Source organism: Virgibacillus indicus (genome assembly GCF_002266285.1).
GTDB lineage: Bacteria > Bacillota > Bacilli > Bacillales > Amphibacillaceae > Virgibacillus_K > Virgibacillus_K indicus.
In genome coordinates this window covers 288,358-346,028 of the sequence record NZ_NPMS01000004.1, presented here as the reverse complement: position 1 = coordinate 346,028, position 57,671 = coordinate 288,358, and the positions used below count along the sequence as shown (strand labels likewise).

The following is a 57,671-nucleotide window of genomic DNA, read 5'->3' as shown; positions in this document are numbered from 1 at the left end:
TCAACACATGTTATGGGTTCTTACCTGTATCAGCAGGCATTCGTCCAGTTTAACTTTGGCTATGGTGCGACAATCGGCGTAATGATTCTGGTTCTTTCATTAATTACCGTACTGATACTGCAATTTCTGATGCGAAGAGATAAAGTAGAATACTAGTTTCTGGAGGTGGGATTAACATGAAAAAGAGTGTCGGTCAGATTTTAGGAAGAACAGGAATCCGGATACCGCTGATCTTATGGTCTATTGCAGTACTTTATCCGATTTTCTGGATGTTCCTAGGCTCATTTAAATCAAATGCTGAAATTTACAGGAATCCCTGGGGCTTACCGGAAACATTCAATTGGCAAAATTTCGCTGATGCATGGACGAATTATAATATTGATACGAGTGTATTTAATAGTTTAATTGTTACTGTCGTAGGTGCTGCTTTAACATTGGTACTTGCAATACCGACAGCATATGCAATTGAACGGATTAATTTCAAAGGGAGCAAATTTCTATTTACATTATATGTGTCTGCCATGATGATTCCAATGGTACTGGGGTGGATACCGCTATTCTTCCTATTAATGGATTTTGGTTTGCTTGATAATATTTTTGGACTGGCAATTGTTTATGCAGTGAGCCAGCTGCCGTTTACGATATTCGTATTGACAAGTTTTATGAGTACGATTCCGAAATCATTGGAGGAATCAGCTTCAATGGATGGAATGTCTCCATATCGCATATTGTGGAAAATCATCACTCCATTGAGCATGTCCGGTATTATCACAGTTACAATCATGAATGCCATTCAGTTCTGGAATGAGTATTTTATGGCATTGATCTTCCTGCAAACGGAAGGAAATTATACGTTGGCTTTGGCAATTGACTATATCAGCAGTGAGGCGCAGTATACAAATGCCTGGGGGACATTATTCGCAAGTCTTGTCATCGCAATTGTTCCGGTGATTATTCTTTATGCAATTTTCCAGCAGAGGATTGCGAAAGGGATGACAGAAGGGGCGATTAAGGGGTAGGAATAATGATGAATCGGAAGCTGCATCATAATACTGATGCAGCTTTTATTTATCTGCTTTTTCAAAGTTGAAATGCTGTTCTTATGGTAACTATAAATAGTATAATGGAATAGTAAAAGAATCTCTTGAGATGAAAGGGGATTTATGCGCATATGAGCTTACCAAAAGAAACAAAAGCAACATTGGATGAATTCTATAAAATGAGGGAAGAGTCCGAACAATTAATGGAATTCATTGATGGGATTGTTTATATGTCTCCATCACCATCAACAATCCATCAACGGATTTCAGGGCGTTTACATGCAAAGCTTTTTAACTTTTTGGAAGAAAAAGACTGTGAAGTTTTCCACGCTCCATTTGATGTGGAATTAAGTAAGGATAACATTGACGATAAAAAGGTTGTTATCCCGGACCTTTCTGTAATTTGTGATAAAGAAGGTCTGGGAAGTAACCAATATAATGGTGCACCTACTATGATTTTAGAGATTATCAGTCCATCGAATCAGTCCCATGATCTAGTGACTAAGTTAAATCTGTATATGCAGTATGGAGTACATGAATATTGGATTGTGAACCCATTATTAAATACAATTCAAATATATATTCTGGACCAAGAGGGAAGCTATCATCAAAAAGACGTTTCAAGGGATAAAGGTATTGTGAAATCGGGAGTTTTAGATGGATTTGAAGTGGATATAGAGAAGTTATTTTTGTAAAGTGAAGCTGTTGTAATTAAGTATAGTTGTGCAGTTTTTAAAGTGTATCAATGATATTATAAAAACGGGCTTATCGCCATTTTTTATCAAGTAATAAAATATAAAATTCGGCAGCAATTAATTCTTGGACATTACCAGCCACGTCCAGATCCAGTGCTAAATCCGCAGCAGACATCCCTTACCACAGTACGATAAATAATAGCTATCTTGATACCAATTGTAGCTACCGTTGTCTTTCTATACAGAAAAAAGTAACCGCCCCATGACCAGTGGATAAGTCGGTTACTTCTTCTGTTCCGCACCATTTTCATTAGGTCAACCGCTCTTTATGCGGTTTGTAGTTGCTACTGCCGGGTGGTTCTGATCCACTCGGTATTTTTAGTATATACTAATTATAGTATAGTATATATATGATTGCTTATTCAAGCAAACACGTACTAATAAATTAAATATCCTCTGCGCACTTTTTCAAAGTCTTTCAATTCATGATGCCACTGCTTCTTCATCTCTTTTACAGAATCTCCATTTTCAATAGCTTCACGAACCCAGCCGTTTCCAATGAGATTGTCAAAGAAGGAAACTCCCTGACTGTTTTCAGCACGGAATTCGAAATCCTCCGGGTACATATCATGAAGGGTTTTCACAATATGAAGTCCTGTTTCGATTGGTTTAAAGGCCTTTTTGTTCGTGACATGGATCTGCACGCCATGACTCAATGTTCCAGCATGTTTTGAAAAAGATGGTGTAAAAGACGCTGCACGGAATTTAACACCAGGCAATCCAAGATCTTTTAACGCTTGAGCAAATTCAGTGCTGTCCACAAATGGTGCTGCTATCAATTCAAAAGGCTTCGTTGTTCCACGACCTTCTGATACATTTGTTCCTTCTATCAGTGCTGCCCCTGGATACACTAACGCAGTATCAAGTGTAGGCATGTTCGGTGAAGGCATAACAAACTCTAAAGGCGTGTCATCATAATACATATTCCGCTTCCAGCCATTCATTTCAACAACTGTCAGATCTGCACCGATACCGAATTCCTCGTTGAATAATCTTGCGAGTTCACCAACAGTCATTCCATGTCGCAGCGGAATCGGATAATTTCCGACGAATGAAGCATAGTCTGGATCAAGTACCGGCCCCTGAACCTTTTGGCCTCCTAATGGATTCGGACGGTCCAGCACGATAAACTCTTTGCCGTTTTCCTGTGCTGCTTCCATTGCATATGCCATCGTATAAATATATGTGTAAAAACGGGTTCCTACATCCTGGATATCGAATAGAAGCACATCGACATTCTCAAGCATTTCTGGTGTTGGTTTTCTAGTCTGTCCATATAAACTGTATACCGGTAGTCCGGTAGTTTCATCAATATAATATTCAACATATTCTCCAGCCTGAGCATCTCCACGGACGCCATGTTCTGGGCCATACAATGCTGTTAATTCCACATCAGGGTCATTGTGCAATAAATCTACTATGCTGTTTAATTCCTGATCAACACCAGTAGGGTTGGTGATCAATCCTACTCTTTTTCCTTCAATAAGTTCTTTATTTTCATCCAATAAAACTTCCACACCAAGCTGAAATTCTTTTTTCTTCCCTTTTCCTTTTCCGTTATTTTCTCCCTTATCTGCAAAAACTGCAGTAAGGGAGCCGAGTACCAATACAACTGTCAACAGCATCATCAGTGGTTTTTTCATTAGACATACACTCCTTATTTTTAGTAGGAAAGTCCAAAGCCGTATTCAAATAACACATCTCCATTTTGATCAGGAATAGTTACTGGCAGCAGTCCCGATGGATTGTTTTCACCGAATAGTGTTGCTGCGGTTGCTTTAAAACTTGCATCTCTAAATCCATATTGTGCCAGATAACCGTCGATTTCAGGGAATGCCATAATGTCATATGGGTTGCGAATCCCTACTCCCACTACTGGTGCTTCAACATGTTCAATAACTTGATTAACCATCTGCATTTGAGCGCTATCAGGAGATCGTCCACTTACATTAAATGTGTACGTACCAACAACTACTGTACTTGCATCCTCAAGCTGTGCCAACTGGTCATCATTTAATGGGCTTGATGCAACCAGTAAATCCGTGTTTTCGTGATAGGCACTAACTGCGTCATACAAACTGCTGCTATACGTATTCCCAACAATGACAATCTTCTCTTCTTCAGTAAAATTAAAAGGAAGAGCGTTGTCATTTTTAACAAGAGTAATGGATCTTTCAGCGGCTTCTTTTTCCACTTGTTTATGTGCTTCGGATCCAACAACTTCTTCAGCATTTTCTACAATTTCTTCTACAGGAGGTGTGTTCTCAGATTTAATAACACCTCGTTTAATTTTTAATGTTAAAATTCTTTCAACTGAAGCTTCAATTCTTTCTTCTGTAATTTCACCTGTTTCAACTGCTTCAAGAAGTCCATCTGCAACTTCTTCCAGGCCAACTGGCATCAAAACAATATCTGTACCAGCATTTACTGCGCGAATAACCGCATCAACTGAACCAAAATGATCCGTGATAGCATTCATGTTCAATGCATCTGTGATGATCAGGCCATCATATCCCATCTCCTCGCGCATCAGTTCAGTCAGCACTTTATGAGAAAGTGTAGCCGGAAGAGAAATTTCAGTTCCATCCTTCTTGGAAATCACTTTTGTGTCATCAATTTTCGGGAAAGTGACATGTGCAGTCATAATTGCATCAATTCCTGCTTCCATTGCTTTCTGGAATGGATACAGTTCAACTTCGAGCAAACGCTCTTTATCATGTGGAACTTCAGGCAGACCAAGGTGTGAATCAACTGCAGTATCTCCATGTCCTGGAAAGTGTTTTGCGGTTGCAGCAACACCAGTATTTTGCAGACCTTCTGTATAGGCTATTCCTAGGTCAGCAACAAGTTCAGGTGATTCACCAAATGAACGGACACCGATAACAGGATTATCCGGATTATTATTAACATCTAAAACTGGGGCCAGATTCATATTAATACCAAGAGCATTCAGTTCCTCTCCAATAGCCTGTCCAACATTTTCTGCGATTTCAGGTGAACGTGTTGCACCAACTGCCATATTTCCAGGCATATCAGTTCCCGATTGCAAGCGGGTGACAATTCCGCCTTCTTGGTCGATTGTCATGAGCAAACCATATTTTTCGGATGCTTCCTGATAGTCAGCAACTAACTTTGCAGTCTGCTCAGTAGTGACTACATTTTCACGGAATAAAATGACACCACCAAGATGATAATCTTTTACAAGCTGCTCAATCTCCGGCAGCATTTCCGTTACATTTTCTCCATTCCAATTACGGAAATCCGGCATAAGCATTTGGCCGATTTTTTCATTGATAGTCATTCTTTCAATGGCTTGATCCACAATTTGATAGCGATTACCATTGCGTTTGATCACTGACTTTGCATGTGGTTTATGGTGGACAGCAATCCTGTCTGAGAATTCACCATTAGTTACAGTGATCCAAGAGCGGCCGTTTTGGCCTGTGAATGTCACAGCCCCGTCTTCATCAACTGTTGCAACATTCTCGTTTCTGGATTCCCAGGTTAAATTATCGGAAACTAATGTGAAGTGACCATCCCCATAAATATTCAAAGCATCTAAATTGATTTGATTATCTTTAACTTCCACTAAAGCCTCAGGTGCATTTTGCATTATAATAAGATCTTCTTTGCTGGTATTTTCCTCAGCATTTATAGTATTGCCCGCTATAGTAAATGGACTGAGGAAAAGCAGGGCTATCATTAGCATGACAGATGACCTATTCCTTAAGATTTTCATGTTTCTCCTCCTTAATAATTCCTTTCTGTCCACCCTTCACTGGACAAATCAAGGTTTATACTGTCACCTGAAGCAGTTTCAAGCTCAGGGTTTGCTACATACCATCCGCGATTATTTGTTGCGACGTCTGTCTGATAACGGAAACGGATATATTTTGCATCAGCTGCAACTTCGGCAGTTTTCGCTTGCCATTCATCACTGCTGCCGGTCAATGGATTTAATAAAGAAGTCCAAGTTTCCCCGTCACTGGAAACCTCGACGAATCCGAAATCCCATCCGTTCTCGATCAAGTGCCATGTGTCAAAGGAAAGCACAGCATTCTCATCCAGGTCTAATTCAGATGTCAATGTCCGGTCTAAATTATCCCCGTATCCAGAAAACCACGCATTATCAGCAGGCATCGATACTGGTATGGCATCAGCCACTTGTCTGGCAAATTCTCTTCTTGCAGGATTGGTAGAAACAGTATCACGGGCAGGGTGGACCCGGTTTGTTAAAAGAATGGCAATGGTATCGTTATTTTGGTTAATTACGAGTGATGTTCCAGTATAGCCTGTATGTCCAATTGATGATGCTTCAGTTAATGGGCCCATGTACCAGCCTTGAGATAACTCCCAGCCTAGCCCATGTTCATTTCCTGGGAATTCTGGGATTTGATTTTCAACCAATAATTCAACAGTTTCTTTCTCCAGAATCTGTTTGCCCCCATAACGCCCATCGTTAATAAACATATGTGCAAGCTTACCTAAATCATTTGCAGTTGAAAATACTCCTGCATGTCCGGCGACTCCATCCAGTGACCATGCACTTTCATCATGGACTTCACCCCATACCAGCCCTCTGTCCGTCCATGGCTGATATTCAGTTGCCGCGATACGGTGCTTTAAGAATTCTGGTGGGTTGTACATCGTATCTTTCATTTTCAATGGCTCGGTGATCGTATCACGGACGAATTCATCAAGTCGTTTGCCCGATAATTTTTCTATTAATGCACCTAGTGTGATCATGTTCAGGTCACTATATGTGTAGGTTGTTCCTGGTGGATTGTCCAATGGATATTGAAATACATGCTGAAGTCGTTCCTCACGGCTGTCGCCTATGGTGTAAAGCGGGATCCAGGCAGTAAATCCGGATGTGTGTGTCAGCAGCTGTCTAATGGTAACATCCTCTTTTCCATTCTCTGCAAATTCCGGAATATAATCTGCAACAGGGTCGTCCAATTCGAAAAGGTCTTGTTCATATAACTTCATTGCAGCGGTGGAGGTGAAGATTTTACTGATGGAAGCAAGATCAAAAATGGTATCTTTGCTCATGGAAATGGGCTGATCAACCTCATTGCCTTCGTCATCCTCATACAAAAGTGAATGTCCATAAGCTTCATGCTGGACAATATGGCCACGTCTAGCAACAAAAGTCACTGCACCTGGCATAACATGATTGTTAATCATCGATTCCATAACATTATCGATTGCAGTGAGTGGCTGTTCGACCATGCCAGCACCCCTGACTGATCCAGGGTGTAATACAGGTGACGTCGGCCCTGGTGTACCCCAGGAAAATTTAGGATGCGGTTTTTCTTGGACATTCTTTTTCTCCTGCTTTTCAATCGTGGGCTTATGCATGTTTTGATCGGCATGAATTGCATTTGCAGACCCGAGAACCATGCCGGATGTGACGATTATAGCTAGTGACATGTACATACTTTTTTTGTGCATAAATTTCCTCCTTCTACAAAATAATATAAAATTATGAAATCGCTTTCATAGTTTAAAAATAAAGGTATTCATCGTTTAAGTCCATGGCTCAAACGTATCAAAAAAGTTGAATATTCCAGGAAAATGATGTCTTAAGGTCTGGGTAATTAGATATTTTCATTAGACACTTCTAAACATTTTCAGGCAATTTACTACAGGCTCTGAAACGTTTGGTGCAGGGTAATTATGCCAATCTTAGAGAGTAATAGTGATAAAGAGGATATTTTAAAGGGAAAAATGGAATTTGCAATAATTTCCCATTAAATGAAATAATCAGTTTATTGTGTTACAATGTTACGACAAAGAAACAAAGTGACCAATTCTTAAAAATGAATGGAGGAATTGAAATGGAACATGCAATAACTGGCTGGACTTTATTTTGGTTTGCTGTGCCCATGCCGTTGCTAGTTGTATGGGCGGTTATAACATTCTTCACAGAAAGGGGGAATGAAGACTGATGGATCCAACGTTAATAACCTTTGCAGCTTACTTAATCGTAATGATTGTTATTGGGATCATTACATACCGGATGACAAATACATTGTCTGATTATGTCCTTGGCGGCCGTAAATTAAATAGCTGGGTGACAGCATTTTCAGCATCAGCCAGTGACTTTAGTGGTTGGCTCCTAATTGGCTTGCCAGGTGCTGCTTATGCGGCTGGATTTGGTCAGTGGAGCTTGTGGATTGCAGTTGGTTTGGCAATTGGGGCTATGATTAACTGGCAATATGTTGCAAAGCGGCTTCGAATTTATACAGAGTACACGAATGATTCGATAACACTTCCACAGTTCTTTGAAAATCGTTATCGGGATAATTCACATTTATTACGCGTTATATCTGCACTATTTATTTTAGCCTTTTTCTTATTTTATACCGCATCAGGTCTTGTTGCCGGCGCAAAGCTTTTCCAGGGCACTTTTGAAATTGAATATCATACGGCATTAGTTATTGGTGCAATTATTATTGTTGCATATACTTTCCTGGGTGGTTTCCTGGCGGTAAGTTATACAGACTTCATTCAAGCGGCCTTAATGTCAGCAGCCTTATTATTTACCTCGGTTTATGGGTTGATTAAAATAGGAGGATTCGGAGAACTATTTAATCAGCTTGGTTCAATCAGTCCAAGTCTGGTTGATGGTTTTGCAGCAACCAGCTACGATCAGGCTGGAGGAATTCTATGGGAACCTGCAGGTGCAATTGGGGCAGTGGGAATTATTTCTGCGCTTGCTTGGGGACTTGGTTATTTCGGGCAACCACATATACTGGTAAGATTTATGGCGATTCGCTCTCATAAAGAAGTTCGAAAAGCACGTCTGATCAATGTAACATTGGGACTTGTCATTCCACTCTACGGTGCATTGATTGTCGGGATGTTAGGGATCGTGACCTTTGATCAGCCATTAGCAGATTCCGAGCAGGTGTTTATCCAATTGGTTCAGTTTGTTTATGATCCCTGGGTTGCCGGATTTTTGCTTGCAGCTGTATTAGCAGCTATTATGAGTACAGTAGACTCACAGCTACTCGTATCTTCTAGTGCATTGTCAGAGGACTTTTACCGAAGATATTTCCGCAAAAAAGCCAGTGATAAGGAATTGGTTTGGGTTGGCCGGGTATCCGTATTATTGATTGCGCTTATCGCTGTAATGATCGCATGGAATGAAACGAGCTCCGTACTTGATCTTGTAAGTTACGCTTGGGCTGGGTTTGGTGCCACATTTGGACCACCAATTTTGTTTTCGCTATTTTGGAGGAAAACTTCCCGAAATGGGCTTTTAGCAGGAATAATTGTTGGTGGAGTAACCATATTTCTATGGCCATTAACAGGCTCGGCACTGTATGAAATGGTTCCAGGATTTGTGTTATCGAGCATTGCGATTATAGTATTTAGCCTGATTGGAAAAGGTCCTTCAAAAGAAATTCTGGAAGAATACGATAAAGTTGCCGGGGTAAAATAAGTTTAGGAGTTGATACAGCATGAGTCAGGAAAAGTTATATGGAAACACACCTTGTTTTATGGGAGGAAAAAAAGTAAAACTAAGTGATGGCAGCGCAAATGACAGAGATGTACTGATTTATGGAGTGCCATGGGAAGGATCAGTGACCTGGGGGGATTATACCGGCTGTGAACTGGGGCCAAAGGTTATCCGCTTAAACTCTGCCCGTTATTCCGGTTATTTACCAGAACTTAACCATATGGATGTGCTCAGTCACTATAAGATTGGCGATCTTGGTGATGTGGATGTCGTTCCAGCAGATACAATTGAAACAATGAACCGGATTCAAAATTTTGCCGGAGATGTGTGGAAAACAGGGAAATTCCCTGTTGCATTCGGTGGAGATCACGGCATTACCTATCCAATCGTAAAAGCATTGAGTGAGGAAGTAGAAGGGAAAGTGGGGATCATTCATCTTGATGCCCATTATGATAATTACAAGGAATATGAGGGTGATTTATATGCGAGAAGCACCCCGTTCCACCGGATTTATGAAAGTGAGCATGTGCGGAACGAGAGTATTGTTCACATGGGAATTCATGGTCCGCGTAATGCTCCGGAAACAGGAAAATATGCTAATGAAGTTGGAGCAACTACAATTTCTGTAAGGGATATTCGAAAATCAGCCAATGATCTTACAGAGCTTGCACGTCATGCTTATTCTATTGCCAGCGAGGGAACGGAAGCAGTTTACTTAAGTATTTGCAGCGATGTACTGGATTTTGCGTTTAACCCTGGTGGACCTGTAGATGGAAATGGATTGACTTCCTATGAACTGCTTGAACTTATACTTGAGTTTTCACAGCTTGGCATCCGCGGTATGGATTATGTGGAGGTTTATCCGCAGCAGGATACCAATGATAATTCATCCCACTTTGTAACTTATGCTGTGCTATACGCACTGGCCGGGAATATTTTAAGAGAAAATAAAAAATAAAACGAGTTCCATTATACGACCGCTGCCCCTGTTGGGCGGCGGTTTTGTATGTACATAAATTCATCCCGGATTTACTGCAGATACTTTTACCTATTTTGAATTCAGAATATCCTTCTAATGACACTTGTTCAAAAAATTTGTGAATGTTACAGTTGATTTACAGATATGTAAAGGGGGGAACAGATTGACCAAGGAAATGATGGAAGATCTGTTGCATGCTATTACACTATTACTGGAAGATTTGAAAGACGTACAGATAAAAAGCCATCAAATTGATGAACTGTATACACTACTGGAAAATAAAGCAAATAATGTAGAACTTGATATAAATGGTTTAGAACAAAATGTTAAAAACCTGGATAATCAGTTAGCAATATTGATGGAATGCCATCAGGAAAAAGGAACGAATAATTTAATCGTACAGAGTATTATGAACTAAAGCGTGCACAAGCAGGCTTATTTTTTTTGCTCTAAAATATATTATCAATTGTGTTCATGTCAAAGGAATTAACTAAATATTTCTGCTTTTCCCTATTAACTTCATAAGTACAGAATCCAACCGATAAACAAGATAGGTACATACAACCAAAGGGGAACTTGATTGTTTTAGTCTCCTGTACGTATTTCATAAATATAAAAACAGAGGTGCGCAAATTGAAGAAACGAATCACATTGAAAAGTATAAAAACTAAAATTGTTTTCGGATTTTCTATCGTATTGCTTTTGCTTATTCTTTTATCAGCTATAAATATTGTTGGTATTAATCAAACAAATAAGCAAGTAGAAGAAATGATGGAGGAGCAACTTGAATTATTAAGTGCAGACCAGAATATAGCAAAGAATATGATTGAACGAACCTCTCTTTTACGAGGCTATTTATTATTTGGAGATTCCCTGATGAAAGAACAATTTGATAATGGAGTAGATAAAGCAATAGAACTTGAAAATCGTGTACTCGAGTTAAATGATTCTGAAGAAGTACAGGCAATCATTGAGAAGAAAGTAGAATGGGGGCATTTTACTGATGATGTGATAGAAGCATACGAAAGCGGGAATGAAGACAGAGCAATGGAAGTTATGTCATTATTTGTAAGACCCCTCACTGAAGAGATCACAGCAGATTTCAATGAATTAGCTGATAAACGTGAAAATATAATTAATGATATGGGACAGCAAATTGTTTCAAATGGAGAAAACAATGTGATTTTCGGAATAATTATTACAGTACTTGCATTAATTTTAGGTATTGCAGCAACTTCTATTACCTCAAGGAGCATTACCAAGCCGATTATCAAGGTAATGCAGCGAATGAAATTAATAGCCAGTGGTGATATGAGCAGTGAACCGCTTCAGACAAAATCATCGGATGAGATAAGTCAATTGATTTACGCTACTAATGAAATGTCCAATAACACAAGAAATTTATTAAATCAGATCCATACAGTATCAGAAACGGTCACCAGCCACAGTGAAGAACTGACACAATCTGCAAATGAGGTAAAGGCTGGCTCACAGCAGGTTGCAAGTACAATGCAGGAGCTTTCAAGCGGTGCAGAATCTCAGGCTAATAATGCGAGTAACTTAGCATCTATTATTGGAAGTTTTTCGGAAAGAGTTCAGTCAACAAATGAAAATGGGGAACAAATTCATCAATCATCTGAGGAAGTATTGCATATGACTAACAGGGGAAGTCATTTAATGACAGCATCCTCTGAACAAATGAATAAGATTGATCAGATTGTTGAGGAAGCAGTTAATAAAGTTCAAGGAATGGAACAGCAAACTAAAAACATCTCACAGTTAGTGTTGGTTATCCAGGAAATAGCAGATCAAACCAATCTGCTGGCTTTGAATGCTGCCATCGAAGCTGCACGAGCTGGAGAGCATGGCAGAGGATTCTCCGTGGTTGCTGACGAAGTAAGGAAACTCGCCGAACAGGTTTCTGTTTCAGTCACAGATATAACGGGTATTGTTGATAATATCCAAAGTGAATCGAGCAATATAACGGAATCCCTGAAAAATGGCTACAAGGAAGTAGTAGAAGGCACGAATCAGATAAAGACTACGAGTGAAACTTTTGATGGTATTAAACAAGCAATGGAGAAAATGAATGAACGTATCAAGGTAATATCTGAGAATCTGGAAGAAATAGCAGCAGGCAGCCAGGAAATGAGTGGCTCAATCGAGGATATCGCATCCATTTCGGAAGAAGCCGCTGCAGGTGTGGAAGAAACATCAGCATCTTCTGAACAAACAACAAGTTCTATGGAAGAAGTTGCAGCAAGCTCAGAACAGCTTGCAGGATTGGCAGAAGAATTAAATGGACTAATTAGACAGTTTAAACTGTAAAATTATAGTGAACTAGGATAAAAGCTCTGGCTTATAAATCATTTAACGAATGGAATATATTACTATGAACCCTATTTGTCTATGAAACAAAAAAAGCTTTGACTTTCTGCTAACCTTTGCTGTATACTAAGAAATCGTTATTAGAAAACTTAGCTTATCGCCAAGCTTTAATAGCGAAAGCTTTAGTTGCACTTATACTGATTTCCTTGTAAAATTATACTTTCATATCAGTATAAAAATAAATGTGTTAATTATGAGGTGAAGAAAGTGAAGAAATTATTCTCAACGAAGATGGGGTTCTTCGCGATCGCTGTATTTCTATTTTGGATAAAAACATATGTTATATATAAAACCGAATTTAACCTTGGTGTTAGTGGAGCATTGCAGGAATTTCTATTATTCTTTAATCCTCTCAGCTCCGGGTTGATATTTTTGGGAATCGCACTATTTGCAAGGGGAAGAAAAGCAGGTATATGGATTATTGCGATTGATATTATTTTAAGCTTTATCCTATATGCGAATGTTGTATTTTATCGTTTTAATACAGACTTTATTACGATTGCAACTATGATGCAGACAGATAATTTCGGAAGTCTTGGTGGCAGCATTGCTGATTTGACTATCATGAGTGATCTGTTCTATACACTTGATATTATCTTTTTAATTGTACTGTTTATTAAGATGAAGTCTAACTGGTCACTGGAACGTTTGCAGTTCCGTAAGCCATTAACGATTTTGGCTGCTGGTGTCCTTGCATTTGCAATTAATTTAGGGCTGGCAGAAGCGGATCGTCCACAGCTGCTTGAACGTACATTTGACCGCAATTATCTGGTGAAATATCTTGGTGCATTTAATTTTATGATTTATGATGGCATTCAAAGTGCAAAAACATCAACACAGCGTGTATTAGCTGACAGCAGTGATATTACAGAAGTGGAGAACTATACAAAATCCAAATATGCAGAACCGAATCCGGAGCTTTTTGGTAAAGGTGAAGGGAAAAATATTATTAAGATACATTTGGAGTCCTTTCAGTCATTTCTAATAGATTACGAGCTTCATGGCGAAGAAGTAACACCATTTCTTAATTCATTGGTAAATGATGAAAGTAAGAATTTCACGTATTTTGATAACTTTTTCCATCAAACAGAGCAAGGAAAAACAGCTGACGCTGAATTGATTATGGATACGTCCCTATATGGCTTGCCACAGGGATCGGCCTTTTCAACGAAAGGTGATAACACGTATCAGGCACTGCCGGCTATTTTGGACCAGCAGCAGGGTTATACCAGCGGGGTATTCCATGGTGATGGAAAATCATTCTGGAACCGTGATGAGGTTTATAAACATCTTGGTATAAACGAGTTTTATCACGAGGATTTTTATGATATGAGTGAGGAAAATGTCATTAACTATGGCTTAAAGGATAAGCCATTCTTTGAGGAGTCAATTCCTTTACTGAAAGAAATGGAACAGCCATTTTATGCTCACATGATGACATTGACACACCATCATCCATATTTAATAGATGAAGAGGATGCTAGTATAGCACCGGCTGAGACGGGTGATGGTTCTGTAGACCGTTATTTCCAGACAGCACGTTATTTGGATGAGTCTCTCGAACAATTCTTTACTGACCTGAAAGAAGCTGGACTATACGAAGATTCCATTATCATGATTTATGGGGACCATTATGGTATCTCTGAAAATCATAATCGTGCCATGGCGGAAATTACTGGTGAAGAAATTACTCCGCTGAAAAATGCAGAATTGCAGCGTGTGCCATTTATGATTCGTGTTCCAGGTGTAGAGGGACAGGGTACAAATCATGAATACAGTGGTATGGTGGATGTTATGCCGACATTATTGCATCTGATGGGAATTGATGCAAAAGACTATATTCTTTTTGGTACTGACATGTTTTCTGAAGATCACAAGGAATTTGTTCCGTTCCGCAGTGGGGATTTTATGACAGAAAAGTACAGTTCCATTAATGGGACTTTCTATGATAATGAAACAAAAGAGGCAATCAAAGAACCAACTCAGGAAATGCTCGATATGAAAGAAACAGTTATGCGAGAACTGGAGCTTTCAGATGAAGTATTGTACGGTGACCTGCTTCGTTTCTATACACCGAATGAGGAATGGGAACCTGTTGATGAAAGTGATTATTTCTATATGAAAGAAGAAGAAAAAGGCAAGGAAGAATAAGTAAGAATATAAACAGAAAAACTGCACCCAATTGTAGAAGTTACAGCAATTGGCGGTGCAGTTTTTTTGTATGTACGAGAGTAGGTTAAAAGGCTCAACAAATTATTGCGTTTAAAACCAAATGAAAACAAATGTTCTGTTTTTATGGTAATATTTACTGGATTTATGATATACTATGCGTAGATAATGTTCTTTTAGGGATTGGTCGGCTAGCCCTGCTGTGGATATGAGGGGGTGATGCCTTTTGGACATTTATGAGATCTTTATGGTGCTGTTTGCATTTGGAACATTTCTGATTGCACTGCTGACACTCGTAACACGAATGATCAATAAAAAATAGACCTCCCTATTAACCCTGAAAAGTTGAAAAGGAAAGGTCTATTCTCTGGATAGCCGAACCCCTGGGGGAACCGCTTATCGGATGACCACAGTTGCCGCTGTGGTCTTTTTAGTATATGCATCATTCTGCCTACAGTATACCATAAATCAGCAGGAAGGTCATAACTATCTCAAAAATCATTTCATAGCTGCAGATGATTAGGTATCTCTCAACAAGCTAAGGCTTTTTCTCAGCATGAGCAGAGTATGCACAATCAAATTTCTTAATCGAGTTGCTTTCATCTATGTTATATTTAAATCTAGTGATTTGAAAGGTGGTACACAAGTGGAACTTCAACAACCAAGCGATCGATCCAATCAAATCTATCGCTTTTTACTAATTGCAGGAATTATAGTTGTGGCATTTAATTTGCGTCCCTCTATTACATCAGTTGGTCCGCTTATTGGAATAATTCGGGACGATCTCGGTTTATCCAATTGGAGTGCCGGTATCCTAACAAGCCTGCCACTTATTGCATTTGCTATTATGTCGCCAATTGTTCCAAGACTTGCTAACAGATTTACAAATGAACGAATCATGCTTCTTGGATTAATTTTTCTTTTATTTGGCATTACTGTCCGTTCCGTTTCCTTTATAATATTTCTGTTTCTTGGAACATTGTTTGTCGGACTGGGTATCGCTATTTGTAATGTGCTATTACCTGGAGTGATAAAAGAAAAGTTTCCTGCAAAGGTTGCGCTGATGACAAGTATTTATTCAACCTCCATGGGGATTTTTGCTTCTGCTGCTTCAGGTTTGAGCATACCAATTGCTAAGGGGCTAGGGCTCGGCTGGCAGCTGGCATTAGTTGTTTGGGCAATCCCTGCAATAATTGGAATCTTTATCTTGATCTATATAGTTAAAAAGGATAAAAAGGATAAATCAGTTAAAATTAACTACATTCGTTCAAATGATAATCGCATTTGGAAGTCTCCGCTTGCCTGGCAAGTGGCTGGCTTTATGGGACTGCAATCCTTTTTGTTTTATGTAACTATTTCATGGCTGCCAGAAATTCTGCATAATTATGGTGTAAGTATAGCTACTGCGGGTTGGATGCTATCATTCATGCAGATTATTGGATTGCCAGTAAGTTTTATCATTCCAATTATCGCTGAAAAATTCAAATCCCAGCGTGGCATTGTACTCGTATTGGGTTTGTTTGCTATATTCGGGTATGGTGGACTCCTTTTTGGAAATTCGTACATCGTTATGGTAATTTGTACGATTTTAATCGGCATCACCTTAAGTGGATGTTTTGCTTTAGCATTGACTTTTTTAGGAATGCGGGCAAGAAGTGCAAGACAGGCAGCAGAATTATCTGGAATGGCGCAATCATTAGGATATGTATTGGCTGCAGCTGGACCAATGTTTATTGGTTATTTATACGACATTACACATACATGGACTGTACCGCTTATCACTCTAATTATTGTGGTTCTTCTGGTAATGTCGTTTGGTATGGGGGCAGGGCGGAACAAGTATGTGTTTGATTAATTTCCCCTAGAATATCTATCGAATTTAACAGCTCTTCCCCCTTTACTCGATGTTTGCCAATAAGCTATGCTATCATTCTAGTAACAGGGAATTTCCCGGAGGTGATGATGTTGGGCATTACTGCAATTGCAGTTGGAGACTCCGCAATCAAGGTCAATTTTGCCGGAAAAGTCTCTTACGAATTAAATGCTGCCATTCAGATGTATAGCAAAAAACTTGAAGAAGCTTCCATACCTGGAGTTGTTGAATGGGTACCTGCATTTAATTCTGTAACCGTTTATTATCAGCCGAAGCAGGTAAGCTTTCACATCTTGATAAAAAAGCTGTATGATTTGCATGAAGTGCCGATTTCCAGTGAAAAAATAAAAAGCCGTATTATTCAGGTTCCGGTATTATACGGTGGAGAGTATGCTCCTGATCTGCAGCGTGTAGCAGAGCACAGCCAACTGGAAATAAATGAAGTAATCGATATTCATCAAAATCAGGAGTATCTCATTTATATGATCGGGTTTTTACCGGGTTTTCCCTATCTGGCTGGATTGGATAAAAGAATAGCGACTCCAAGGCTGGAAGAACCTCGTGGAAAAATTTATGCTGGAGCCGTAGGAATCGCTAATGAACAGACTGGAATTTATCCGGTCGAATCACCGGGTGGCTGGAATATAATCGGGAAAACACCGCTCCGACTGTTTGATCGAACTGAATTTCTTTTTCAGACAGGAGATTACGTGAAGTTTCATCGTGTAAATAAGGATAAGTTTTTGGAATTAGAATCTCAAATTAAAAATAATAGATTTAAAGTCTCTATAGTAGAGAGGTGATCTGAAGTGAGAAAACAAATCGACTTGAACTGTGATATGGGTGAAAGCTTCGGAGCCTACACGTTTGGTTCAGATGAACGATTACTTGAGCATATCAGTTCAGCAAATATCGCATGTGGATTCCATGCGGGGGACCCAAATGTTATGGATAGGACAATCCGGTTGGCTAAAAAATATAATGTTGCGATAGGAGCACATCCCGGTTTTCCTGATATTGCAGGTTTTGGCAGGCGAATGATCGAATTTTCACCAGAAGAAATCTATCGGATTGTACTCTACCAGATTGGATCATTACAAGCCTTTTGCAAGGTTCATCAAGTTCAAATGCTACATGTAAAAGCACATGGTGCATTATATAATCAGGCAGTATATCAGCGGGCAACAGCTGAAGCAATCGTCCGGGCAGTTTATGATTTGAATCCTTCATTAATTTTATACGGGCTGGCAGGAAGTGAACTACTAAAAGCCGGAAGAGAAGCAGGATTAACGGTTGCTTCAGAAGTGTTTGCTGATCGTACCTATCAGCCTGATGGAAGCCTGACTCCGAGACATGATAAAAATTCATTAATTCAGGATGTGGATCAGGCAGTCGCACAGGTTAAGCGTATGCTTCGTTCTGGAAATGTTCAGGCAGTGAATGGGGAGCTTGTTGAAATAGAAGCTGATACAGTATGTGTTCATGGGGACGGTCCACATGCAGTCGGCTTTGTAGAGAACTTACGTAAATCATTGACTGAACAGGGAATTAAAGTGACCCAGTTAGTAGAATAGCTGGTAACTTTCATAGAAAGTGAGTTTGCACGTTTACTGAACAATATCAACAAATAAGGTGGTAGCTATGGAAAGTAAGCAAATTTTTGATGTTATCAAACCAGGCGCACTGACAACCTTACAGGATATGGGGCGTGAGGGTTTGCAGCGCTTCGGTGTTCCTGTCTCGGGAGCTATGGACAAATTTGCATTTCAAATAGCAAATATCCTTGCAGGTAATGCACTAAATACTGCTTGCCTTGAGGTTACCTTAATTGGTCCAAAACTGCAGGCAATGGCATCTGTAACCATTGCTATAACAGGGGCGGATCTTGAGCCAAAAATCAACGGTGCTGTGAAACCGATGTGGTCAACAATTCGTATAAATAAGGGAGATGTTCTTGAATTCGGCAAACATCAATCTGGTGTCCGTTCATATATCGCGGTTGCAGGCGGCTTTGAAGGAAGAACTTATTTTGGAAGTAAATCAACAGATGTAAAAAGTGGTTTTGGGACTCCACTGGAAAGCGGGACAGTAATAAGTGGTTATCCATCAAAAGAAAAAAAGGGGATTGGTTTAAAAAAACAATATATCCCGATTTATAAAAAATCCGTAAAGGTTGCTGTGGTGGAAGGTCCGCATATAGACAGTTTTACAAATGAAGAAAGAAAAAGATTTTTCAATTCGACCTATACAGTTGATGCGAATTCCAATCGGATGGGGTACCGGTTAAAATCGAAAAAAATCACACCTGTAAATGCTGATATCTGGTCAGATGCTGTCCCCTTGGGAGGAATACAAATTCCCGGGAATGGTCAGCCGATTATCTTAATGGCGGACAGGCAAACGACAGGCGGCTATCCCCGAATAGGAACGGTTATTTCTGCTGATCTTTCAAAAGTGGCTCAGCTTGTTCCAAAGGGGGAAATCCGATTCTATCCTGTATCTGTGGAAGAAGCACAAAAACGGCTGGTGGAAATGGAAAACTTTTTATCTGTCTTAGAAATATTTCGGAAGTATTTTTAAAGTTAGAGGGTGCTGCTATTGAAAAAATTATTGCTTACAGGATTTGAACCATTTCTCGAATTTGCTATTAATCCAACAACAGTAATTGTTGAAGGGTTAGCTGGAGAAGAAATCAATGGTTACCAGATTGCTGGAGAAATCCTATCTGTGGATTTTAGTAAATCAGGAAATCAGATAATCAGGCTAATTGAAAAACATGAACCCGATGCTATAATTTCCCTGGGATTAGCAGCAGGGAGAAATAGTGTAACACCTGAAAGGATCGCAATTAACTGCAATGATGGACCAGTCGATAATCGGGGATATAAGCCAGATGGAGAGAAAATAGCTGAAGATGGTCAGGACGGCTATTTTTCCACCCTGCCAATTAATAAAATGATCAAAAGTATGAGAGCCGGAAATCTTCCAGCAAAAATTTCAAATACTGCAGGTGCTTATCTCTGCAACAATGTGATGTATCATGCATTGCATTATCTAAACAAGAATAATTTAAACATACAAGCCGGTTTCATTCATCTGCCTGCATCACATGAATTGGCTGTGGAGAAAAGTATGCCAAGCTGGGCAGATATTGATTTATTGAGAGCTGTGAAAATTGCGATTTCATCTTTGTAAAGTAGATGGTTGCTTGAAATTGGGGGAGGAGATTGAACATGGATACAGACGTGCCAGCGAAAAGATGGCATAAAGTCATTAACCTTTTATCACTGGTGCTAATCATTGGTTCGATAGTATATGCTGCGATTTCGTATGGCAATCTGCCTGAAAAAATCCCAACCCATTTTAATCTAAAAGGCGAAGCAGATGACTGGGGTAATAAAGGTACAATATTTTTAATGCCATTGATCATTCTGCCTAGCTACATGGTAATGTATTTTCTCAGTAAATCACCGGACTCGTTAAATCTGAATGTAAAAGTAACAAAAGAAAATGCTCCGCGTGTTTATGCGGCAGCCCGTTCTTTAATGATATTACTCAACTTTGAAATTGTAGTTATAACAGCGTATATAACCTGGGGAATGGTACAAGCGGGAAAAGGAAAGAACACATTGGGTATTGGGGTATGGGATCTCCCCCTGATGATTGGAATCGTTCTGGGAACGGTTGTGTATTTTATGTGGAAAATGAAACGGTTAAAATAAATATGCTTATCCATTGCTGCCCCCTTATAAATATATTAAAATGGCTTAGATATGTGGAACAGATCAAGATTGTGAGATGATGGGCAATGCCAAAGCAAATTTGGCTATTGGTAATAGCAACTACAATTAATGTAACTGGAGGCTCTTTTTTATGGCCTCTAAACACAATATACATGCACAATGAACTCGGTAAAAGTTTGGCTTTTGCGGGGTTTATTTTGATGTTTAATCAAGGAGCTGGCATCGTTGGGAATTTACTTGGCGGCGGACTGTTTGACAGATACAGTGCCTATAAGATAATTCTCATTGGAACAGGAATAGCATTGAGTTCAGCCATCGGTTTATCCTTTCTTCATGAAAGTATAACAGCATATTCCATTCTTCTTGTGTTTATCGGATTCGGCTCTGGAATCACATGGCCTGTAATGTTTGCAATGGCAGGATCATTGTGGCCAGAGGGTGGGAGAAGGGCATTTAATGCTGTTTACGTTGCACAGAATCTTGGAGTCGCACTAGGGGCAACGATTGGTGGATATGTTGCAAGTATATCGTTTGATTTAATTTTTATTGCTAATGCATCATTATTTGCAGTTTTCTTTAGTATTGTCCTTTTTACATTCAAACCTATGGATAAAGACAAAGACCGGCAAATGCATACATCGGTGCTCCAGCAAAGCGGTAAGGTTAAAAGCAAGTCTGCATTAATTGCTTTATTAATTTTATGCAGCGGCTTTTTACTAACCTGGATTGCATATAGCCAGTGGCAGTCAACAATTGCCTCCTATACACAGGACATTGGAATCCCTTTGGAACTATACAGTGCACTTTGGGCAATAAATGGTTTCCTTATCGTTCTTGGGCAACCTCTGTTAAAATGGATGACAGACCGTGTTACTTCTGAAAAAATGCATATATACATTGGCACCGTTATTCTCATTATTTCTTTTCTGATAGCAATGTTTGCTGAGGATTTCACAATGTTTGCTGTGGCAATGACAATTTTAACGGCAGGTGAAATGCTTGTCTGGCCAGCTATTCCCTCTTTGGCAAATAAATTAGCTCCGCCTGGGAGAGCAGGGTTTTATCAAGGTGTTGTTAACAGCGTTGGTGCTGCCGGGCGGATGGTCGGACCGTTATTTGGCGGTTTAATTGTTGATTTATATAATATTGAGCTATTATTTTTCATTATCTTTGCATTGCTTGTCATCCCCTTTATTACGACAAAGCTTTATGATCGTAATGTAAAAGCCAAAAAACAAACTGCATAATAGTGGAGGAATCAAATATGACAGAGAACAAATCAGATATTAAATTAATTGCATTGGATATGGATGGGACATTGCTTAATAATGAGCACAATGTTTCGGAATACACAAAAGAAATTATTGCAGAGGCTTTGGCAAAGAATATTCATGTTGTTCTAAGCACTGGCCGCTGGCTTGATTCCTGCTATCCATATGCTGAAGCCTTGAAGCTGACTTCCTATCTAGTTACGAGCAATGGCGGTGAAATATGGACTGTTGATAAAAAGCTATTGGGTCAGCATCTGCTGGAAGCAGAAAAAATGGAGAGAATGTGGAATCTTGGCAAAGAGGCTGGGGCAAATATGTGGATGGTAAGTACAAATGAGATTTTTCGAGATTCCAAACCGGATAATTTCTATGATCATAAGTGGCTGAAAATTGGCTTCGCAACGTTTGATAAGAAAAGGCTTGATGAGTTAATTAAAGAACTGTCCTATTTAAAAGGCTTGGAACTGACAAATTCCCAGCCAACGAACATAGAAGTGAATCCAGAGGGTGTCAATAAAGCAAAAGCATTGACATTTGTCTGTAAAGAAATCGGGATAACCATGGATGAGGTAATGGCTGTTGGTGACAGCCTGAATGACATAAAAATGATCCAGGAAGCAGGAATGGGAGTGGCAATGGGAAATGCTCAGGAAGCCATCAAAAAGGCTGCTGATTTTATAACCGATACGAATAATAATGATGGTGTTGCAAAAGCAATTAAACGTTTTGCATTATAATTAGATAAGCAGCAGGGCATGTATAACTACCATTAAATCGGGCAATCCTTATTATATCTGTTTCGATTTTCTGCAGTCCTTTCTTTGTTGTACAGAAAGGAGTATAATAGGAACTGTGCAAATGAAAGGGGATGCTATCATGTCATTTTCTCGGAAACCAAAAGAGCCTGTTCCAGAGGTGGAAACAAATGTGTGGTCGTGTACAAGTGATGATTGCCAGGGCTGGATGAGAGAGTCATACAGTTTTGATAAGGAACCTGAATGCCCGCTTTGTCATTCAACGATGGAGCTTGAAGTACGTGTGCTGCCAGAAATGAAGAATTAAGCATAGTACCTCTTATTAAAACTTGAAGCTATTTTGAACTGTTATTATTAATAATATATTAATCTCACCATGACGCTTGGTAACCCGGCGTCTTTTACTTTAGAAAAATAGCTTCAGACTAACAAAGGCGCAAGCGCCCGTTTAGCGACGTACGGACTGGACTGAGCCGCAGGAGATAAAGGAAACACGGCGACCGTAGGGAGCCGATGTTGACTTATCGTACGGAGGTGAGGGAAGTCCGCTAGTCGCTGGGCGCTGGAGCCGGACGTGGCTGATTCGGTTGTTTATTTATCCACAAGTCAAGAATTTTATAATTTCCTGGTGTAATTAAAAAAGCTCTGATTCATAAGGAATCAGAGCTTCTTTGTGTCCAGATAATAGTAAAATTCAATCATAATTCAAATAGAAAGTTTTTGTTTCACCTTTTACAGTAAACTAATTGTTGGAATAATTCTGAGTCTTTTGCTATAATCTATAATAGAGTATCAGCCAGACTTTATCAAACAATTTGGAAACGCTTACAATAAAAAAGGAGGAATTAAATGAGGTACGAAAATCCAAACACAGAAGGATCACTTGTAAATTTCAAAGAAAGGTATGATAACTTTATTGGTGGAGAGTATCGGGCGCCTGCAAATGGAAAGTACTTTGAAAATACCAGCCCCGTAACGGGGAAAGTTTTTTGTGAAATTGCCAGATCTAATAAAGAAGACGTAAACGCGGCAGTTGAAGCTGCTATGGCTGCAAAGGATGCATGGGGAAAGACATCTGTTGCGGAAAGAGCAAATATATTAAATAAAATTTCAGATAGAATTGAAGAAAATCTGGAAATGCTAGCAGTTGCTGAAACTTGGGATAACGGAAAGGCAGTCCGGGAAACATTGGCAGCAGATTTACCGCTTGCTGTGGATCATTATCGTTATTTTGCAGGTGTAATCCGGGCACAGGAAGGCGGTATCAGTCAGATCGATAATGACACTGTTGCCTATCATTTTCATGAGCCATTGGGTGTTGTTGGACAAATTATTCCATGGAATTTCCCACTATTAATGGCTACATGGAAGCTTGCTCCAGCACTAGCTGCAGGAAACTGTGTGGTATTAAAGCCTGCAGAACAAACGCCTGCATCGATTCATGTGCTGATGGAGCTTATTCAGGATCTCCTGCCTCCAGGTGTTGTAAATATTGTAAACGGATTTGGTGTAGAGGCCGGAAAACCGCTTGCATCCCACAGCGGAATTTCAAAAGTAGCATTTACCGGGGAAACAACTACAGGAAGATTAATTATGCAATATGCATCTGAAAATATAATTCCAATCACACTGGAGCTTGGAGGAAAATCACCAAATATTTTCTTTGAGGATGTAATGGATCAAGATGATGGATTTTTAGATAAAGCAATTGAAGGCCTGGTTATGTTTGCCTTAAATCAGGGTGAGGTTTGTACTTGTCCTTCTCGTGCGATTGTTCATGAATCAATTTATGATCAATTTATGGAAAGGGTCCTAAAGCGTGTAAATGAGATCAAAATTGGACATCCACTTGATACGGAAACAATGATGGGTGCACAGGCCTCTCAAGAACAAATGGAGAAAATATCATCTTATTTGGATATCGGTAAACAGGAAGGTGCCGAGCTTCTCACTGGCGGAAACCTTAACAAGCTTGAGGGAGAACTGGAAAGCGGCTATTACGTTGAACCAACCATTTTTAAAGGCAATAACAAAATGCGTATTTTCCAGGAAGAAATCTTTGGACCGGTTCTTTCTGTGACAACATTCAAGGATAATGAAGAAGCGATGGAGATTGCGAATGATACACTGTACGGATTAGGTGCAGGAGTCTGGTCACGTAATATCAATACTGCCTACCGCTTCGGCAGGGGTATTCAGGCTGGCCGTGTATGGACGAATTGCTATCACCAATATCCGGCTCATGCTGCATTTGGTGGTTATAAGAAATCTGGAATTGGCAGAGAAAATCATTTAATGATGCTTGGTCATTATCAGCAGACCAAGAACCTGCTAGTCAGTTATAGTGAAGGACCTGCAGGATTATTCTAAACAGAATAGAGGATAAAGTGGCTGTGAAATTAGCCTCTTTTCTGCATATTATAGTATAAGAACTCATTAGAAAGGGTGGTGAAAATGGTTGATCGTGTTACAGCAACAGAGGAAGCATTATCTCTAATTGAAACACTGAAAGAAATACACGGAGATCTAATGTTTCATCAATCAGGCGGCTGCTGTGATGGAAGTTCGCCAATGTGCTATCCAAGAGGGGAATTACGTGTTGGTGATTCTGACCTGTTACTGGGCGAAATTGGCAATACACCTTTCTATATCTCTAAGGATCAATATGAATATTGGAAGCATACACAGCTTATTATCGATGCCGTAGACGGACGTGGCGGAATGTTCTCACTTGAAGGACCTGAAGGAAAACGGTTCTTATCAAGATCACGTGTATTTACAGAAACAGAACGGGCTGAATTAGCCGCCACTTAATAGCTTACTATAATCGTCAAATCCTTAATTAAGAGGTTTGGCGATTATTTTTTTGGTGAAAATAAAAGAAATTAATTCATGTTCGAGTAAAATAAATGAATGAATCACCTTGTACAGTCAATATACATAAATTAATAAAGAACAAATCAACATAAAAAGGATGTGTTTCCTTGTCCAAAAAAAAGTATTATTATGTTACAGGCAACACCGCGGAGGGACTTGTGAACTTTTTGCCCTCGAACGTGGAAAGCTTTAATCAGATCATTATTCTAAAACATCCGTCGCATCAGCTGAAAACAAATATTATAAAAAATATTATAAAAAACTATGAGCAGTATGAACTTGAAATTCTGCTTAGCACATTGGGTTATGGCTATATCGAAGGCGTTATTATTCGGGAAATTTCGGTAGCTGTCATTATGGATCGTATTGCTACCCCTGATCTGTCAGGTGCAATTGAGCTTGATTTAGGATTGTTTTTACAGAAGGCGCCAACTGAACCTGCAGAGCTTACAGATGTAAAGAAGAACTTTGATAAGTACACGCAGCTGGCCTATGATAATTTTGAAACGGGACTAAAAATTCATGATGACCTTGAAGGTATTTATATTAAAGAAATGGACTTCAACAAAGCGGATATACTTACGGAAGAATTTATTGAAAAATTGTTTTACAATGTGAAAAAAAAGGATAGCGAATCGCAAGTCTGCCGGCGGCTTTTTGGAACAAACACAAAAGACGGTCCTGTTAATGAAGTACCACATGTGATTGAAAATATTTCGGAAGTTTACCATGTGAAAGGGCGTGCTGGCACGGGTAAATCAACTTTTATGAAGAAGGTGATTAATGCCTGTAAGGCGTATGGATTGGATATGGAAATATATCATTGCAGCTTTGACCCAAACAGTATTGATATGGTGCTTGTACGCGAACTTAGTTTCTGTATGTTTGACAGTACAGATCCACATGAGTTTTTCCCTGAACGAGAAGGAGAGGTTATTATTGACCTCTATGAAGAAACAGTGACACCTGGAACAGATGAAAAGTTTGCTAAAGAGATACATGAGGTAAATACTAATTATAAATCTTATATGAAAAAAGCCATTCAGGATTTAAAACAGGCAGATCATTATTTGGAAAAAATGGAGGAAATGTATAAGTCCAGCAAGAATGAAATAGATTTAATTACTGTATTTATTGCAGATCAAATTGTTGATTAAAAACGAAAAGGGCAAATTTCTGTCCTTTTCACTTGTATTTTTTATAAATCTGTTGTAAAATGAATAAACTGAAAATTTAGAGAAAAAGGCGGGAGGTGGAATGGATGTTAACTGTAAAAATGCTCAAACCATATTATATTAAAGCTGATGCAAAGTATATCCGAGTTATTCTGGCATACCAGTACTTTTCAATTTTGCTCAATGAAAAAGTGTACCAGTTTATCCCTGTAGAAGCAAAAGAAATACGTATAAACAGGAAAACATACAGTGTAGAAAATATTGATGCTAAGTTTGCCTTCCAAAAAGGAAAAGAAATCGTATATGTGACCATGGCTGAATTAATTTCCCTTCCCGATTTTTTAAATCAGCTGCATGCTATTATTGAGCCTTATTATGAGCAAAAAAAAGTTGAACAGGAAGAAAATGAATCCAAAATTACAACAGCTGTAATTGAGGATATGGAAAAAGAAAATATTAGGCGAATGATTGATCAGGCGTTAGACAATCGTGACAAAGACGCCTTTTATAAATTAGTTAAATTACTGTAAAAAAAGCGATAGCTGTTTGAGGCTATCGCTTTTTTTGTGGTCATAAATATGCATTGCTTTTTCCTCTTTTTAACGGCAAATGGTTATGATAGGATGACTTGTGCGATTTTCAAGGTATAAACCCTTACTTTCAGAAAACATTATATAAGAAGGATAAATGACTTGTTTTGGGCCGACTGCACTATGGGTAAATAATAGACATATCGTAACGATCAAAATTAAGAGGAGAAAGGATGTTTAAGATGGCAAAGAAAGAATCAGATACTGGTTTCAAGCCATATGTTCCTGCAACAGAAAAACGGCCAGAGTTTACGATAACTGCAATGATTATTGGGGCGATTCTGGCAATCGTATTTGGCGCTGCTAACGCGTATTTAGGGTTGATTGTAGGGATGACTGTTTCTGCTTCGATTCCTGCAGCAGTTATTTCCATGGCTATACTACGGATTATAATGAAGCGGACGTCTATTCTGGAAAATAACATCGTTCAAACGATCACATCTACAGGTGAATCACTTGCTGCTGGAATTATATTTACACTGCCTGCATTATTTATTTGGCAAATGCAGCCAAGCTTAACGACGATTGCTATCATTGCATTAGCCGGAGGAATCCTTGGTGTCGTTCTTATGATTCCACTGCGAAGAGCACTTATTGTGAAAGAACATGGAACATTGCCATACCCGGAAGGAACTGCATGTGCGGAAGTTTTAGTTGCCGGTGAAAAAGGCGGCAAAGGTGCTAAGCTTATCTTTGGTGGCCTGGGTATTGGTGCCGCTTTTAAATTTTTAACAGATGCGGTGAAGGCATTTCCATCATCAGTTGAATGGGAAATTTATAAGTTTAAAAATGCTGCTATTGGAATGGATATACTGCCCGCCCTATTAGGTGTTGGTTTTATAATTGGTCCACGGATTGCGGCATATATGTTTGCAGGCGCAGTACTTGGCTGGCTGGGAATTATACCATTAATCAGTTTTATTGGTGATTTTGCCAATACAGCAATTTATCCTGCAGAGGTTCCTATCAGCGAAATGAATTATCATGATATCTGGGGGAATTACCTGCGCTATATTGGGGCAGGTGCTGTAGCATTTGGCGGAATCATGGGGCTTGTAAAATCACTCCCAACGATTTTCTCGTCTTTTACAGGTGCAGTCAAAGGGTTTTCAGATGTTGGAAATAGCGATGAACTACGGACAGATAAAGACATCCCAATGTTTCTTATCATTATTCTGACAATAGCCTTTATCGGGATATTAATGTTTTTCCCACATATTGAAATCGGATTTATCGGGGCAATTTTGCTGTTGATTTTTGGGTTCTTTTTTGTCACGGTTTCATCTAGAATCGTCGGCATTGTCGGAAGTTCATCAAACCCGGTTTCAGGTATGACAATAGCCGCACTGATTTTCATTTCGATTGTTTTGTCTGCGGTTGGACAAACAGGTGAAGCGGGAATGGTTACTGCAATTATAATTGGGGCAGTTGTTTGTATTGCAGCGGCAATTGCTGGGGACACATCACAGGATTTAAAAACCGGGTATATTGTTGGATCAACCCCGAAGTGGCAGCAAATTGCCCAGTTATATGGTGTTTTGATTACAAGTATTGTCATTGGCTTTATTTTAATCCTGCTTGATAATGCATATGGTTTTGGTTCAGCCGAATTACCTGCACCTCAGGCTGTTCTGATGTCGATGGTTGTTGAGGGGATCATGCACGGTGACCTTCCGTGGACACTTATCTTTATCGGTGCTGCAATAGCAGCAATGGTAGAGCTGTTTGGCATAGGTTCACTGCCGTTCGCGGTTGGATTATATCTGCCAATCCACTTATCATCACCAATCATGGTTGGTGGAATTATCAGATGGATTACTACACGCCGTTCTAAAAATGAGGACGAACTTAAAGAGAAAAATGAACGGGGTATATTGCTTGCATCAGGTTATATTGCCGGTGAGGCATTGATGGGTGTTATTGTTGCACTCGCAGTTACCGCAGGTGTCGTACTCCCAGCAGAAACATTCTTTGGTCCAATTGTTTCTATTATTGCAATTGCAGCAGTTGCATGGTATTTATACTATACAGCGAATAAGCGTTTAGCAAAATAATAATATAAGAAACAAAAATATCCCCTGCACGAAGCAGGGGATATTTTTGTTATTTAAGTTCTTTAAAGATGTCAGTAACTTTTTCAACAGTATAACCACTTCCACCACGGTCTTCTGTATGTTCCACCATCATGGCAATCAGTATATTCTGATCATCAGTTGGATATCCAACAAACCAGCCGTTTTCCTTGCCTGATTTATCTTCGCTTGTCAGTTTCAATTCGGCTGTACCGGTTTTACCGGAAATAGGGAACTCAGCTTCATTGGCTTGCTCTGCAGTTCCGTTAGTAACTACTTCTCTTAAAATTCCTTTCAGCATTTCAGCCTGATCTGAAGAAAGTAAATTTTCCTTCCAGACCTGTCCTGTATCCTCGCTCACAAGAAAGGTTGGTTTAAGCATGTTTCCCTTATTCAGGAGAGGTGTGTAGGTTAATGCTAAGTGAAGTGCACTCATTTCAACTTCGCCCTGCCCATAACTGGAGTTTGCCAGTAAAACTTCATCATTGATTTCCCCGGTTGAGGACACTGTTGATGGAGTGATAGGATACTCATATGGTAATTCCTCTCCAAAACCAAACTCCTGCAAACCTGAAATAAATGCTTCACTTCCCATTTCAATTCCCTTCATGGCAAAGTAGATGTTATCTGAGCGGACTAATGCATCTTTTAGGTCAACAGGCCCGGTGGATTCGGAAACCCGGCGAACTTCATAATCCCCCCAGCCTTCTCCATTACTCCACGTCAATCCATTTATTTCGATTTCTTCTTCAGGAGTAATCGAACCATTTTGTAAGCCAATTGCTACAGTTACAGGTTTAATAACTGATCCTGGTGCGAAGGTAGCAGAAAAACGATTCAGAATTGGATTTTGCTCATCATTTTGCAGTTCTTCCCATAAATTTGGCTTGGTTCCATATAAAATTTCATTTGGGTCAAATGCGGGACTGCTAACGAGTGCCAGTGTTTCACCTGATTTTGGATCGATTGCTGCAGCAGTACCTGCATCTCCCTCTAAGGAATTGTATATTTCTTCCTGTATATTAACATCAATAGTCAGAGAAATATTTTCCCCGTCTTTAACGGGAGTTTCTGCTAGAAGGGTATCATCCTCTCCTTCTTTTTCAATAATAATCTTCAAGCCTTTTTCACCTTTGAGTTGTTCTTCGTATAATTGTTCTAGTCCACGTTTTCCAATAACATCATTTGCACCATATTGTCCGGGTTCCTTATCTTCCAGTTCTTCCGCCGTGATTTGCCCAACATAACCAACTAAATGAGCGGCAGCCTTGCCTTCCGGATAGATGCGTCCAGTGGCATTATCAATCATTACTCCATCAATTTGTAAAAGCTGGTCAACAACAGCCTCGTCATATATTTCTTTGATTGGGACTAATAAGTTTGGTTCAACCCAGCCTGCGTTTAATGCCTGATCGATTGATTCAACCGAAATACCAAGTAGATCAGCTATTTGTTCTTTATTTTGCTCAGGATCAGCACCAAGACTCTCTGGTACAATGCCGACATCAAAAATTGGACCATTCATCGCCAATGGCATTTTGTTCCGGTCGAGTATTTCTCCACGGGTAGGTTCTGTTGTATCAAATCTGATTTCGCCGCCATCTTTAATCTGGGGGAAAATAAATCCTGGATTCCATTCGACAAACCAGTTTTTTTCCTCTTCTTCACCTTCCTGGTTTAAGGTTGCCTCATAATCAAATGCTATTGGACCGGCAATACTTTCCATTTCCACATGAAAAGGCAGTGTTGCAGTTCCTTCTTCCATCGCAGCTTCAAGCTCTTCTTCATTTAACTCTTCAAATGTAATGGCAAGTTCTGAAATATTCAGATCCTCATAGATTTTTGCGTAGCGGTCAACAAATTCCTCAGTTGGATAGGTTTCTGCAGATGTTGATGAAATCATTCCATACATTTCGGCAAATTCTTCTTTTTCCCATTGCTTGACATAGCTGTCAAATCGTTCATTGGGAGTCACTTCATCCTCGGAACAGGCAGCTAGAAAAATGAAGAAAATAAGGCTTATAAATAAAATATATCTTTTCATCTGAACCCCTCTCATTCGTATCGGTTTTATTCATAGTATAACACTGATGCTGCACAAAAAATTGTATCTAAAAGATGAAGTTCAAAAAGTCACCAAACTATAAGCGGCGAGTCTCGCAAGAATGCTTGTTTTTTCGTTCTCATGTATTAATTGCTAAGGATCTTCTACTAAGACACCAACGTCATTGAAAAAGGGAATCACTTTTTCTGTGTGCGATGATTATTCGGGGAAGCTTTGCCTAGTCCTCAAAACCTCGCCGCCTCGACCTTCTTGCGAAACACAGGACGTGGCGTTTTGTCGACCTTCTAATTCGGCACCTTTTTGAACATGCATTAAAGATAAAAAGTCACACTGTAAGAAATTCTACAGGTGACTTTTAATTTCCTATCGTGCTTCCATATGTTCAGTAATCTCGGTTGTTATTCGATTAAATTCGGAATCTGGTACAACATAATACCATACACCATTAATTGTTTGTCCGCTTCCGCTTATTTCCAATGTTTTTGTATTTCCAATTGTACCACGGTAGTCACTGAATAATGTCTGCATTCTGTCCATATTCAGATCCGTCTTGACATTGCCGCCTAAAATATTTAAAATGTCCCCCACTTTTGTAATACTTGAGAAGCTGGCACCTTCCTTAACAGCTGCCTGTACTACATTACGCTGACGCTCATTTCTGCCAAGGTCCCCACGAGGGTCATTTTTCCGCATACGGATATATTTTAATGCCTGGTCTCCATTTAAATGAATTTGTCCTTCTGAGAAGGTTTCCCCGCCCTGGGAAAATGCCTGATCATTTGTAACGGTAACTCCGCCAATTGCGTCAATCCCTTGTTTAAACCCTTCCATGTTTACTCTGGCATAGAAATGTACGGGTAAATCGAAGGCATCTTCAACTGTCTGTACCGATAATTCCACATCACCAAATGCATAGGCATGATTGATTTTATCCATTCCGCGTCCAGGTATGTTCACATAGGTATCTCTCGGGATGCTCAGCATAGCCATTGAGTCCGTATTCGGGTTTAAAGACATAAGAATCATGGTATCGGAACGGCCTTTATCACCACTTCGCTCATCTACACCAAGCAAAAGGATATTCAGGGATTTCTTATCCTCAAAAATACTTTTCAATTCTTTTTGCCGTTCTGGATCATCATCCCTTGCCAATGGATTATGCATGGTTTCAACTGTATCCCCAACTTTATCCCATACATAGTAGGCAAAACCACCCACAACTAATAAGATGACTAGAAATATTCCACCGACCCAGTATGGCCATTTACGCTTTTTCTTAGTTTTTCTTTTATCAATTCTAGAATCCACTCGTATTCTCCTCTGTATAAAGCAGTTGGACAGAAGGAAATACCTAACTGCTTAAAAATATCGAATCATGGCTAAATTATATCGAATCTTCGGGATTTCGTCCATGTAAATATTGTTAAATCTTACATTTCAAAATTGCGATAAAAATGTTACGGTCTGACGCGCTGCTGATAAATGGAAATGGACTTTAGCATTAGTTACTTATGGAATCGACACATATTTAATTTTTTTATAAAGGAAAGCAACAAAACTAGTTGGAATCTGACAAAACAAGCTAAACAAAATACCTAGACAGTATAGTATAATAGTCTTAAATCTTAATAACCTCAGTAAAAGGCAAACTTATTGAAAAATAAGGACGCAAAGTCACAGGTCTAACGCTTTTGGCTAAGATGGCTGGATTGTCTGGAAAAGATAATGGGGGTCGGGGAATATGGGAAATACAATTCAAGAGACGGCACTTGATTTTGAATGGGTAGAACTGATGAAAGAAGCCAAAGCTTTAGGTCTGACTATTGAGGAGATCCGTCTGTTCCTAACAGAGACAGAGGATGCAGTATAGTGCAAAAATTAATTTGTACTATATATAGAACTGCTCACCTATTATATGATATAATTCCCTATGAAAGCAGGTGAGTCGACTTTGATCGGTGAAAAAATCAAAAACTTACGACAAGATAAAAAGATGTCTCTTTCCGAATTAGCCGAAAGGGCAGGTGTGGCAAAATCCTACTTAAGCTCGATTGAAAGAAACCTTCAAACTAATCCATCGATTCAGTTTATCGAGAAGATCAGCAAGGTATTAAATGTTTCTGTAAATGACTTAATTCAGGATGATAATTCGGAACAAATAAATAATTTAGATAATGAATGGTTGAAAATTGTTCAAGAAGCGATGAATTCAGGTGTTACAAAAGAGCAATTCAAGGAATATCTGGAATTTAATAAATGGAGAAATAAACAGGATTAATTGAGCCGCAGAGCAATATGCCCTGCGGCTTTTAGAGAGAACTCAATATATAATTAATTAAATATATGAACCAATGGTGACCACATGCGAAAATATTTATATTGGCTGATGCCATTAATCTGGATGGGTGTTATTTTTTATTCTTCCCACCAGCCTTATGAAAAACAAAATATCAAACCTTTACTATCAAATATGATTGATCTGTCTTTTTTGGAACCATTTCTAAGCTGGATATCTTTTACATATCATAATTCACCAGTAAGTGTGGAAACACATGGAGTAGAGGGGTTTATTGAATTTTTTATTCGTAAAGGGGCCCATATTGGGGTCTTCTTTATTTTATGTTTACTGTTTTATGCTGCTTTAAGGAAATCAGCTGCTGTAACATTTTGGACAACTCTGTTCATTTCCTTTTTTCTCACAGTTGCATATGCTATTTTAGATGAAATTCATCAAGGCTTCACACCAAATCGTACACCATATATTGGAGATGTCTTTTTAGATAGCTTTGGTGGAATTTTGGCTGTTGCCTGTTTATTAGTTTTACATTGGTGGAAAAGAAAAAAAACAAATGCGCCAAAAAAATAACAATATAGTCGAATTTATTATAAAAAAGTAATCTTTTTTATGATAATCTATGTTTAACGACATATTTCGACACTGAATCTCTTTTTTATATGGTACATTACTATAGAACCAAAAAAGATAAAACTTTTAAAGGCGGGAATTAAATGCGTGAGCAGGAAAAATATAAACATATGATGAAAAAAGTGATTGATCAAACGGAAAATCATAAAATCCAATCTTCGGAAGAACTGATTAAGCTGTTAATCAATGAATTAACAAATGGAACTGATATCAAAGGAAACATACAAACTCTTGCAAAATAACTAATTTATAACTACATTCGAAAGTGAAATGTAGTTGTTTTATTTTTGTTTGGTAATGCTAAAAGCAAGCAATGGAAAAAGGAGAAGATAAAATGGAAATTATAAAGGTTGCGAATTACGAAGAGATGAGCGAAAAGGCATGTTCTATTTATGTGGAACGATTACTTAATCTAAAGAATCCGGTTCTGGGACTTGCAACAGGGTCTACACCTGAAGGACTTTATAAAAAAATGATTGAGAAACAAAATCAGAATGAAGTTTCATTTAAAAATACGATTTCCTTTAATCTGGATGAATATGTTGGGCTCGATGCTTCAAACCCAAACAGTTATCACTATTTTATGAAAGATAAATTATTTAATCATATTGATATCCCTGCTGAACAAACCCATGTTCCAAATGGTGAGGTAAGTGACACTGAAAAAGAATGCCGTGATTACGAAGAACGAATCCGAGAAGCCGGCCATATTGATCTTCAGTTATTGGGCCTTGGCGTGAATGGCCATATTGGTTTCAATGAGCCAGGCACATCATTTTCAAGCAGAACACATATCGTTGAATTAGATGAATCAACCCGTAATGCGAATGCGAGATTCTTCCCGTCTATAGATGAGGTTCCAACGAAAGCAATAACGATGGGAATCGAAACAATTATGGAGAGCAAAGAAATACTTCTACTTGCTTCCGGTGAAAACAAAGCAGAAGCTGTTGAGAGATTAATCAATGGTGAAGTGTCCGAAGAATTCCCTGCTTCAATTCTGCAAAACCATGATAATGTTATCGTTATAGCTGACGAAGCGGCATTGTCCAAAGTTAATAAGTAAATTTAATAGGCTGGGGAAAATCTTATAAAAATGATAAAACCGCGTGAAATCAAATTTAAAATCCTTGATTACATGCGGTTTTATTTTTGGAATTCGTACTAAAATCAGCGATGATAATTCCATCGGCCGCTCAGGAAATATAACCACACTTCCAGAATCATATCAGCCATCCACCGAAATATCCTCTATGTGACCAGTGGCTACTTGTTTCTGGCTGTTTGGGTTTAGAGAAGTACTCTATGTGCCCGGTGGCTACTTATTTCGTGTTGTTTTGGCTTAGAGAGACGCTCTATGTGACCGGTGGCTACTTACTTCGTGCTGTTTGGGCTTAGAGGCGCTCTATGTGATCCCTGGCTATTGTTTTCTGGGTGCTGGGCTCAGAGAAGTACCCCAAATCCTGATATTCCGTTCAACCCACGAACCATCCGTCCGTTGAAATCAACAGAGCAGTTATGTCGCACTCTATAGAAACCCCGGCTCTAGTACAACAAAGTATTCCTATACATCAATCTCCAAATAAGAAGTATTTTTCTCTGTTATCATTGCTTGATCACTTGTCAGATCAACAATCCAATTACGAAAATCCTGTTCGCTTCCAGTTTTTACATAGACGATAAATTCTACCTTTTCTAGATAATTTATCGATTCTAGTATATGATCAGAAGTACGCAAAACATTTTCCAGCTTTCCAAGTAAGGTATAATCAACAGTTACAGAGAAGCCCTGCATCAGCTGCCTTTTGACAATGCCAGTTGTTTGGAGTGCCTGGGAAGTCGTGCTGCCATAGGCGCGGATTAAGCCTCCTGCTCCGAGTTTAATACCACCGAAGTACCTTGTTACGACAACAGCAGTATCTTTTAATTTCTGCTTTTTTAAAACCTCCAGCATTGGAACTCCGGCTGTGCCGCTTGGCTCCCCGTCATCATTGGCCTTTTGAATCTGATCATGTTCTCCGATAATATATGCAGAACAGTTATGTGTTGCGTCATGATGCTTTTTTTTAATTTCCTGGATAAAGCTATGCGCTTCTTCTTCTGTTTCAACACGTTTTACATAACCGATAAAACGTGACTTTTGTATGATGATTTGATCCGTTCCTTCTTTTTTTACAGTAAAATACGATGGTAACATTCTTGCTTTTGCCTCCTAGTAGATCATTATAGTATTAAAGAAAACCAATTTATAATAGTATTTAGAGAGAAAGTTATAAATTATCGGATAAAATTTCCTATAAGTATGAAAAAAGACCCTATAAAAAATATGAATATACACGTATAATTATAGCATAGGTTGGTGGGAAGCGATGGCACAGAAAATAAGTGATACTGCACTTGATTATGTCATTAACGAAATGATCGAGGTAGTAGAAAATAGTAAAGACGAAATATTTAATATAAGTGAAGAGGCTCGAAAGGAACATGAGCATCTAGTAAAAGAGCTGAAGGAAACAAAAGAAAAAGTAATCCGTCACATAGATGATGGGGATCAGCTTGAGCAAAAGGTCAGGTATTCCAGACAGCGATTGGCTGAAGTCAGCAAATATTTTGATCGCTATTCGGAAAATGAAATTCGTGAAGTATACGAAAATACCCACGCTATGCAGACAAAATTGGCTATGATTCAGCAGGAAGAAAAGGCCTTACGTGAAAAAAGGGACGATCTGGAAAGAAGACTAATCAGTTTAAGTCATACGATTGAACGTGCAGAGGCACTTGCCAGCAAAATAGCAGTAATTCTTACATATTTGCATGATGACTTTAAACAAGTGAATAAAATGATTGAAAGTGCCAAGGAAAAACAGGAATTCGGTTTAAAGATTATAGAGGCACAAGAGGAAGAACGGAGAAGGATATCACGAGAAATTCATGATGGACCTGCTCAAATGCTTGCAAACATACTGCTTCGATCAGAACTTGTGGACAGGTCATTTCGAGCTAATAATGTTGAGCAGGCTCTTGTTGAAATTAAAGATGTCCGCAAGATGGTCCGCTCCTCACTCTATGAGGTCCGGCGCATCATTTATGATCTGCGTCCAATGGCACTGGATGATCTTGGTTTAATACCAACAATAAAAAAATATGTTGCAAATATAGCTGACTATAATAATACGGAAATTGAATTTTCATCGACCGGCGAAGAAAAAAGACTGAATCAAAAATATGAAGTTGCATTTTTTCGTTTGGTGCAGGAATCAGTGCAAAACGCAATTAAACATGCTGAAGCTTCCCTTATACAGGTTAAACTGGAAATATGCAAAAATAACCTCACCATGCTGATAAAGGATAATGGCAAAGGTTTTGATACGAAGCAGAAAAAAGATAAATCATTCGGATTGATAGGCATGCGGGAACGCGTAGAAATGTTAGAGGGAAAAATGAAAATTAATTCGAAAATTGACAAAGGAACATCGATTTTAATTCAGGTTCCATATAATCTTTGAAAAATCAAAGACGTAAGCGCCCGTTTATGTCCAAAGATTAATTACAGTAATATTTATACTTACTTCATAAAGAAGAGAATATATAATAGATAGATAAATATATAATAACTATGAACTGCCGCATTAAGTAATAGGGATGTTAGATTAATTGAAATTAACCTGGGAGGAACAAAAACATGGAAACAAATAAAAAAATAAAAATCGTATTGATTGATGATCATAAATTATTTCGAGAGGGAGTAAAGCGCATTTTGGAATTTGAACCCTCATTTGAAGTTGTAGCAGAAGGTGATGATGGGGCAGTTGCATCAAAGCTAGTAAAAGAAAATGATCCGGATGTCGTATTAATGGATATTAATATGCCTAATATGAATGGTGTTCAGGCAACAGCGGATCTTGTCAGATATTTTCCAAATACAAATGTTATTATTCTGTCAATCCATGATGACGAAAGCTATGTAACCCATGCACTGAAAACAGGGGCACAGGGCTATTTACTGAAAGAAATGGATTCGGATGCATTAATTGAAGCAATTAAAGTAGTCAGTGAAGGCGGATCATACCTGCATCCAAGAGTAACGCATAATTTAGTTCAGGAATATCGCCGTCTGGCAAAAGAAAATACTTCAACCATTGCTGAAAGCGGAATTGAATACCGTAAACCATTACACCTGCTTACAAAGCGCGAATGCCAGGTGCTTCAGCTGCTGGCAGATGGAAAGAGCAATCGTGCGGTTGCGGAAACTTTGTACATCAGTGAAAAAACAGTGAAAAATCATGTTAGTAATATTTTACAAAAAATGAATGTTAATGACAGAACTCAGGCCGTTGTTTCTGCAATTCGAAAAGGCTGGGTAGAAGTTTTATAGATTGAGTTTTACTGCTCTTAACCTTTGAAAGGGTCAGGCAAGCAATACTTTTTGTTCCTGTATTACTGCTCTTATATACTCTGATGCTAGCAAATGCATCAGAGTATTTTTTGTTTATAGTTAGTGATGCATTTTTCAATCTGTTCATGTAAAATAAGTATATAAAAATAACAGGGTAAAACAAATAGCCATGGAGTTCTATTAAGATTAGCAAAGGGGAAGGTTATTAATGAAAGTTGCTGTAATGACGGACAGCACGGCATATATTCCTGCTGAAGTACGGAAGCAGCATAACATTTATATGGTTCCGCTTAGTGTCGTGTTTGGAGATTCGTCTTATGAAGAAGAAATAGATATTACAACAGAGGAATTTTATCAAAAAGTAAGAGAATCAAATAGTTTGCCAAAAACTTCACAGCCATCCATAGGCTATATCACCAGCAAGCTGGAAGAAATGGCAAAAGATTATGATGCAGTTATATCAATTCATTTGTCCAGTGGGATCAGCGGTACCTATCAGGCTGTTGTGAGTGCAGGTGAAATGGTAGAAGGAATTGATGTTTATGCCTATGATTCGGAATTGAGCTGCCTGCCACAAGGATTTTATGCATTGGAAGCAGCGGAGATGGCAAAGGAAAATAAGTCACCAGAGGATATCATCAGCCGTCTGGATCAGATTAAACGTAATATCCGTGCCTATTTTATGGTGGATGACCTCAATAATCTGCAGCGGGGCGGCCGTTTAAATGGGGCACAAGCCTTAGTAGGAAGTCTCTTGCAGGTTAAACCGATCCTGCATTTTGTGGACAAAGTAATTGTTCCATTTGAAAAAATCCGAACACGCAAAAAAGCGCTGAACCGAATTATGGGAATGCTGGAAGAGGATGCTGCAAAAGGAAATGATTTGAAGGTCGTATTTATCCATGCCAACAATGAAGAAACTGCAGCTGAACTGCAGGATGACTTTTTAAGCAAATACCCATCAGCGGATACAACGATAAGTTATTTTGGCCCTGTAATCGGCACCCATTTAGGGGAAGGCGCAATCGGTGTCGGCTGGTATGTGAAATAACAATTTAAATCATCGAGCCATCAGCCAATTGAGGGTGATGGCTTACTATGATCTGATAAGGGAGAGAGTATTATGCAACCAAAAAAGGCACCACCAGATTTTACCAATCAGCAATTGGCAAAACGGTTTTCGGGAAAACTGTTGCTGCGAAATGAAATCCCTCTGAATGAAGCCCTCTTTCAAAAACTTTGTTCCGCAAATTTATTCACACCCAGTAAATCCATTAAACGAAAAAAACTCAGCAATCAGTGCCAGCGCTGCAACAATCAAAAGCAATCCTTATTTGCAGCAATTCCCTGTCAATCCTGTAAAAAAACACATCTATACTGCCGTAATTGTATTGAAATGGGACGGGTAATGGAATGTGAAGCCCTTTATTTATGGAGTGGAGAAGCGCCAATATGGCCAAGTCTTGAGGATCCATGTTCCTGGATAGGCAAGCTGACGAATGTTCAGCAGCAGGCTGCAAATCGAATTGTGAATGCAATAAGAAATAAGGAAAAAGAGCTCCTCATTTGGGCAGTCTGCGGTGCAGGAAAAACTGAGATGCTTTATCCAGGTATATCGGAAGCTTTAATGCAAGGAAAACGAATTTGTATTGCTACTCCCCGGGCAGATGTTGTACGGGAACTGCTGCCGCGAATCAAGTCTGCATTTTCTTCAACTGAAGTAGCCGCATTGTATGGTGGAAGTCCTGATAAGGATGCAACCGCACAGATTATTATTTCAACTACACACCAGCTGCTCCGGTATAAAGAAGCATTCGATGTTTTGATCATTGATGAGATCGATGCATTCCCCTATCATGCAGACCAATCACTCCCATTTGCTGCGAACCGTTCAAAAGCCTCTTCTAATACAACCATTTATTTAACCGCAACTCCTCGAAGCGAGCACCAAAAGCAAATCAGACAAAAGAAACTCCCGCATATTTTTGTTCCCGTTCGATTTCATGGCAAGCCTTTACCTGTACCACTGTTTAAGATGTGTTTTGACCTAAGAAAGGAATTAAAAAGCTATAAGCCACCCACAGCTTTTTTAAAATGGCTAGATCATCGGAAAAATCCCAAGAGACGGTTGTTAGTTTTTGTCCCAACAATTAAATTAGCTGATAAGATGAAAGATAATCTCACTCAAATTTTAATAGATAAGCAGATACTTTCCAGCAATGATAGTCTCTGCGCTGTTCATGCAACAGATCCTGACAGAAAGGAAAAAGTAGAGCTGTTTCGAGAAAAGAAAATCGAAGTTCTGCTTACAACGACGATTCTCGAGCGCGGTGTAACGTTTCCATCTGTGGATGTTGCTGTATTGGATGCTGGACATATTGTTTTTGATGAAGCAGCCCTTGTTCAAATTTCTGGAAGAGCAGGAAGAAGTCCAGATGATCCCACAGGGGAGGTTCTGTTTTTTCATGATGGAAAGACAGACGCAATGGTAGAAGCAAAAAATTCTATTATTTCTATGAATAAGAGGGGAGGTTTTTCATAAAATGCAGTGTTTATGGTGTCATGAACAAATAATGCACGAAACAAGCTGGAAAAACCTGCTTCTGCTGGACGGAAAAGCATTGTTATGCCAGGAATGTAAAAGCAAGATGGAAGTATTAAGCGGAAAGTGTTGTTCACGATGCAGCCGCATAACTAACGAAGAAGTCTGTTCGGACTGCAGGTGGTGGGAAAAACAATCAGTTGAGGATCCATTAATGTTCAATCATTCGGTTTTTAACTATAATGCTTTTATGCAAGAGCTGATTGCCAAATGGAAATATAGAGGGGACTATTTTCTGGGAAACGCCTTTAAGGAGCCCTTCGTCAAATCGTTCAGGAAAAAATTCACTTTTCTTGAGAAGAATGCAATTGCTGTTCCAATTCCATTAAGTACAAAAAGACTGACAGAACGGGCATTTAATCAGGCGCAAATGCTGGCAGACTTTTTGCCAATAGAGACTTGTGCAATACTATCCCGAAAACATGGTGAGAAGCAGTCCAAGAAGACACGTTATGAAAGAATCTTTACAAAAAATCCATTTGCAATTAATGAAACTATTAACAATCCTGTTGTTCTTGTCGATGATATATATACAACTGGCACTACTTTACGTCATGCAGCCAGTCTGCTAAAAGAGCATGGCTGTACAAGAGTTTATGCATGTACACTAGTGCGAGGGTAGTAAAATATTGTGCTATAATGACTAATGAAATGAGGGAATGTTCAATGGCTGAACTTGCAAATTGCTCTCGTTGTAATGATGTATTTGTAAAAGGCATACGTGACATTTGTCAAAAATGTTATAAAGAAGAAGAAAAAGTATTTGAGATAGTTTACCGATTTCTGCGTGAAAGAAAAAATAGAGAGGCAACAATGGAAGAGATAATTAAGGCAACAGGCGCCAAGGAGGCTTTTATTATTAAGTTCATCAGGGAAAAACGTCTGCACCCTTCACAATTTCCAAAACTGGCATATTCTTGTGAACGATGTGGCACATCCATTGTTTCAGGGCATTTATGTGAGAATTGCACGAAAGAATTGCGCAATGATCTGCTAAGACATGAAGAATTGGAGAAACTGGCACAATCAGATAAAAATAAAGAAAAAAATACGATTTATTATAACTTCGAGAAAAAGTAAAAGTAATTTTTTCTTTAAATAATATATATAATGCCGATAATAACAATAAGAATAAAAATTGCAGCGGAATAAATACTGAAAAAGGGGTGATGATTCATTGAAGATCAACGGTCCTAACCAAACAAACTTTAACCCTTATAAAAATCAGATACAAAAGCAAAATGAAGTAAAAAAAGAAATCAATAAAAAAGACCAAATTGAAATCTCCAGCCATGCCAAACAATTACAGGAAAATGAAAAGCCAAATGCGAAGCGTGCTGCTTATGTACAGGAAATTAAAAATGCAGTGGAATCCGGGGAGTATAAAATTAATCATGAGAAAACAGCACAAAAAATGATTGATTTCTGGTCGAAAAAGTAAGTAAGTGTAAAAGGAGGACATTGTTTTGTCCGTACAAACAATCATTAAGTCACTTGAAAAATTGGTTAACCTGCACATGGAACTATTAGAAATATCTCTTGAAAAAACAAAGATCGTAAAAGATGGTTCCATTGATAATCTCCAAGCTGTACTCCTAAAGGAGAGGAAGACCGTTCGAGCGGTAGAGCAGGCTGAGGCTAAGCGTCAGACGGAAGTTGAAGAATGGTTTGCGCGTAAGCGATTGCCAACAGGTGATGCAACAATAACCAATATGCTGGAACTCGTAACAGAGGAACAGGAAAAAACAACTTTGGGAAAAATAACGATTAAATTAACGGAAACAATTACAAAATTGAAGCAGCAGGAGCAGCTAAATCATGCATTGATTAATCAGTCCATGCAATTTGTTCAGCTTTCACTTGATATGATGAATCCATCGATAAAAAATATGAACTATGGAAATAAAAAAGGGTCAGAACCAGAGACTAATAAACGTTCTGTATTTGACTCAAAAGCTTAGGAAATTAAAGGAGTTTACAAATGAGTACATTTCACGGATTGGAAATGGCTAAACAAGCCCTTTTTGCACAACAATCAGCTCTATATACAACCGGACATAATATTTCAAATGCTAATACGGATGGATATTCCAGACAGCGTGTTAATTTTGAAACAATGAACCCATATCCTGCAGGCTCCCGAAACAGACCGCAAATTCCCGGACAGATGGGCACAGGTGTTCAAGCAGGTTCAGTTCAGCGAATCCGAAATGAATTTTTGGATATTCAATTTCGCGGAGAAAACAGTAAATCAGGCTATTGGGAGACAAAAGCTGATGCATTAAGCCGTCTGGAAAATGTAATGAATGAGCCTTCGGAAAGTGGATTGTCGAAAACGATGGATCAGTTTTGGCAGTCGCTTCAGGATCTTGCAGCTAATCCAGAAAAAGATTCCGGTGTGAGATCAGTAGTTTTTCAAAGGGGTCAAGCAGTAGCAGATACCTTTAACTACTTGTCAAATTCATTGAACTCTATTCAAGGTGATTTAAAATCTCAGATAGACACAACCGTAAAGGATGCAAATTCATTAATTGAACAAATACATAATATTAATGAGCAGGTAAAACAAGTGGAACCACACGGGTTTTTGGCCAATGATTTATATGATGAGCGTGATCGATTAATTGATGAGTTGTCTAAAATTGTTAATATAAAAGTAACTGACCAGAGTAGTGGTGAGAGCTCCTTGGATATTGCCGATGGTCTAAAGAAGATTGATGTAATGGATAGTGAAGGTAATGTTTTAGGTACTTTAATTGATGAAGAAGAAGGAATTTTAAATAAAATTGATGTTAACTTTGAAGTAAATGAAGCAACTGGAGAGGAAACACTTACCCTGGAAGCCGGCGGTACTGACATAAAAGAGTCAAATGGTTCTTTAAAGGGTCTAGTGGAATCCTACGAAGTTACCTATCCGGAAATGCTTTCGAATTTAGATAAAATGGCTTATAAGTTTGCTGATGCTTTTAATGGAATTCATAGTAATTTCTTCGATGTGGAAGAGACCGGAGCTGCCGGCAATATCAAAGTTGCTTTAGATTCGGCTGATGAAATAGTGGCAAGTAATGAAAACAATGATGGAAAGATTGCTTCAGATTTAGCTGATTTATTTGAAAAGAGCCTAGATGGCTTAGAAGATAAATCCGTAAAGGGATACTTTCAATCTATTATTGGTGAATTGGGTGTTGAAGCACAGCAAGCAAATCGGATGGCTGACAATACAATTATTCTACGTTCACAAGTAGAAAACCAACGAATGTCTGTAAGCTCCGTCTCACTGGATGAGGAAATGTCTAACATGATCAAATTTCAGCACGCATATAATGCTGCTGCAAGAAGTATGACGACGATTGATGAAATGATTGATAGAATTATCAACAGTATGGGATTAGTAGGAAGGTAGGTAAGTAGCGATGAGAGTTACACAAGGAATGCTATCTAATAATATGTTACATAATTTATCCAATAGCTATTCGAAAATGGGTACGATTATGGATCAGTTAAATACCGGTAAAAAAATTAATCTTCCTTCTGACGATCCTGTAATCGCCATGAAAGGGATGAATTACCGCAGTCAGGTAACTGAAATTGAACAATTTAAACGTAATACGAATGAAGTTCATAATTGGATGGATAATTCCGATGCTGCACTTGATAAGGCAACACAGGCAATGCAAAGGTTACGCGAATTGGCTGTAAAGGCGAGTAATGGCACCAATGATACAGAAGAACTTACTAGTATCAAAGAGGAAGTTACCCAGTTAAAAGAACACTTAAAGGATATTGCAGAAACAGAAGTTAACGGAAAGTATATTTTTAATGGGACAAATACTGACGAACCTCCTGAAGTTGACCTTATAGAAGGGACTTTTGGAGGAGAAAGCTCCGATGTTAAAATTGAAGTATCAAATGGTACAAAATTAACTGTAAATGTTAATGGAGAAGATGTGTTTGGAGAAATATTTAAAACCATCAATAATTTTGAAACTGCATTAAGTGGCACGGGTGAGGATATTTCCGCAAGTATTGAAGAACTTGATAAAGGCATCAACGGCCTCATTAACAACCGTGCTGATTTAGGAGCCCGTATGAACCGTCTGGAATTAATTGAAAACCGTTTGGGCGAACAAGAGGTTATTGCTACAAGTATGATGTCGAAGAATGAAGATGTTGATTATTCTAAAGCAATTACGGAATTAATTACACAGGAAAGTCTGCATCGTGCAGCATTGTCAGCAGGATCCAGAATTATACAGCCATCACTGATGGATTTTCTGAGATAGTACAATTATTTTACCCTGGCCCATAGAGGGTTCGGGGTTTTATTACTTTTGAGGAGGAATTATATGCGTTTACCTCAAATCCGGATAGATTCACAAATGGCAAAAATTCAGATTCAGCAAACAGCAGGGAAACAAGAGATTCAGCAGCCGAATGCTAAAATTTCCATTCAACAGCCGCAAGCTGAAATATCAATGACCACAACCCCATCCAAGCTTCAAATTGACCAAACTCAAGCCTGGGAAGATATGAATTTAATGCATATTACGAAACGGAATGACAAATTTGCACGTGCTGGCCTGCAGGATCTGCAAGCGGGTATGGCCAGACGGGCGCAGCAAGGCAGTGAGTTAATGAAGATAGAAAATAAGGGGAATCCTATTGCATCTCAGGCTATAGCGAATGGTTATCGAGCGAAGCAGTCACTCGGAATTAAATTTATCCCATCCCGGTTTGCTGTTAAAACAAGTTATCAGCCGTCAGAGGTACAAATAGATGTGCAAACAAATAAGCCTGTTATTGAAGCAACGATTCGTAAGCCGGAGCACATTTATAAACAAGGTTCGGTTGATATCAGCATGCAGCAATATCAACAATTAGAAATCGATTATATAAATTTATTTGGTTAGAAAGGATGACAACCCAACATGTATATTCAAACAAAGTATTTAGGGGACTTAGAAATTGACGAATCTAAAATAATACAGTTTTCTGCGGGTCTTCCGGGTTTTATAAATGAGACAGGTTTTGTTTTGTTGGATTTGCCGGATAATCCGGTTTTTCAAATTTTACAATCTGTTTCTACGGCAGATACTGCATTTATCGTTACAAATCCATATCATATTTACCGTGATTATTCATTTGATCTTGATAATAATTTGATGGAAAGCCTGGCAATTAGTAATGAGAAGGATGTCACAGTTCTGACAATTGTTACATTAAAAAGTCCATTTCAAGCAAGTACACTTAATTTAAAAGCACCAATTATTATTAATCCTAATCACAAACTGGGAAAACAATATATTTTAAATATAGACGATTATCCAACGAAAGCTCCGATTACTCAAGGGAATCCAGAGAAAGTGAAAGGAGAATAGGTATGCTTGTATTAACAAGAAAGAAGAATGAAGCAATCCAAATAGGTGATGATATTGAAATTAAGATCCTGGCTATTGAAGGCGATCAAATAAAAATCGGTATTGATGCACCCAAATCGGTGGATATTCACCGGAAAGAAATTTATCTGGATATTCAGGAACAGAATAATGAAGCAGCAAATGTCTCTTTGGATTTAGTCCAGCTTTTAAAAGAAAATAAATAGATAACTGCCTTATAAATTATTTATTAGTAAATCCTAAATGATTTGTTGTTTTGAGCCGATATAAAAAGAAAATATGAGCCTTGAGGAGTTGCATGAGAAATGCGATTGGAAAAAGTGATGAATGAATCACAGCCTCTGCTAAATGGCGAACACAACAAGCAAATGACAACAGCTATGAATAAATCCGCTGAACAGGCAGGAAATGATAATAAAATAGCTTTACATAAAGAAATTGTGATAAATAAAGATAAGGTTGAATCAGTAATTTCCAAGTTAAATGAAATTATTGAGCCATTACGTACAAATTTGAAATTTCAATATCACGAAAAACTAAATGAGTACTATGTAACAGTAGTTAATCCTTTAACAGATGAAGTTATTAAAGAAATCCCTCCAAAAAAATTCCTTGATATGTATGCAGATATGGCGGAATTAATGGGAATTCTGGTTGATGAAAAGATATAAAAGGAGAGGAATATAATGGTAATGCGGGTAGGCGGACTGGCGACAGGGATGGATATTGATTCCATCGTTAATAAATTAATGACTGCTGAACGAATTCCGCTTGATAAAATGCAACAGGATAAAACAATGCTTGAGTGGAAACGGGATGCATTTCGGGATGTTAATAAAAAACTATCAGAATTAGACCAAATGATACTGAATATGAAAATGAGTAGTACGTATAATTCAAAAATGGTTAGTTCTTCAAATGAAGGTGCTGTTACGGCGAGCGGTTCATCGAGTGCTTCGAATGGGTCTTATAGTATTGAAGTAACTCAATTGGCTAAAAATGCTATTAATATGAGTACAGCAGCTGTTGATCTCGATCCTAATACAAGCTTAAAAGAGCAAGGAGTGCAGGAGCAAAAATTTACGTTCACAACTTATAATGAAAAAGGGGAAGCTGATACACATAATTACACCATTCAAGATGGAGAAACATTAAATCAATTATTAAAAAGAGTTTCGGATGATGATAATAATGTTCGGATGTTTTTTGATGATCAGTCCCAGCGTGTAATTATGGAGACTACTAGAACAGGAAATTACAACCCAGATGGAAAAGAAATAGTATTTTACGAGGGTTCCAATGCATTTTTCAAAAACACACTAAATTTGCATATGTCCAAGGAACAAGGTGGAACAGATGCCAAGTTTAAATATAATAATACTGAATTGGAACTGACTTCTAAAACAAACGATTACCAACTAAATGGTATAAATTTTCAATTTAAAGATGTTGGCAGTGCCAACTTAACGGTCACCAACGATGTTGAATCTTCCTTTGAATCCATCATGAAGTTCGTCGACAAATACAATGAAGTCGTTGAGACATTAAATGAATCCCAGCGAGAGGAAAAGTATCGGGACTATCCTCCATTAACGGATGAACAGAAGAAGGATATGTCCGAGGATGAAATTGAGCTTTGGGAAGAGCGTGCAAAAAGCGGCCTTCTAAGGGGAGAATCTGCATTATCGAGTGGGCTATTTTCCATGCGTCAAAGCTGGTATTCCAGTGTGGATACAGGTGGAGGATTTACTTCGTTAACTCAAATTGGTATTGAAACATCCAAGGATTACATGGATGGTGGAAAACTTGTTGTAAATGAAAAAGATTTAAGGGATGCACTTCGAGAGGATCCGGCAGGTGTTCAGAAATTATTTTCCAATAGTGATGAAAATGAAAGTCGAGGTCTTGTAAATCGTTTGGAGGATTCTCTTGAAAGAACTATTAATCAAATTGGAGAACGCGCCGGGAATGATACACATACTACACTTGAAAATTATACGCTGGGAAAACGCATGAAGGATTTAAATGAACGTATCTCAGCATTTGAGGATCGATTAGTAGTGAGAGAAAATCGTTACTGGAGCCAATTTACTGCAATGGAATCAGCAATCTCACGAATGAATATGCAGTCCGCACAACTGATGTCCCAATTTGGCGGAGGTATGTAACTGTTAATATAAGAAGGGGTGAATCAAGTCATGGCACTTAACAAACAACACCAGGTATATCAGAATAATGCTGTAAATACCGCTTCAGGCGGAGAATTAACATTGATGCTATACAATGGCTGCATAAAATTTATTAAAAAGGCAATAAAAGATATGGAAGCAGAAAATCATGAAGCTAAAAACACAAACATCCAGAAGGCACAAAACATCATTCAGGAATTAATGATCACACTGGATCCGGAAGTAGAAATTTCAAAACAGATTTTGCCATTATATGATTATATGCTGTTTCAGCTGAAAGAAGGCAATATAAAAAACGATGCAGCTAAGCTTGAAGACGTATTGGCAATGGCGGTGGAATTTAGAGATACCTGGAAACAGGTTATCTTAAAGACAAGGCAAAAACAATTCACTCAAGGTGCAAATATATAATGAACCGGTTACGGGAATTATATGAAATTACGATACAGCTGAAGAAAACGTTAGTACAGGAGATAACAGCTAAAGATCGTGAGGCAGTAATTGAACAGGTGAATGAATTAATTGATAAAAGAAGCATACATTTGCAGCATGTGAATCCTCCTTTTACAGAAGAGGAAAAAGTACTAGGCAAAGAGCTGGTAGTATTAAATGAAGAAATTCAAACTAAAATGCTGCAGCTGTTTAATGATCTGAAATCAGAGATGAAACAAATAAAAAAGCAAAGAAAATCTAATATGTCTTATACCAATCCGTATAAAAGTGTACAAACTCTTGATGGCATGTTTATGGATAGAAAAAAATAACTGAAAAGAAGCGGCTGCTCTATAAAGATGTGATCAGTTTAAAATATCTTGTTTGAGAGAAACTGGATGTTCAAATAATGAGACTACACATCTTCTGGATACAGTCGCTTTTTTGCTGTTCTCTAAAAGATTTGTTGGTTTTGATACTAAATCTATAGGCTGCGGCATAACTGCTCTCTTGATTTTCAACTTCGGATGGATGTTTCGCGGGTTGAACGGATTATCAGGATTTGGGGTACTTCTCTGAGCCAAACAGCTAGAAAACAATAGCCAGCGATCACATAGAGCGCTTTTCTAAGCCCAAATAGCCTGAAATAATTAGCCGCCGGGCAGATAGAGTCACTCTCTAAGCCCAAACAGCCTGAAATAATTAGCCGCCGGTCACATAGAGCGCCTCTCTAAGCCCAAACAACACGAAATAATTAGCCACCGGGCACATAGAGTACTTCTCTAAACCCAAACAGCTAGCAACAAGTAGCCACTGGTCACATAGCGGATATTTTCGGCGGATGGCTGATATGATTCTGGTAGTGTGGTTATATTCCCTGAGCGGCCGATGGAATTATCATCGTTGATTTTAGTTCACACTTTCTATCAACTGCGTAGTTCAAAAAGCAAAAAAATAAGAAAAGATCCAATTTATTAACTAAAAGTAAAAAAACATTAATTTAGTGTAAAGTGCTTGGAATCAACACTCACACAGCATTTCGACAAAAAGCTTCGAAGCGATACCAGAATTCTTGCAGGTTTAAGCAGGAAATTCTGTGGGAAACGTAGTATAATATATTCAAAGGATGAAAGGAGGACACTTATATGAAATTTAACATTCGTGGCGAAAATCTTGAGGTGACTGGAGCTATTCGAGATTATGTGGAAAAGAAAATCAGCAAGCTGGAGAGATACTTCGACACACCGCCAACTTCCGATGTACATGTAAATTTAAGTGTCTATAATGATGAGCAGAGAATTGAAGTTACTATCCCGATGACAAATCTATTGTTGCGCGGAGAGGTACAGCACATTGATTTGTACGCTGCCATCGACTTAGTCGTCGATAAACTTGAAAGACAAATTCGAAAATACAAAACGAAGGTAAATCGCAAGTTTAGACAAGACGGTTCTCCGAAACATGTTTTTGCTGAATTGGAAAAAGAGTCAGCAAATGTTGCAGTCGAAGAAGATTCAGATGAAATAGAAATTGTAAGAACAAAAAGATTTAATTTGAAACCGATGGATTCTGAAGAGGCTGTATTGCAAATGGACATGCTTGGTCATGCGTTCTATGTATTTACTAATGCCGTTACCAACGATACAAATGTCGTTTACCGTCGTAAAGACGGAAAATACGGTTTAATCGAACCTAATGCTTAATTAATATAAGACAAGGCAATCCCTTTTTAGGGGTTGCCTTGTTTTTTGAATTTAATAAAGAGTTTCCAACCAATCACTCAAATACCTCTAAATTTCAGGAAACATAATTTTGGAGATTTCAACAGAATAATACCAATAAAAAAACAGCTGTAAAGTTAGACGGAGGGAGGCTTGAGGGCATATTTGTCGAATTTTGTAGAATGAAATGCCAAATTTAAATTTTGGAAGCATAAATTAGGCCAATTTTTAAAAGTAGTTCAGATATTAGTATCGAAAATAGTCGTTTTATGGCGAATTACTGTCGAATCAATTCCCGAAATTGAAAATTGGCAATTAGCTCTTTTTACCCTCTCTATGCTATAAATAAGTCAATAGACCCAGGAGGTGGAAATATGAATGAACAGGATCAAATCATATTAAACGAATTAAAAGTAAAAGTGCAGCAACATGAACATACAATCAGCCAACTGGTGGAAATTATCGCCGCAACAAACAGGAGAATAACTGATGTTGCAAATAAACAAAGGAATGATAAGGAATATTCTCTGACATAAGATTACCCCCTCATTCCCCATTTGAAGAGTTTTTTTACTCTTCAATTACCCTCAGATATCCCCAAAGTTTAAAGAGCAGTTTACCTCCAAACTGTTCTTTTTTGTTTTTACCTGTTCCAGGTTGCTGTAATAGCACTTCGAGTTGTCATCTTCGTTTGTATAATGTTATTATTAATATTGGACCAAGTATTAAAGTCCAAGAGGCCGGTAAAATAATACATCATATTTTTTACCCTTTATCTGTTTTAAAAACAGATATTTTTATACTGATAAGAAAGCATTCCTTTTTAAGGAAATCAGTATAAGTGCATAAGGAACACTTCGGGGCATTGGCACCGAAGACGAAAAGTATTTTTCGTTGAACTAAGGCTTTCGCCATTAAAGCTTGGCGATAAGCCAAGTTTTCTAATAAAATGATCTATTGAAATATTTGAGGAGCGTTTATAATGGCAGGAATATTAACTAAAATTTTTGGTGATGGCAATCAAAAACAATTAAATAGAATACAAAAAAAGGTTGATCAGATAGAAGCTTTAGAACCAGAAATGGAAAAATTATCTGAAGCGGAACTTCAACAAAAAACAGAGGAATTTAAAACACGCTATCAAAATGGCGAAAGCCTGGACGACATGCTGACAGAAGCATATGCTGTTGTACGTGAAGCATCGAAGCGTGTACTGAACATGCGTCCTTTTGCTACACAGCTTACAGGAGCAATTGCACTGCATGAAGGCAATATTTCCGAAATGAAAACAGGGGAAGGTAAAACATTAGCTTCAACGATGCCTTCATACCTGAATGCTATTGCAGGAAAAGGTGTTCACATCATTACAGTTAACGAATACCTGGCTGACCGTGATGCTAAGGAAATGGGACAGCTATATGACTTTTTGGGACTGACAGTAGGGTTAAATGGAAACGGATTGTCAAAAGATGAAAAAAGAGAAGCTTATAACTGTGATATAACTTATGGCACCAATAATGAATTCGGGTTTGATTACCTTAGGGATAACATGGTGCTGTATAAAGAGCAAATGGTACAGCGGCCGCTTAACTTCGCCATTATTGATGAGGTTGACTCGATTTTGATTGATGAAGCTAGAACACCGTTAATTATTTCAGGCTCTGCTAAAAAATCTGCTTCGCTATATCTGCAGGCTAACTCATTTGTCAGTACGTTAAAACGTGAAGGTGATTACACCTATGATGAAAAAACAAAAGGTGTACAACTGACTGAGGAAGGGATAAATAAGGCAGAAAGCTATTTTTCAATTGAAAATCTATTTGATCTGGATCATGTTTCTTTAACACATCATATTAACCAGGCTTTAAAAGCTCATGTTTCCATGCACCTGGATGATGACTATGTAATCGAAGAAGGCGAAGTTGTTATCGTAGACCAGTTCACTGGACGTTTAATGAAAGGACGCCGGTACAGTGATGGTCTGCATCAGGCAATTGAGGCTAAGGAAGGCTTGCAGATTCAAAATGAAAGCATGACACTGGCATCCATTACATTCCAAAACTTTTTCAGAATGTATAACAAGCTTGCAGGTATGACAGGTACTGCAAAAACGGAAGAAGAAGAGTTTAGAAATATTTATAATATGGATGTAATTGCAATTCCGACGAACAGACCTATTATTCGTGATGACCGAGCAGATTTAATCTATAAATCGATGGAAGGTAAATTCCGCGCAGTTGTTGAAAATATTAAAGAACGTTATGAGTCAGGTCAGCCTGTTCTTGTAGGAACTGTTGCAGTAGAAACTTCCGAACTAATTTCACAGCTGCTGAAAAAAGCTGGCGTAAAGCATAATGTCCTTAATGCGAAAAATCATTACAGAGAAGCAGAAATCATCGAGAATGCCGGCCAAAAAGGTGCAGTAACGATTGCAACAAATATGGCTGGACGCGGAACAGATATTAAACTTGGTGATGGGGTTAAGGAAGCAGGCGGTCTTGCAGTTATTGGTACAGAGCGGCATGAATCACGCAGGATCGATAATCAGCTGCGTGGTCGTTCCGGTCGTCAGGGTGATCCAGGTATGTCACAATTCTATTTATCCATGGAAGATGAATTGATGCGCCGTTTCGGTTCAGACAATTTAAAATCCATGATGGAACGATTGGGAATGGATGACACACAGCCAATCGAAAGTAAAATGGTATCAAAAGCTGTAGAGTCAGCCCAAAAACGGGTAGAGGGCAATAACTTTGACGCACGTAAAACTGTCCTTTCCTATGATGACGTACTTCGTGAACAGCGTGAAATTATTTATAAACAGCGTTTTGATGTTATTGATTCCGAAGAGGATCTAAGATTAATTATCGAAAAAATGATCCTCTCAACGCTTGAACGTGTTGTTGGCACACATACTCAGGATGATGATGACGATCAATGGGATTATAAGGCAATTACCGAGTATCTGCATGGAAATCTGTTAGATCCTGAAGATATTAATGAAAATAATATTAAGGGGAAAGAACCAGAAGAAATAATAGAACTGGTTATGGAAAAAGTTCGTGCTAAGTATGATGAAAAAGAAGATGAACTGACTCCGGAGCAAATGCGTGAATTTGAAAAAGTTATTTTACTCCGTACGGTTGATTCCAAATGGATGGATCATATTGACCAAATGGACCAATTGCGTCAGGGCATTCATCTGCGGGCCTATGGCCAAAACGATCCTTTGCGTGAATATCAGCTTGAAGGCTTCTCGATGTTTGAAGTCATGATTGAGAATATTGAAGAAGAAGTTGCCAAATATATTATGAAAGCACAAATAAGAGATAATCTGAAACGCGAGGAAGTTGTAAAGGACACTCAAGCAGTCTCCGGCGGGCAGGATGAGAAGAAAAAGACTAGAAAACCGTATGTGAAAACACAGGATGTTGGAAGAAATGATCCGTGTCCATGCGGCAGTGGAAAAAAATACAAAAATTGCCATGGCAGATAAAGTGAAACTTAGGTGGAACCGTCCCACTACCCTAAAAGGGCATCTTAAGTCGCTGTTTCAGACATATAGAGCCCCTAGGGGAGGACGGCTTCTTTTATTCAAAGCTTAAATTTTTAAATGAGGTGAATTGATTATGGAATTAGTTGAAATCAGACAAGAACTGGATAAGATGGCTTCCCGTATTGAAGACTTTAGGGGGTCTCTTTGACTTAGGAGATAAAAAAAAGCGGATAGAAGAATTGGAAATGCAAATGACAGCACCAACATTTTGGGATGATCAGAATGCTGCCCAAAATGTGATAGACGAAGTAAACGGGTTAAAAACCTATGTGAACAGTTTTGAAGAAATTGAGGAACGATTAGAGAATTTAGAAGTATCCTATGAGCTGGTAAAAGAAGAAAATGACAAGGAATTATTTGCAGACTTAAATGACGAAGCAGCTGCATTAATTCAACATATCAATGCTTTTGAATTACAAATGCTGTTAAGTGAACCTTATGATGCAAACAATGCCATTTTAGAACTTCACCCAGGGGCAGGCGGAACAGAATCCCAAGACTGGGCCAGTATGCTGTTGCGCATGTATCAGCGTTGGGCTGATGATAAAGATTTCAAGGTAGAGACAATGGATTATCTGCCTGGTGATGAAGCGGGAGTGAAAAGTGTTACTTTATTGATTAAGGGACACAACGCCTATGGCTATTTGAAGGCTGAAAAAGGGGTCCATCGTCTTGTGCGGATTTCTCCATTTGATTCGTCTGGACGAAGACATACCTCGTTTGTTTCCTGTGATGTTACGCCAGAAATGACAGGTGATGTGGATATTGAAATAAGAAACGAAGATATTAAAATAGACACATATCGTGCCAGTGGGGCAGGCGGGCAGCATGTTAATACAACTGATTCAGCTGTAAGAATTACTCATATTCCAACAAATGTAATCGTAACTTGTCAAAACGAACGTTCTCAGATTAAAAACAGGGAAGCTGCCATGAAAATGCTCAAGTCAAAACTATATCAGCTGGAAATTGAACGGCAGCAGCAAGAGCTTGCCGATATTCGCGGCGAACAAAAGGAAATTGGCTGGGGCAGTCAGATTCGTTCCTATATTTTCCATCCCTATTCAATGGTAAAGGATCACCGGACAAATATAGATGTTGGAAATACGCAAGGTGTCATGGACGGTGATATTGATCCATTTATTGACGCGTATTTAAGATCCCAGATTGACTAGTTTAGCTATAAATAAATTCAACTAAAATTCGTGATGTTTATCACAGAAACCCTAGTATACCAAGGAATTTAAGATAATTTCATGAAAATGACACAATTTGCCAAAGTATTGATTTCAATGCATTTAAAGACAAAATAATTTGTTTTTAATGTAGCCGAGGGTTTTATTAATTAGTAAAAGGGTTATAATAAAATATGATAACCTATACACTAAAATTTGTAAGGGGGATTTAAGCTATGAAAAAATGGTTATTCGCAGTACTTTTCGGTTCAGCGCTTGTACTTGGTGCATGTGGCGGCGGGGATGACGGCGCATCTGATGATACATCAGGAGATACTGGAACAGAAGAATCTACAGGTTCTGAAGAGGGTGGTACAGTAGATACTGCTGCTGCTGAAGAAGTTTTCCAAGCTAATTGTGCTTCATGTCACGGTGCAGATCTTTCCGGAGGAGCAGGTCCTGAATTAACAAATGTAGGTTCTACTCACTCCGCAGATGAGATTGCTACCATTATTAATGAAGGTCAAGGTACCATGCCTGCTGGAATGGCAACTGGAGACGATGTAGATTTATTGGCAAACTGGTTAGCTGAACAAAAATAATTAGAAATTAATATGAAAACGGTGAAAAACCTTGTTTAATGAATTTATTCATTAGACAGGTTTTTCTTTTTTTTGCAACAAAACCACAGTTCTTCTAATTAAATCTTAATTCCCATTAATTCGACAGTAATATAAATATTTTACAACAATGTATTCTTTTGAAATATAAATGTAATAATTTTATGTCTAAAAAACCTGCCGAAAAATGTTATACTGTATTAGTATTGTTCAGCGAGGTACTTATTCTGCAGAACAATCAGCAGGATTAACCAGAATTTAACAAATTACGCATTATAAAAGACAGAGCAGCTAAGAAAAACATCAAAAAATGTAAAGGTGATACATATATGATATTAATGAAGGATATATATAAAACTTATGCTAATGGGGTTACTGCCCTTAATGGCATCAGTGTTGATATTAAACAGGGTGAATTTGTATATATAGTTGGGCCAAGTGGTGCCGGCAAGTCGACATTCATTAAACTAATGTACAGGGAAGTCAAGCCAACCCAAGGGACAATTATAATAAATGAAATTGATATGAGTGAAATTAAAGAAAGAAAGGTTCCTTATTTAAGAAGGGACATTGGAGTGATTTTTCAGGATTTTAAATTACTGCCTAAGCTATCCGTTTATGAAAACATCGCTTTTGCTCTAGAGGTTATCGAAGAATCTCCTCGTAATATCCGCAAACGTGTTATGGACGTTCTTGAAATTGTAGGACTCAAAAATAAAGCCCGTTTTATTCCCGATGAATTATCCGGCGGAGAGCAGCAGCGGGTATCTATTGCACGTGCCATCGTTAATCATCCTAAAATAGTTATTGCGGATGAGCCCACTGGAAACCTTGATCCAGACACATCATGGGGAATCATGAAAACATTTGAAGAAATTAATGCAAGAGGTACAACAATTATCATGGCCACTCACAGCAAAGAAATTGTTAACACAATTAAAAAACGTGTTATTGCTATTGAAGACGGTTTGATTGTTAGGGACCAAAACCGGGGTGAATACGGCTATGAAATTTAGAACTTTAACAAGGCATTTACGGGAAGGCTGCAAAAATATAATCCGAAATGGCTGGATGACCATTGCTTCTGTTGGCGCAGTAACAACTACACTGATTTTGGTGGCAGCATTTCTTGCATTAGTGCTCAATCTCAATCAGATGGCAAATAATATTGAAAATGATGTAGAAATAAAAGTATTAATTGATCAGACAGCAGATGAAGAACAAATTACAGATCTTGGTGACAATATTAAAGCTTTAAGCGGAATCGATACAGTTCAATTCTCCTCCAAAGATGATGAATTAGTCGGTCTCATCGAAAGTATGGGAGAAGAGGGAGAAGCGTGGCAGCTTTACGAACAAGATAATCCATTGAGTCACGCTTACGCTGTAAAAGCTCAAAATCCGGCAGATACAGAGCGTATAGCAAAAGATATCCTCG

At 38.5% G+C, this 57,671-nt stretch carries 58 protein-coding genes and 1 riboswitch (2 of these 59 only partly in view); of the genes, 52 read left to right on the top strand and 6 right to left on the bottom strand.

What is annotated here, in order from left to right; genetic code table 11:
- From CIL03_RS11185 to CIL03_RS11175, 3 genes are all read left to right on the top strand, one after another.
- Positions 1 to 156 carry the final stretch of a carbohydrate ABC transporter permease gene (locus CIL03_RS11185; protein WP_094885931.1) on the top strand. Its footprint begins 738 nt before the window's first position, so only the last 156 of its 894 coding nucleotides appear in the window; the start codon falls outside the window, past its left edge; it ends in the stop codon at positions 154 to 156.
- Positions 157 to 176: 20 nt separating this feature from the next.
- Positions 177 to 1,019 carry a carbohydrate ABC transporter permease gene (locus CIL03_RS11180; protein WP_094885930.1) on the top strand — a complete coding sequence of 281 codons (843 nt, stop codon included), beginning with the start codon at positions 177 to 179 and terminating at the stop codon, positions 1,017 to 1,019.
- Between the two features lie 152 nt (positions 1,020 to 1,171).
- Complete coding sequence (locus tag CIL03_RS11175) at positions 1,172 to 1,735, top strand: Uma2 family endonuclease (protein ID WP_094885929.1); 564 nt, start codon at positions 1,172 to 1,174, stop codon at positions 1,733 to 1,735.
- Positions 1,736 to 2,172: 437 nt separating this feature from the next.
- On the opposite strand, the gene CIL03_RS11170 is transcribed toward CIL03_RS11175, so the two are convergent.
- Genes CIL03_RS11170 through CIL03_RS11160 form a run of 3 tightly spaced genes read right to left on the bottom strand, consistent with a single transcriptional unit; the run spans position 2,173 to position 7,249 of the window.
- Complete coding sequence (locus tag CIL03_RS11170) at positions 2,173 to 3,438, bottom strand: exo-beta-N-acetylmuramidase NamZ family protein (protein WP_094885928.1); 1,266 nt, start codon at positions 3,436 to 3,438, stop codon at positions 2,173 to 2,175.
- Positions 3,439 to 3,458: 20 nt separating this feature from the next.
- Positions 3,459 to 5,534: a glycoside hydrolase family 3 protein gene (locus CIL03_RS11165; RefSeq protein ID WP_094885927.1), complete on the bottom strand. Its 2,076-nt coding sequence runs from the start codon at positions 5,532 to 5,534 to the stop codon at positions 3,459 to 3,461.
- 11 nt (positions 5,535 to 5,545) lie between these two features.
- Positions 5,546 to 7,249, bottom strand: coding sequence for a serine hydrolase domain-containing protein (locus CIL03_RS11160; RefSeq protein ID WP_094885926.1), 1,704 nt, complete (start codon positions 7,247 to 7,249; stop codon positions 5,546 to 5,548).
- 496 nt (positions 7,250 to 7,745) lie between these two features.
- Between CIL03_RS11160 and putP the strand changes: the two genes are divergently transcribed.
- From putP to CIL03_RS11065, 20 genes are all read left to right on the top strand, one after another.
- On the top strand, positions 7,746 to 9,245 hold the full coding sequence (gene putP, locus CIL03_RS11155; protein ID WP_094885925.1) for a sodium/proline symporter PutP: 1,500 nt from the start codon (positions 7,746 to 7,748) through the stop codon (positions 9,243 to 9,245).
- Between the two features lie 19 nt (positions 9,246 to 9,264).
- Positions 9,265 to 10,221: an agmatinase family protein gene (locus CIL03_RS11150; RefSeq protein ID WP_094885924.1), complete on the top strand. Its 957-nt coding sequence runs from the start codon at positions 9,265 to 9,267 to the stop codon at positions 10,219 to 10,221.
- Positions 10,222 to 10,405: 184 nt separating this feature from the next.
- Positions 10,406 to 10,660: a hypothetical protein gene (locus CIL03_RS11145; protein WP_094885923.1), complete on the top strand. Its 255-nt coding sequence runs from the start codon at positions 10,406 to 10,408 to the stop codon at positions 10,658 to 10,660.
- A 215-nt stretch (positions 10,661 to 10,875) separates the two neighbouring features.
- The gene (locus CIL03_RS11140) at positions 10,876 to 12,570 is read left to right on the top strand and encodes a methyl-accepting chemotaxis protein (RefSeq protein WP_094885922.1); all 1,695 of its coding nucleotides are present in this window, start codon (positions 10,876 to 10,878) and stop codon (positions 12,568 to 12,570) included.
- Between the two features lie 267 nt (positions 12,571 to 12,837).
- On the top strand, positions 12,838 to 14,781 hold the full coding sequence (gene ltaS, locus CIL03_RS11135) for a lipoteichoic acid synthase (protein WP_094885921.1): 1,944 nt from the start codon (positions 12,838 to 12,840) through the stop codon (positions 14,779 to 14,781).
- A 244-nt stretch (positions 14,782 to 15,025) separates the two neighbouring features.
- Positions 15,026 to 15,121, top strand: coding sequence for a putative holin-like toxin (locus CIL03_RS19615; protein WP_108721249.1), 96 nt, complete (start codon positions 15,026 to 15,028; stop codon positions 15,119 to 15,121).
- A gap of 324 nt (positions 15,122 to 15,445) precedes the next feature.
- Positions 15,446 to 16,654 carry a CynX/NimT family MFS transporter gene (locus tag CIL03_RS11130; RefSeq protein WP_240508052.1) on the top strand — a complete coding sequence of 403 codons (1,209 nt, stop codon included), beginning with the start codon at positions 15,446 to 15,448 and terminating at the stop codon, positions 16,652 to 16,654.
- A 110-nt stretch (positions 16,655 to 16,764) separates the two neighbouring features.
- Entirely contained in the window at positions 16,765 to 17,475 is a 711-nt protein-coding gene (gene pxpB, locus CIL03_RS11125; RefSeq protein ID WP_165767939.1) for a 5-oxoprolinase subunit PxpB, read from the top strand.
- Between the two features lie 6 nt (positions 17,476 to 17,481).
- Positions 17,482 to 18,246: a LamB/YcsF family protein gene (locus CIL03_RS11120; RefSeq protein WP_094885918.1), complete on the top strand. Its 765-nt coding sequence runs from the start codon at positions 17,482 to 17,484 to the stop codon at positions 18,244 to 18,246.
- A gap of 67 nt (positions 18,247 to 18,313) precedes the next feature.
- On the top strand, positions 18,314 to 19,252 hold the full coding sequence (locus CIL03_RS11115; protein WP_094885917.1) for a 5-oxoprolinase subunit C family protein: 939 nt from the start codon (positions 18,314 to 18,316) through the stop codon (positions 19,250 to 19,252).
- Positions 19,253 to 19,270: 18 nt separating this feature from the next.
- Positions 19,271 to 19,867, top strand: coding sequence for a pyroglutamyl-peptidase I (locus tag CIL03_RS11110; RefSeq protein WP_094885916.1), 597 nt, complete (start codon positions 19,271 to 19,273; stop codon positions 19,865 to 19,867).
- 38 nt (positions 19,868 to 19,905) lie between these two features.
- Positions 19,906 to 20,394: a DUF1648 domain-containing protein gene (locus tag CIL03_RS11105; RefSeq protein WP_094885915.1), complete on the top strand. Its 489-nt coding sequence runs from the start codon at positions 19,906 to 19,908 to the stop codon at positions 20,392 to 20,394.
- 86 nt (positions 20,395 to 20,480) lie between these two features.
- Positions 20,481 to 21,662 (top strand): MDR family MFS transporter, encoded by a 1,182-nt coding sequence (locus CIL03_RS11100; protein ID WP_094885914.1) that lies wholly within the window; start codon positions 20,481 to 20,483, stop codon positions 21,660 to 21,662.
- A gap of 17 nt (positions 21,663 to 21,679) precedes the next feature.
- On the top strand, positions 21,680 to 22,423 hold the full coding sequence (locus CIL03_RS11095; RefSeq protein ID WP_094885913.1) for a Cof-type HAD-IIB family hydrolase: 744 nt from the start codon (positions 21,680 to 21,682) through the stop codon (positions 22,421 to 22,423).
- Between the two features lie 139 nt (positions 22,424 to 22,562).
- Positions 22,563 to 22,748 (top strand): cold-shock protein, encoded by a 186-nt coding sequence (locus tag CIL03_RS11090; RefSeq protein WP_094885912.1) that lies wholly within the window; start codon positions 22,563 to 22,565, stop codon positions 22,746 to 22,748.
- A gap of 542 nt (positions 22,749 to 23,290) precedes the next feature.
- Complete coding sequence (gene adh / locus CIL03_RS11085) at positions 23,291 to 24,811, top strand: aldehyde dehydrogenase (protein WP_094885911.1); 1,521 nt, start codon at positions 23,291 to 23,293, stop codon at positions 24,809 to 24,811.
- 84 nt (positions 24,812 to 24,895) lie between these two features.
- Positions 24,896 to 25,255: a DUF779 domain-containing protein gene (locus CIL03_RS11080; protein WP_094885910.1), complete on the top strand. Its 360-nt coding sequence runs from the start codon at positions 24,896 to 24,898 to the stop codon at positions 25,253 to 25,255.
- A gap of 170 nt (positions 25,256 to 25,425) precedes the next feature.
- Entirely contained in the window at positions 25,426 to 26,475 is a 1,050-nt protein-coding gene (locus tag CIL03_RS11075; RefSeq protein WP_094885909.1) for a hypothetical protein, read from the top strand.
- A gap of 104 nt (positions 26,476 to 26,579) precedes the next feature.
- Entirely contained in the window at positions 26,580 to 27,023 is a 444-nt protein-coding gene (locus tag CIL03_RS11070; protein ID WP_094885908.1) for an IDEAL domain-containing protein, read from the top strand.
- Between the two features lie 242 nt (positions 27,024 to 27,265).
- Positions 27,266 to 29,137 carry an OPT family oligopeptide transporter gene (locus CIL03_RS11065; protein WP_094885957.1) on the top strand — a complete coding sequence of 624 codons (1,872 nt, stop codon included), beginning with the start codon at positions 27,266 to 27,268 and terminating at the stop codon, positions 29,135 to 29,137.
- A 49-nt stretch (positions 29,138 to 29,186) separates the two neighbouring features.
- Here the strand turns inward: CIL03_RS11065 and CIL03_RS11060 are convergent, their stop codons facing one another.
- Both CIL03_RS11060 and CIL03_RS11055 read right to left on the bottom strand, forming a co-directional pair.
- A complete protein-coding gene (locus CIL03_RS11060; protein WP_094885907.1) occupies positions 29,187 to 31,199 on the bottom strand; it encodes a penicillin-binding transpeptidase domain-containing protein in 2,013 nt (670 codons plus the stop codon).
- Between the two features lie 384 nt (positions 31,200 to 31,583).
- Positions 31,584 to 32,528: an LCP family glycopolymer transferase gene (locus tag CIL03_RS11055; protein WP_094885906.1), complete on the bottom strand. Its 945-nt coding sequence runs from the start codon at positions 32,526 to 32,528 to the stop codon at positions 31,584 to 31,586.
- 325 nt (positions 32,529 to 32,853) lie between these two features.
- A riboswitch (cyclic di-GMP riboswitch) is annotated at positions 32,854 to 32,937 on the top strand.
- Positions 32,938 to 32,961: 24 nt separating this feature from the next.
- Between CIL03_RS11055 and CIL03_RS11050 the strand changes: the two genes are divergently transcribed.
- The 5 genes from CIL03_RS11050 (at position 32,962) to nagB (ending at position 35,212) form a co-directional block, all read left to right on the top strand.
- Complete coding sequence (locus tag CIL03_RS11050; RefSeq protein ID WP_094885905.1) at positions 32,962 to 33,090, top strand: anti-repressor SinI family protein; 129 nt, start codon at positions 32,962 to 32,964, stop codon at positions 33,088 to 33,090.
- 81 nt (positions 33,091 to 33,171) lie between these two features.
- The gene (locus CIL03_RS11045; RefSeq protein WP_094885904.1) at positions 33,172 to 33,498 is read left to right on the top strand and encodes a helix-turn-helix domain-containing protein; all 327 of its coding nucleotides are present in this window, start codon (positions 33,172 to 33,174) and stop codon (positions 33,496 to 33,498) included.
- Positions 33,499 to 33,582: 84 nt separating this feature from the next.
- A complete protein-coding gene (locus CIL03_RS11040) occupies positions 33,583 to 34,086 on the top strand; it encodes a VanZ family protein (protein ID WP_094885903.1) in 504 nt (167 codons plus the stop codon).
- A 143-nt stretch (positions 34,087 to 34,229) separates the two neighbouring features.
- Positions 34,230 to 34,388, top strand: coding sequence for a hypothetical protein (locus tag CIL03_RS19845; protein ID WP_165767938.1), 159 nt, complete (start codon positions 34,230 to 34,232; stop codon positions 34,386 to 34,388).
- Between the two features lie 92 nt (positions 34,389 to 34,480).
- Positions 34,481 to 35,212, top strand: coding sequence for a glucosamine-6-phosphate deaminase (nagB, locus tag CIL03_RS11035; RefSeq protein WP_094885902.1), 732 nt, complete (start codon positions 34,481 to 34,483; stop codon positions 35,210 to 35,212).
- Positions 35,213 to 35,710: 498 nt separating this feature from the next.
- Here nagB and CIL03_RS11030 read toward each other — a convergent pair whose 3' ends face one another.
- Positions 35,711 to 36,343 carry a YigZ family protein gene (locus tag CIL03_RS11030; RefSeq protein ID WP_094885901.1) on the bottom strand — a complete coding sequence of 211 codons (633 nt, stop codon included), beginning with the start codon at positions 36,341 to 36,343 and terminating at the stop codon, positions 35,711 to 35,713.
- A 172-nt stretch (positions 36,344 to 36,515) separates the two neighbouring features.
- Between CIL03_RS11030 and CIL03_RS11025 the strand changes: the two genes are divergently transcribed.
- The 24 genes from CIL03_RS11025 to ftsX all read left to right on the top strand — a co-directional run.
- Complete coding sequence (locus CIL03_RS11025; protein ID WP_094885900.1) at positions 36,516 to 37,652, top strand: sensor histidine kinase; 1,137 nt, start codon at positions 36,516 to 36,518, stop codon at positions 37,650 to 37,652.
- A 176-nt stretch (positions 37,653 to 37,828) separates the two neighbouring features.
- Positions 37,829 to 38,521: a response regulator gene (locus CIL03_RS11020; protein ID WP_094885899.1), complete on the top strand. Its 693-nt coding sequence runs from the start codon at positions 37,829 to 37,831 to the stop codon at positions 38,519 to 38,521.
- A gap of 229 nt (positions 38,522 to 38,750) precedes the next feature.
- Entirely contained in the window at positions 38,751 to 39,593 is an 843-nt protein-coding gene (locus tag CIL03_RS11015; RefSeq protein ID WP_094885898.1) for a DegV family protein, read from the top strand.
- A gap of 72 nt (positions 39,594 to 39,665) precedes the next feature.
- Positions 39,666 to 41,084, top strand: coding sequence for an ATP-dependent helicase ComFA (locus tag CIL03_RS11010; RefSeq protein ID WP_094885897.1), 1,419 nt, complete (start codon positions 39,666 to 39,668; stop codon positions 41,082 to 41,084).
- Position 41,085: 1 nt separating this feature from the next.
- On the top strand, positions 41,086 to 41,766 hold the full coding sequence (locus CIL03_RS11005; protein ID WP_094885896.1) for a ComF family protein: 681 nt from the start codon (positions 41,086 to 41,088) through the stop codon (positions 41,764 to 41,766).
- A 44-nt stretch (positions 41,767 to 41,810) separates the two neighbouring features.
- The gene (locus CIL03_RS11000; protein ID WP_094885895.1) at positions 41,811 to 42,224 is read left to right on the top strand and encodes a TIGR03826 family flagellar region protein; all 414 of its coding nucleotides are present in this window, start codon (positions 41,811 to 41,813) and stop codon (positions 42,222 to 42,224) included.
- Positions 42,225 to 42,321: 97 nt separating this feature from the next.
- Positions 42,322 to 42,585, top strand: coding sequence for a flagellar biosynthesis anti-sigma factor FlgM (gene flgM / locus CIL03_RS10995; protein ID WP_094885894.1), 264 nt, complete (start codon positions 42,322 to 42,324; stop codon positions 42,583 to 42,585).
- A gap of 25 nt (positions 42,586 to 42,610) precedes the next feature.
- The gene (locus CIL03_RS10990) at positions 42,611 to 43,105 is read left to right on the top strand and encodes a flagellar protein FlgN (RefSeq protein WP_094885893.1); all 495 of its coding nucleotides are present in this window, start codon (positions 42,611 to 42,613) and stop codon (positions 43,103 to 43,105) included.
- A 20-nt stretch (positions 43,106 to 43,125) separates the two neighbouring features.
- Positions 43,126 to 44,547: a flagellar hook-associated protein FlgK gene (gene flgK / locus CIL03_RS10985; RefSeq protein ID WP_094885892.1), complete on the top strand. Its 1,422-nt coding sequence runs from the start codon at positions 43,126 to 43,128 to the stop codon at positions 44,545 to 44,547.
- A gap of 10 nt (positions 44,548 to 44,557) precedes the next feature.
- A complete protein-coding gene (gene flgL / locus CIL03_RS10980; RefSeq protein ID WP_094885891.1) occupies positions 44,558 to 45,427 on the top strand; it encodes a flagellar hook-associated protein FlgL in 870 nt (289 codons plus the stop codon).
- A 63-nt stretch (positions 45,428 to 45,490) separates the two neighbouring features.
- On the top strand, positions 45,491 to 46,054 hold the full coding sequence (locus CIL03_RS10975) for a DUF6470 family protein (RefSeq protein WP_094885890.1): 564 nt from the start codon (positions 45,491 to 45,493) through the stop codon (positions 46,052 to 46,054).
- Positions 46,055 to 46,072: 18 nt separating this feature from the next.
- Positions 46,073 to 46,522: a flagellar assembly protein FliW gene (fliW, locus tag CIL03_RS10970; RefSeq protein ID WP_094885889.1), complete on the top strand. Its 450-nt coding sequence runs from the start codon at positions 46,073 to 46,075 to the stop codon at positions 46,520 to 46,522.
- Between the two features lie 2 nt (positions 46,523 to 46,524).
- Complete coding sequence (csrA, locus tag CIL03_RS10965; protein WP_094885888.1) at positions 46,525 to 46,746, top strand: carbon storage regulator CsrA; 222 nt, start codon at positions 46,525 to 46,527, stop codon at positions 46,744 to 46,746.
- A gap of 99 nt (positions 46,747 to 46,845) precedes the next feature.
- Positions 46,846 to 47,211: a flagellar protein FlaG gene (gene flaG / locus CIL03_RS10960; RefSeq protein ID WP_094885887.1), complete on the top strand. Its 366-nt coding sequence runs from the start codon at positions 46,846 to 46,848 to the stop codon at positions 47,209 to 47,211.
- A gap of 15 nt (positions 47,212 to 47,226) precedes the next feature.
- Positions 47,227 to 48,708 carry a flagellar hook-associated protein 2 gene (locus CIL03_RS10955; protein ID WP_338061886.1) on the top strand — a complete coding sequence of 494 codons (1,482 nt, stop codon included), beginning with the start codon at positions 47,227 to 47,229 and terminating at the stop codon, positions 48,706 to 48,708.
- 30 nt (positions 48,709 to 48,738) lie between these two features.
- Positions 48,739 to 49,140, top strand: coding sequence for a flagellar export chaperone FliS (fliS, locus tag CIL03_RS10950; RefSeq protein ID WP_094885886.1), 402 nt, complete (start codon positions 48,739 to 48,741; stop codon positions 49,138 to 49,140).
- A complete protein-coding gene (gene fliT, locus CIL03_RS10945; protein ID WP_094885885.1) occupies positions 49,140 to 49,493 on the top strand; it encodes a flagellar protein FliT in 354 nt (117 codons plus the stop codon). The genes fliS and fliT overlap by 1 nt, the downstream gene beginning before the upstream one ends.
- An 813-nt stretch (positions 49,494 to 50,306) precedes the next feature.
- The gene (hpf, locus tag CIL03_RS10940) at positions 50,307 to 50,864 is read left to right on the top strand and encodes a ribosome hibernation-promoting factor, HPF/YfiA family (protein ID WP_094885884.1); all 558 of its coding nucleotides are present in this window, start codon (positions 50,307 to 50,309) and stop codon (positions 50,862 to 50,864) included.
- Positions 50,865 to 51,256: 392 nt separating this feature from the next.
- The gene (locus CIL03_RS19840) at positions 51,257 to 51,418 is read left to right on the top strand and encodes a hypothetical protein (RefSeq protein ID WP_165767937.1); all 162 of its coding nucleotides are present in this window, start codon (positions 51,257 to 51,259) and stop codon (positions 51,416 to 51,418) included.
- 446 nt (positions 51,419 to 51,864) lie between these two features.
- Complete coding sequence (gene secA / locus CIL03_RS10935) at positions 51,865 to 54,378, top strand: preprotein translocase subunit SecA (RefSeq protein WP_094885883.1); 2,514 nt, start codon at positions 51,865 to 51,867, stop codon at positions 54,376 to 54,378.
- A gap of 133 nt (positions 54,379 to 54,511) precedes the next feature.
- A protein-coding gene (prfB, locus tag CIL03_RS10930; protein WP_108721248.1) for a peptide chain release factor 2 occupies positions 54,512 to 55,613 on the top strand; the annotation gives its coding sequence in 2 pieces (ribosomal slippage) (positions 54,512 to 54,583 and positions 54,585 to 55,613; 1,101 coding nt in all).
- Between the two features lie 236 nt (positions 55,614 to 55,849).
- Positions 55,850 to 56,215, top strand: coding sequence for a cytochrome c551 (gene cccB / locus CIL03_RS10925; protein WP_094885882.1), 366 nt, complete (start codon positions 55,850 to 55,852; stop codon positions 56,213 to 56,215).
- Positions 56,216 to 56,562: 347 nt separating this feature from the next.
- A complete protein-coding gene (ftsE, locus tag CIL03_RS10920) occupies positions 56,563 to 57,249 on the top strand; it encodes a cell division ATP-binding protein FtsE (protein WP_094885881.1) in 687 nt (228 codons plus the stop codon).
- Positions 57,239 to 57,671: the 5' end (the start) of a permease-like cell division protein FtsX gene (ftsX, locus tag CIL03_RS10915; RefSeq protein ID WP_094885880.1), read on the top strand. Its footprint extends 461 nt past the window's final position; 433 of the gene's 894 nt are visible here — the first part of the coding sequence; the start codon lies at positions 57,239 to 57,241; its stop codon lies off the right edge, out of view. The genes ftsE and ftsX overlap by 11 nt, the downstream gene beginning before the upstream one ends.

Bases quoted from the DNA above. Each gene is read 5' to 3' on its own strand.
- CIL03_RS10955 (WP_338061886.1), top strand. From the start codon at position 47,227: ATGGTAATGCGGGTAGGCGGACTGGCGACAGGGATGGATATTGATTCC.
- CIL03_RS11080 (WP_094885910.1), top strand. From the start codon at position 24,896: ATGGTTGATCGTGTTACAGCAACAGAGGAAGCATTATCTCTAATTGAA.
- flgL (WP_094885891.1), top strand. From the start codon at position 44,558: ATGAGAGTTACACAAGGAATGCTATCTAATAATATGTTACATAATTTA.
- CIL03_RS11000 (WP_094885895.1), top strand. From the start codon at position 41,811: ATGGCTGAACTTGCAAATTGCTCTCGTTGTAATGATGTATTTGTAAAA.
- CIL03_RS11160 (WP_094885926.1), bottom strand. From the start codon at position 7,249: ATGCACAAAAAAAGTATGTACATGTCACTAGCTATAATCGTCACATCC.
- adh (WP_094885911.1), top strand. From the start codon at position 23,291: ATGAGGTACGAAAATCCAAACACAGAAGGATCACTTGTAAATTTCAAA.
- CIL03_RS19845 (WP_165767938.1), top strand. From the start codon at position 34,230: ATGCGTGAGCAGGAAAAATATAAACATATGATGAAAAAAGTGATTGAT.
- CIL03_RS11175 (WP_094885929.1), top strand. From the start codon at position 1,172: ATGAGCTTACCAAAAGAAACAAAAGCAACATTGGATGAATTCTATAAA.
- secA (WP_094885883.1), top strand. From the start codon at position 51,865: ATGGCAGGAATATTAACTAAAATTTTTGGTGATGGCAATCAAAAACAA.
- CIL03_RS10975 (WP_094885890.1), top strand. From the start codon at position 45,491: ATGCGTTTACCTCAAATCCGGATAGATTCACAAATGGCAAAAATTCAG.
- putP (WP_094885925.1), top strand. From the start codon at position 7,746: ATGGATCCAACGTTAATAACCTTTGCAGCTTACTTAATCGTAATGATT.
- cccB (WP_094885882.1), top strand. From the start codon at position 55,850: ATGAAAAAATGGTTATTCGCAGTACTTTTCGGTTCAGCGCTTGTACTT.
- CIL03_RS11005 (WP_094885896.1), top strand. From the start codon at position 41,086: ATGCAGTGTTTATGGTGTCATGAACAAATAATGCACGAAACAAGCTGG.
- flgK (WP_094885892.1), top strand. From the start codon at position 43,126: ATGAGTACATTTCACGGATTGGAAATGGCTAAACAAGCCCTTTTTGCA.
- CIL03_RS11150 (WP_094885924.1), top strand. From the start codon at position 9,265: ATGAGTCAGGAAAAGTTATATGGAAACACACCTTGTTTTATGGGAGGA.
- CIL03_RS11115 (WP_094885917.1), top strand. From the start codon at position 18,314: ATGGAAAGTAAGCAAATTTTTGATGTTATCAAACCAGGCGCACTGACA.
- CIL03_RS11015 (WP_094885898.1), top strand. From the start codon at position 38,751: ATGAAAGTTGCTGTAATGACGGACAGCACGGCATATATTCCTGCTGAA.
- CIL03_RS11165 (WP_094885927.1), bottom strand. From the start codon at position 5,534: ATGAAAATCTTAAGGAATAGGTCATCTGTCATGCTAATGATAGCCCTG.
- CIL03_RS11050 (WP_094885905.1), top strand. From the start codon at position 32,962: ATGGGAAATACAATTCAAGAGACGGCACTTGATTTTGAATGGGTAGAA.
- CIL03_RS11040 (WP_094885903.1), top strand. From the start codon at position 33,583: ATGCGAAAATATTTATATTGGCTGATGCCATTAATCTGGATGGGTGTT.
- CIL03_RS11065 (WP_094885957.1), top strand. From the start codon at position 27,266: ATGGCAAAGAAAGAATCAGATACTGGTTTCAAGCCATATGTTCCTGCA.
- CIL03_RS11030 (WP_094885901.1), bottom strand. From the start codon at position 36,343: ATGTTACCATCGTATTTTACTGTAAAAAAAGAAGGAACGGATCAAATC.
- CIL03_RS11070 (WP_094885908.1), top strand. From the start codon at position 26,580: ATGTTAACTGTAAAAATGCTCAAACCATATTATATTAAAGCTGATGCA.
- fliW (WP_094885889.1), top strand. From the start codon at position 46,073: ATGTATATTCAAACAAAGTATTTAGGGGACTTAGAAATTGACGAATCT.
- fliT (WP_094885885.1), top strand. From the start codon at position 49,140: ATGAACCGGTTACGGGAATTATATGAAATTACGATACAGCTGAAGAAA.
- CIL03_RS11060 (WP_094885907.1), bottom strand. From the start codon at position 31,199: ATGAAAAGATATATTTTATTTATAAGCCTTATTTTCTTCATTTTTCTA.
- CIL03_RS11025 (WP_094885900.1), top strand. From the start codon at position 36,516: ATGGCACAGAAAATAAGTGATACTGCACTTGATTATGTCATTAACGAA.
- CIL03_RS11090 (WP_094885912.1), top strand. From the start codon at position 22,563: ATGTCATTTTCTCGGAAACCAAAAGAGCCTGTTCCAGAGGTGGAAACA.
- CIL03_RS11180 (WP_094885930.1), top strand. From the start codon at position 177: ATGAAAAAGAGTGTCGGTCAGATTTTAGGAAGAACAGGAATCCGGATA.
- fliS (WP_094885886.1), top strand. From the start codon at position 48,739: ATGGCACTTAACAAACAACACCAGGTATATCAGAATAATGCTGTAAAT.
- flaG (WP_094885887.1), top strand. From the start codon at position 46,846: ATGCGATTGGAAAAAGTGATGAATGAATCACAGCCTCTGCTAAATGGC.
- CIL03_RS11095 (WP_094885913.1), top strand. From the start codon at position 21,680: ATGACAGAGAACAAATCAGATATTAAATTAATTGCATTGGATATGGAT.
- csrA (WP_094885888.1), top strand. From the start codon at position 46,525: ATGCTTGTATTAACAAGAAAGAAGAATGAAGCAATCCAAATAGGTGAT.
- CIL03_RS11010 (WP_094885897.1), top strand. From the start codon at position 39,666: ATGCAACCAAAAAAGGCACCACCAGATTTTACCAATCAGCAATTGGCA.
- CIL03_RS11100 (WP_094885914.1), top strand. From the start codon at position 20,481: ATGCCAAAGCAAATTTGGCTATTGGTAATAGCAACTACAATTAATGTA.
- CIL03_RS11020 (WP_094885899.1), top strand. From the start codon at position 37,829: ATGGAAACAAATAAAAAAATAAAAATCGTATTGATTGATGATCATAAA.
- CIL03_RS19840 (WP_165767937.1), top strand. From the start codon at position 51,257: ATGAATGAACAGGATCAAATCATATTAAACGAATTAAAAGTAAAAGTG.
- ftsE (WP_094885881.1), top strand. From the start codon at position 56,563: ATGATATTAATGAAGGATATATATAAAACTTATGCTAATGGGGTTACT.
- nagB (WP_094885902.1), top strand. From the start codon at position 34,481: ATGGAAATTATAAAGGTTGCGAATTACGAAGAGATGAGCGAAAAGGCA.
- CIL03_RS11105 (WP_094885915.1), top strand. From the start codon at position 19,906: ATGGATACAGACGTGCCAGCGAAAAGATGGCATAAAGTCATTAACCTT.
- CIL03_RS11170 (WP_094885928.1), bottom strand. From the start codon at position 3,438: ATGAAAAAACCACTGATGATGCTGTTGACAGTTGTATTGGTACTCGGC.
- hpf (WP_094885884.1), top strand. From the start codon at position 50,307: ATGAAATTTAACATTCGTGGCGAAAATCTTGAGGTGACTGGAGCTATT.